At 59.5% G+C, this 56,093-nt stretch carries 56 protein-coding genes (2 of these 56 only partly in view); 39 read left to right on the top strand and 17 right to left on the bottom strand.

Annotation, left to right across the window (positions count from 1 at the left end; translation table 11 throughout):
* The 4 genes in view from cobG to cobJ are tightly spaced (each overlapping or abutting the next) and all read left to right on the top strand, a layout consistent with a single transcriptional unit that may run on beyond the window.
* Positions 1–912, top strand: partial view of a precorrin-3B synthase gene (gene cobG / locus ACR3EM_RS03025; RefSeq protein WP_480469340.1) — the 3' portion only. Its footprint begins 216 nt before the window's first position; the window shows 912 of its 1,128 coding nt (coding positions 217–1,128); its start codon lies off the left edge, out of view; it ends in the stop codon at positions 910–912.
* Positions 912–1,541, top strand: a complete 630-nt coding sequence (locus ACR3EM_RS03020; protein ID WP_480469339.1) for a precorrin-8X methylmutase — start codon at positions 912–914, stop codon at positions 1,539–1,541. Before cobG ends, ACR3EM_RS03020 begins: the two co-directional genes overlap by 1 nt.
* Positions 1,538–2,266, top strand: a complete 729-nt coding sequence (locus ACR3EM_RS03015; RefSeq protein WP_480469338.1) for a precorrin-2 C(20)-methyltransferase — start codon at positions 1,538–1,540, stop codon at positions 2,264–2,266. The genes ACR3EM_RS03020 and ACR3EM_RS03015 overlap by 4 nt, the downstream gene beginning before the upstream one ends.
* Positions 2,263–3,027, top strand: a complete 765-nt coding sequence (cobJ, locus tag ACR3EM_RS03010; protein ID WP_480469337.1) for a precorrin-3B C(17)-methyltransferase — start codon at positions 2,263–2,265, stop codon at positions 3,025–3,027. The genes ACR3EM_RS03015 and cobJ overlap by 4 nt, the downstream gene beginning before the upstream one ends.
* Here the strand turns inward: cobJ and ACR3EM_RS03005 are convergent.
* Positions 3,018–3,749: a cobalt-precorrin-6A reductase gene (locus ACR3EM_RS03005; protein WP_480469336.1), complete on the bottom strand. Its 732-nt coding sequence runs from the start codon at positions 3,747–3,749 to the stop codon at positions 3,018–3,020. The two genes, cobJ and ACR3EM_RS03005, sit on opposite strands and share 10 nt — an antisense overlap.
* Between ACR3EM_RS03005 and cbiE the strand changes: the two genes are divergently transcribed.
* The 13 genes from cbiE (at position 3,748) to mdoH (ending at position 18,463) form a co-directional block, all read left to right on the top strand.
* Positions 3,748–4,947 (top strand): precorrin-6y C5,15-methyltransferase (decarboxylating) subunit CbiE, encoded by a 1,200-nt coding sequence (gene cbiE, locus ACR3EM_RS03000; protein ID WP_480469335.1) that lies wholly within the window; start codon positions 3,748–3,750, stop codon positions 4,945–4,947. The two genes, ACR3EM_RS03005 and cbiE, sit on opposite strands and share 2 nt — an antisense overlap.
* A complete protein-coding gene (locus ACR3EM_RS02995) occupies positions 4,944–5,312 on the top strand; it encodes a cobalamin biosynthesis protein (RefSeq protein WP_480471886.1) in 369 nt (122 codons plus the stop codon). The genes cbiE and ACR3EM_RS02995 overlap by 4 nt, the downstream gene beginning before the upstream one ends.
* A complete protein-coding gene (cobM, locus tag ACR3EM_RS02990; protein WP_480469334.1) occupies positions 5,309–6,103 on the top strand; it encodes a precorrin-4 C(11)-methyltransferase in 795 nt (264 codons plus the stop codon). The genes ACR3EM_RS02995 and cobM overlap by 4 nt, the downstream gene beginning before the upstream one ends.
* On the top strand, positions 6,090–7,412 hold the full coding sequence (locus ACR3EM_RS02985) for a cobyrinic acid a,c-diamide synthase CobB (RefSeq protein WP_480469333.1): 1,323 nt from the start codon (positions 6,090–6,092) through the stop codon (positions 7,410–7,412). Before cobM ends, ACR3EM_RS02985 begins: the two co-directional genes overlap by 14 nt.
* On the top strand, positions 7,409–8,137 hold the full coding sequence (gene cobA, locus ACR3EM_RS02980) for a uroporphyrinogen-III C-methyltransferase (protein ID WP_480469332.1): 729 nt from the start codon (positions 7,409–7,411) through the stop codon (positions 8,135–8,137). Before ACR3EM_RS02985 ends, cobA begins: the two co-directional genes overlap by 4 nt.
* Positions 8,130–8,873 carry a precorrin-6A synthase (deacetylating) gene (gene cobF / locus ACR3EM_RS02975; protein ID WP_480469331.1) on the top strand — a complete coding sequence of 248 codons (744 nt, stop codon included), beginning with the start codon at positions 8,130–8,132 and terminating at the stop codon, positions 8,871–8,873. Before cobA ends, cobF begins: the two co-directional genes overlap by 8 nt.
* 91 nt (positions 8,874–8,964) lie before the next feature.
* The gene (locus ACR3EM_RS02970; protein ID WP_480469330.1) at positions 8,965–9,429 is read left to right on the top strand and encodes a DUF302 domain-containing protein; all 465 of its coding nucleotides are present in this window, start codon (positions 8,965–8,967) and stop codon (positions 9,427–9,429) included.
* 79 nt (positions 9,430–9,508) lie between these two features.
* Positions 9,509–11,128 carry a thiamine pyrophosphate-binding protein gene (locus tag ACR3EM_RS02965; protein ID WP_480469329.1) on the top strand — a complete coding sequence of 540 codons (1,620 nt, stop codon included), beginning with the start codon at positions 9,509–9,511 and terminating at the stop codon, positions 11,126–11,128.
* Positions 11,115–12,299 carry a CaiB/BaiF CoA transferase family protein gene (locus tag ACR3EM_RS02960; protein ID WP_480469328.1) on the top strand — a complete coding sequence of 395 codons (1,185 nt, stop codon included), beginning with the start codon at positions 11,115–11,117 and terminating at the stop codon, positions 12,297–12,299. The genes ACR3EM_RS02965 and ACR3EM_RS02960 overlap by 14 nt, the downstream gene beginning before the upstream one ends.
* A 179-nt stretch (positions 12,300–12,478) precedes the next feature.
* Positions 12,479–13,849, top strand: a complete 1,371-nt coding sequence (locus tag ACR3EM_RS02955; protein WP_480469327.1) for a tetratricopeptide repeat protein — start codon at positions 12,479–12,481, stop codon at positions 13,847–13,849.
* Positions 13,850–13,881: 32 nt separating this feature from the next.
* The gene (locus ACR3EM_RS02950) at positions 13,882–15,099 is read left to right on the top strand and encodes an OpgC family protein (RefSeq protein ID WP_480469326.1); all 1,218 of its coding nucleotides are present in this window, start codon (positions 13,882–13,884) and stop codon (positions 15,097–15,099) included.
* Positions 15,096–16,595, top strand: coding sequence for an OpgD/OpgG family glucan biosynthesis protein (locus ACR3EM_RS02945; RefSeq protein ID WP_480469325.1), 1,500 nt, complete (start codon positions 15,096–15,098; stop codon positions 16,593–16,595). Before ACR3EM_RS02950 ends, ACR3EM_RS02945 begins: the two co-directional genes overlap by 4 nt.
* Entirely contained in the window at positions 16,592–18,463 is a 1,872-nt protein-coding gene (gene mdoH, locus ACR3EM_RS02940; protein WP_480469324.1) for a glucans biosynthesis glucosyltransferase MdoH, read from the top strand. Before ACR3EM_RS02945 ends, mdoH begins: the two co-directional genes overlap by 4 nt.
* Here the strand turns inward: mdoH and ACR3EM_RS02935 are convergent, their stop codons facing one another.
* Positions 18,464–19,288, bottom strand: coding sequence for a CE1 family esterase (locus tag ACR3EM_RS02935; RefSeq protein WP_480469323.1), 825 nt, complete (start codon positions 19,286–19,288; stop codon positions 18,464–18,466).
* On the bottom strand, positions 19,288–19,758 hold the full coding sequence (locus ACR3EM_RS02930; RefSeq protein ID WP_480469322.1) for a rhodanese-like domain-containing protein: 471 nt from the start codon (positions 19,756–19,758) through the stop codon (positions 19,288–19,290). Before ACR3EM_RS02930 ends, ACR3EM_RS02935 begins: the two co-directional genes overlap by 1 nt.
* Before the next feature lie 219 nt (positions 19,759–19,977).
* Between ACR3EM_RS02930 and ACR3EM_RS02925 the strand changes: the two genes are divergently transcribed.
* From ACR3EM_RS02925 to selD, 7 genes are read left to right on the top strand one after another with little or no spacing between them, the layout of a single operon-like run.
* Positions 19,978–22,848 (top strand): monovalent cation/H+ antiporter subunit A, encoded by a 2,871-nt coding sequence (locus tag ACR3EM_RS02925; RefSeq protein ID WP_480469321.1) that lies wholly within the window; start codon positions 19,978–19,980, stop codon positions 22,846–22,848.
* Entirely contained in the window at positions 22,848–23,207 is a 360-nt protein-coding gene (locus ACR3EM_RS02920) for a Na+/H+ antiporter subunit C (protein ID WP_480469320.1), read from the top strand. The genes ACR3EM_RS02925 and ACR3EM_RS02920 overlap by 1 nt, the downstream gene beginning before the upstream one ends.
* Positions 23,204–24,745: a monovalent cation/H+ antiporter subunit D gene (locus tag ACR3EM_RS02915; protein ID WP_480469319.1), complete on the top strand. Its 1,542-nt coding sequence runs from the start codon at positions 23,204–23,206 to the stop codon at positions 24,743–24,745. The genes ACR3EM_RS02920 and ACR3EM_RS02915 overlap by 4 nt, the downstream gene beginning before the upstream one ends.
* A complete protein-coding gene (locus tag ACR3EM_RS02910) occupies positions 24,745–25,242 on the top strand; it encodes a Na+/H+ antiporter subunit E (RefSeq protein ID WP_480471885.1) in 498 nt (165 codons plus the stop codon). The genes ACR3EM_RS02915 and ACR3EM_RS02910 overlap by 1 nt, the downstream gene beginning before the upstream one ends.
* Positions 25,239–25,508 carry a K+/H+ antiporter subunit F gene (locus ACR3EM_RS02905; RefSeq protein WP_480469318.1) on the top strand — a complete coding sequence of 90 codons (270 nt, stop codon included), beginning with the start codon at positions 25,239–25,241 and terminating at the stop codon, positions 25,506–25,508. The genes ACR3EM_RS02910 and ACR3EM_RS02905 overlap by 4 nt, the downstream gene beginning before the upstream one ends.
* Positions 25,509–25,515: 7 nt before the next feature.
* A complete protein-coding gene (locus tag ACR3EM_RS02900; RefSeq protein WP_480469317.1) occupies positions 25,516–25,902 on the top strand; it encodes a Na+/H+ antiporter subunit G in 387 nt (128 codons plus the stop codon).
* A gap of 5 nt (positions 25,903–25,907) precedes the next feature.
* Positions 25,908–28,067 carry a selenide, water dikinase SelD gene (gene selD, locus ACR3EM_RS02895; RefSeq protein ID WP_480469316.1) on the top strand — a complete coding sequence of 720 codons (2,160 nt, stop codon included), beginning with the start codon at positions 25,908–25,910 and terminating at the stop codon, positions 28,065–28,067.
* Here selD and mnmH read toward each other — a convergent pair.
* Entirely contained in the window at positions 28,058–29,110 is a 1,053-nt protein-coding gene (mnmH, locus tag ACR3EM_RS02890; RefSeq protein ID WP_480469315.1) for a tRNA 2-selenouridine(34) synthase MnmH, read from the bottom strand. The two genes, selD and mnmH, sit on opposite strands and share 10 nt — an antisense overlap.
* A 143-nt stretch (positions 29,111–29,253) precedes the next feature.
* Here mnmH and ACR3EM_RS02885 point away from each other — a divergent pair, with 143 nt between their 5' ends.
* Positions 29,254–30,906: a tetratricopeptide repeat-containing sulfotransferase family protein gene (locus ACR3EM_RS02885; RefSeq protein ID WP_480469314.1), complete on the top strand. Its 1,653-nt coding sequence runs from the start codon at positions 29,254–29,256 to the stop codon at positions 30,904–30,906.
* A gap of 49 nt (positions 30,907–30,955) precedes the next feature.
* Here ACR3EM_RS02885 and ACR3EM_RS02880 read toward each other — a convergent pair whose 3' ends face one another.
* Complete coding sequence (locus ACR3EM_RS02880; protein WP_480469313.1) at positions 30,956–32,539, bottom strand: bifunctional metallophosphatase/5'-nucleotidase; 1,584 nt, start codon at positions 32,537–32,539, stop codon at positions 30,956–30,958.
* Positions 32,540–32,646: 107 nt separating this feature from the next.
* Between ACR3EM_RS02880 and ACR3EM_RS02875 the strand changes: the two genes are divergently transcribed.
* Genes ACR3EM_RS02875 through arsC form a run of 4 tightly spaced genes read left to right on the top strand, consistent with a single transcriptional unit; the run spans position 32,647 to position 34,806 of the window.
* A complete protein-coding gene (locus tag ACR3EM_RS02875) occupies positions 32,647–32,985 on the top strand; it encodes a DUF952 domain-containing protein (RefSeq protein WP_480469312.1) in 339 nt (112 codons plus the stop codon).
* Complete coding sequence (locus tag ACR3EM_RS02870; protein ID WP_480469311.1) at positions 32,982–33,413, top strand: DUF1330 domain-containing protein; 432 nt, start codon at positions 32,982–32,984, stop codon at positions 33,411–33,413. Before ACR3EM_RS02875 ends, ACR3EM_RS02870 begins: the two co-directional genes overlap by 4 nt.
* Positions 33,410–34,468, top strand: coding sequence for a quinone-dependent dihydroorotate dehydrogenase (locus ACR3EM_RS02865; RefSeq protein WP_480469310.1), 1,059 nt, complete (start codon positions 33,410–33,412; stop codon positions 34,466–34,468). The genes ACR3EM_RS02870 and ACR3EM_RS02865 overlap by 4 nt, the downstream gene beginning before the upstream one ends.
* Positions 34,465–34,806 carry an arsenate reductase (glutaredoxin) gene (arsC, locus tag ACR3EM_RS02860; protein ID WP_480469309.1) on the top strand — a complete coding sequence of 114 codons (342 nt, stop codon included), beginning with the start codon at positions 34,465–34,467 and terminating at the stop codon, positions 34,804–34,806. Before ACR3EM_RS02865 ends, arsC begins: the two co-directional genes overlap by 4 nt.
* On the opposite strand, the gene ACR3EM_RS02855 is transcribed toward arsC, so the two are convergent.
* From ACR3EM_RS02855 to ACR3EM_RS02845, 3 genes are read right to left on the bottom strand one after another with little or no spacing between them, the layout of a single operon-like run.
* Complete coding sequence (locus ACR3EM_RS02855; protein ID WP_480469308.1) at positions 34,803–36,119, bottom strand: MATE family efflux transporter; 1,317 nt, start codon at positions 36,117–36,119, stop codon at positions 34,803–34,805. The genes arsC and ACR3EM_RS02855 overlap by 4 nt on opposite strands.
* Positions 36,120–36,121: 2 nt before the next feature.
* Positions 36,122–36,637 carry a PaaI family thioesterase gene (locus ACR3EM_RS02850; protein ID WP_480469307.1) on the bottom strand — a complete coding sequence of 172 codons (516 nt, stop codon included), beginning with the start codon at positions 36,635–36,637 and terminating at the stop codon, positions 36,122–36,124.
* 1 nt (position 36,638) lies between these two features.
* Positions 36,639–37,058 (bottom strand): PaaI family thioesterase, encoded by a 420-nt coding sequence (locus tag ACR3EM_RS02845; RefSeq protein ID WP_480469306.1) that lies wholly within the window; start codon positions 37,056–37,058, stop codon positions 36,639–36,641.
* A gap of 116 nt (positions 37,059–37,174) precedes the next feature.
* On the opposite strand from ACR3EM_RS02845, the gene ACR3EM_RS02840 reads away from it, so the two are divergent.
* From ACR3EM_RS02840 to ACR3EM_RS02805, 8 genes are all read left to right on the top strand, one after another.
* Complete coding sequence (locus tag ACR3EM_RS02840; RefSeq protein WP_480469305.1) at positions 37,175–37,543, top strand: MerR family transcriptional regulator; 369 nt, start codon at positions 37,175–37,177, stop codon at positions 37,541–37,543.
* A 172-nt stretch (positions 37,544–37,715) separates the two neighbouring features.
* Positions 37,716–38,117, top strand: coding sequence for a MerR family transcriptional regulator (locus ACR3EM_RS02835; RefSeq protein ID WP_039536426.1), 402 nt, complete (start codon positions 37,716–37,718; stop codon positions 38,115–38,117).
* 36 nt (positions 38,118–38,153) lie between these two features.
* Positions 38,154–39,935, top strand: a complete 1,782-nt coding sequence (locus ACR3EM_RS02830; RefSeq protein WP_480469304.1) for an acyl-CoA dehydrogenase C-terminal domain-containing protein — start codon at positions 38,154–38,156, stop codon at positions 39,933–39,935.
* A 53-nt stretch (positions 39,936–39,988) separates the two neighbouring features.
* On the top strand, positions 39,989–40,201 hold the full coding sequence (locus ACR3EM_RS02825; RefSeq protein ID WP_170374251.1) for a hypothetical protein: 213 nt from the start codon (positions 39,989–39,991) through the stop codon (positions 40,199–40,201).
* 60 nt (positions 40,202–40,261) lie between these two features.
* The gene (locus ACR3EM_RS02820) at positions 40,262–40,900 is read left to right on the top strand and encodes a glutathione S-transferase family protein (protein ID WP_480469303.1); all 639 of its coding nucleotides are present in this window, start codon (positions 40,262–40,264) and stop codon (positions 40,898–40,900) included.
* Positions 40,901–40,912: 12 nt separating this feature from the next.
* On the top strand, positions 40,913–42,124 hold the full coding sequence (locus ACR3EM_RS02815; protein ID WP_480469302.1) for an acetyl-CoA C-acetyltransferase: 1,212 nt from the start codon (positions 40,913–40,915) through the stop codon (positions 42,122–42,124).
* Positions 42,124–42,612 carry a cupin domain-containing protein gene (locus ACR3EM_RS02810; protein WP_480469301.1) on the top strand — a complete coding sequence of 163 codons (489 nt, stop codon included), beginning with the start codon at positions 42,124–42,126 and terminating at the stop codon, positions 42,610–42,612. Before ACR3EM_RS02815 ends, ACR3EM_RS02810 begins: the two co-directional genes overlap by 1 nt.
* On the top strand, positions 42,605–44,806 hold the full coding sequence (locus ACR3EM_RS02805; protein WP_480469300.1) for a 3-hydroxyacyl-CoA dehydrogenase NAD-binding domain-containing protein: 2,202 nt from the start codon (positions 42,605–42,607) through the stop codon (positions 44,804–44,806). The genes ACR3EM_RS02810 and ACR3EM_RS02805 overlap by 8 nt, the downstream gene beginning before the upstream one ends.
* A 58-nt stretch (positions 44,807–44,864) precedes the next feature.
* On the opposite strand, the gene ACR3EM_RS02800 is transcribed toward ACR3EM_RS02805, so the two are convergent.
* Positions 44,865–45,560, bottom strand: coding sequence for a Hint domain-containing protein (locus ACR3EM_RS02800; RefSeq protein WP_480469299.1), 696 nt, complete (start codon positions 45,558–45,560; stop codon positions 44,865–44,867).
* Positions 45,561–45,846: 286 nt separating this feature from the next.
* Complete coding sequence (locus tag ACR3EM_RS02795; RefSeq protein WP_480469298.1) at positions 45,847–46,779, bottom strand: DMT family transporter; 933 nt, start codon at positions 46,777–46,779, stop codon at positions 45,847–45,849.
* Between the two features lie 142 nt (positions 46,780–46,921).
* On the opposite strand from ACR3EM_RS02795, the gene ACR3EM_RS02790 reads away from it, so the two are divergent.
* Entirely contained in the window at positions 46,922–47,935 is a 1,014-nt protein-coding gene (locus ACR3EM_RS02790) for a hypothetical protein (RefSeq protein WP_480469297.1), read from the top strand.
* Between the two features lie 3 nt (positions 47,936–47,938).
* Here the strand turns inward: ACR3EM_RS02790 and upp are convergent, their stop codons facing one another.
* From upp to ACR3EM_RS02755, 7 genes are all read right to left on the bottom strand, one after another.
* A complete protein-coding gene (upp, locus tag ACR3EM_RS02785) occupies positions 47,939–48,571 on the bottom strand; it encodes a uracil phosphoribosyltransferase (RefSeq protein ID WP_480469296.1) in 633 nt (210 codons plus the stop codon).
* Positions 48,568–49,554 carry an adenosine deaminase gene (locus ACR3EM_RS02780; protein ID WP_480469295.1) on the bottom strand — a complete coding sequence of 329 codons (987 nt, stop codon included), beginning with the start codon at positions 49,552–49,554 and terminating at the stop codon, positions 48,568–48,570. Before ACR3EM_RS02780 ends, upp begins: the two co-directional genes overlap by 4 nt.
* Positions 49,551–50,762, bottom strand: coding sequence for a phosphopentomutase (locus ACR3EM_RS02775; RefSeq protein ID WP_480469294.1), 1,212 nt, complete (start codon positions 50,760–50,762; stop codon positions 49,551–49,553). The genes ACR3EM_RS02780 and ACR3EM_RS02775 overlap by 4 nt, the downstream gene beginning before the upstream one ends.
* Positions 50,759–52,066 (bottom strand): thymidine phosphorylase, encoded by a 1,308-nt coding sequence (locus tag ACR3EM_RS02770; protein ID WP_480469293.1) that lies wholly within the window; start codon positions 52,064–52,066, stop codon positions 50,759–50,761. The genes ACR3EM_RS02775 and ACR3EM_RS02770 overlap by 4 nt, the downstream gene beginning before the upstream one ends.
* Entirely contained in the window at positions 52,067–52,483 is a 417-nt protein-coding gene (locus tag ACR3EM_RS02765; RefSeq protein ID WP_480469292.1) for a cytidine deaminase, read from the bottom strand.
* Positions 52,484–52,558: 75 nt separating this feature from the next.
* Positions 52,559–53,656: a cupin domain-containing protein gene (locus tag ACR3EM_RS02760; RefSeq protein ID WP_480469291.1), complete on the bottom strand. Its 1,098-nt coding sequence runs from the start codon at positions 53,654–53,656 to the stop codon at positions 52,559–52,561.
* Positions 53,625–54,323, bottom strand: a complete 699-nt coding sequence (locus ACR3EM_RS02755) for a hypothetical protein (protein ID WP_480469290.1) — start codon at positions 54,321–54,323, stop codon at positions 53,625–53,627. The genes ACR3EM_RS02760 and ACR3EM_RS02755 overlap by 32 nt, the downstream gene beginning before the upstream one ends.
* 176 nt (positions 54,324–54,499) lie before the next feature.
* On the opposite strand from ACR3EM_RS02755, the gene ACR3EM_RS02750 reads away from it, so the two are divergent.
* Positions 54,500–56,093: the 5' portion of an NADP-dependent malic enzyme gene (locus ACR3EM_RS02750; RefSeq protein ID WP_480469289.1), read on the top strand. It continues 680 nt past the right edge of the window; only the first 1,594 of its 2,274 coding nucleotides appear in the window; its start codon is at positions 54,500–54,502; its stop codon lies off the right edge, out of view.

Below are 56,093 nucleotides of genomic sequence, written 5' to 3'. Positions count from 1 at the left end.
CAGCCGTTGCTTGCGGAGCTTTCGGCGCTGAATCTTTTGGACGCGGAGCCCGGCATTGAGGTTCGGCGCAACATTCTGGTCTCGCCGCTCTATGAACCCCTCGACCTGACCGCACGTCTGACACAGGAGTTGATCGACCGACTGGCCGAGTTGCCCGCCTTGCCTGCCAAATTCGGCTTTGCCATCGACACCGGACCCGAGCGTCTGCTGGCGGCGAATTCAGCGGATATCAGGCTTGAAACCAGCCCTGATGGTCTGGTCCTACGCGCTGACGGGGCTGATACCGGACGTTGTGTGTCTGAAACCCAAGCCATCGATCAGTTGATCGCGTTGGCGAACTGGTTTGCAGAACATCACACACCCGAGACGCGACGCATGACGCGGGTTGTAGCTTCAATTGGTTTGCCCGACGACTGGCAAGGCACCTTGCCCGGTCCAGTTGGCACGCCGCTTCAACCCGGTGTCCGACCGCAAGGCACCATTTATGGCGCGACTTTCGGCCAACTGCCTGCGCGCGAACTCTGTGATTTGATCGAGAAGAGTGGCGCCTCTGCCCTTCGGGTCACGCCGTGGCGGCTGATCCTGCTGGAAGGCGGGGCAGCGATACCTGCTCCGGCATTTGTCACAAACGAAACCGACCCGCTAATGACCACTGACGCCTGCCCCGGCGCTCCATTCTGCCCGCAGGCCCAGGTGGAAACCCGCGGGATCGCACGCGCCCTAGCCGCGCGCATTCCCGGCAACCTGCACGTATCGGGCTGTGCCAAGGGTTGTGCCCGCATGAGTGCCGCCGATGTCACTTTGGTGGGCCGTGAGGGACGATTCGATCTTGTCAAACAAGGCCGCGCGGGGGATGAGCCCTGCCAGCGTGGCTTGACCGAAGAAACACTAATGAACATGGACTTCACCTGATGCCCTACACGTATGAAACCGATGGCGCGGCGATCTATAAGGAAAGCTTCGCCACCATCCGGTCCGAATCCGATCTGACTCGGTTCGACGCCGACGAGGAACAGGTCGCCGTTCGCATGATCCACGCCGCCGGTATGGTCGGTCTGGAAGAGTTCGTGCACTTCTCTCCCGGTTTCGTAACCGCAGCACGCGCCGCGCTGGAAAATGGCGCGCCGATCCTGTGTGACGCCCGCATGGTTAGCGAGGGCGTAACTCGCTTCCGCCTGCCTGCCGATAACGAGGTCATCTGCACCCTGCATGACGACCGTGTGCGCCCTCTGGCCGCCGAGATGAGCAACACCCGCTCAGCCGCCGCGCTGGAGCTTTGGCGTCCGCATCTGGAGGGCGCGCTGGTCGCCATCGGCAATGCGCCCACCGCGCTGTTCCATCTGCTGAATATGTTGGAAGACCCCGAATGCCCGCGCCCCGCCGCCATCATCGGTTGCCCGGTGGGCTTTGTCGGCGCCGTCGAATCCAAGGATGCCCTGTGGGAGGCACAGCCGGTCCCGTCCTGTATCGTCAAGGGACGTCTGGGCGGCAGCGCCATTACCGTGGCAGCCATCAACGCCATCGCGAGCCGCGCGGAATGAGCGGGGGCAAAATATATGGCGTGGGCCTCGGCCCCGGCGACCCGGACCTGATGAGCGTTCGGGCCGACCGCTTGCTGCGCAATGCACGCCACGTGGCTTTCTTTCGCAAACCGGGCCGCAGCGGTCAGGCGCGCAAGATCGTCAACGGGATGATCCCGGGAGATGCGGTCGAATTCCCGATGGAATACCCGGTCACAACCGAAATACCGGTGACCGATCCGCGCTATAATGAGCTTCTATCCGCCTTCTACAAAGACTGCGCAGCGCATCTGAAAGCACTGTCCGAGCAAGGAGAGGACGTTGTGGTCCTGTGTGAGGGAGATCCGTTTTTCTATGGATCTTTCATGCATCTTTACAGCCGCTTAAGAGACGATGCCGATGTAGAAGTCGTCCCTGCAATCACGGGCATGTCCGGCGCCTGGACAGCGACGGGCGACCCGATCACCTGGGGCGATGACGTTCTGACCGTGCTGGTTGGCACTCTGCCCGAGGAATCTCTGGCAGAACGCATGGGACAAACCGATGCGTTGGTGGTGATGAAGATCGGGCGCAATATCGACAAGGTGAAGCGTGCTCTGAAGACGGCCGGTCTGTATGACCGTGCCTGGATCGTTGAATTCGCCCAGATGCCAAACCAGACCGTGACGAAACTGTCCGAGGCCTGCGATAAGATCACCCCCTATTTCTCGATCATCATCGTTCATGGACAGGGACGGCGACCATGAGTGGTTGGGTCAAGATCGCAGGGCTTGGACCGGGCGACAAGGCCCTCGTGACCCCCGAAGTCACGGCGGCCTTGGCCGATGCGACCGATGTGGTCGGCTACATCCCCTACGTCGCCCGCGTGGCAGAACGCGAAGGGCTGACCCTGCACGCCAGCGATAACCGAGTCGAGATCGACCGATCTCAGCACGCGCTGCAAATGGCGGCCGAGGGCAAAAAGGTTGTGGTCGTCTCGTCCGGAGATCCCGGCGTATTTGCAATGGCTGCCGCGGTGTTTGAAGCGCTGGAGAACGGCCCTGCTGTATGGCGCGATATTCAGATCGACGTTCTGCCCGGAATTACTGCGATGTTGGCGGCCTCTGCACGGGCAGGCGCGCCGATGGGGCACGATTTTTGCGCCATCAACCTCAGTGACAACCTCAAACCATGGTCACTGATCGAAAAACGATTGCGGCTGGCCGCGCAGGCGGACTTTTCAATGGCGTTCTACAATCCACGCTCGAAGTCTCGACCAGAAGGCTTTGTGAAGACGCTGGAAATCCTGCGTGAGGAATGCGAACCCGAACGGCTGATCCTGTTTGCCCGTGCTGTATCGCGCGCGGATGAGGCGATCCGAATTTCCACACTGGCCGAGGCGACACCCGAAATGGCGGATATGCAGACCGTGGTCATCGTCGGCTCATCTCGCACGCGTTTGATCGAACGGAATGGCGCGCCCATCGTCTATACACCACGATTTACGCTCGATGAGGGTCAGGGATGAGTCAACCAGTCCAAAATCTGTGTGACATGGCTCAGTTCGATCCGCTGCGGCAGGGCCGGACGATCGATCATCAGCACCGGCAAGCCCAGCGCCCGCGCCGCGTCGAGCTTCGCGCGCGCGCCAGAGCCGCCAGCGTTCTTGGACACAACAAGCTGCGTGCCGTGATCTTGCATCAGTGCGCGGTCATCGGCCTCGGTGAAGGGCCCTCGGGCCACGATCACATCTGCATTCGGCAGCGGCAGGTCTTCGGGTTCATCCACCAGCCGCAGAAGGTAATGGTGCTGAGGTTTCGCCGCGAAGTCTTCAAGATGCATACGTCCAACTGCCAGAAACACGCGCTGTGGCACTCCGGAAAGCGCCTCAACCGCGGCGGCGATATCGGGCACATGATGCCATCTGTCACCGGGTTGCGGCACCCATGCCCCGCGCGTCAGAGCAGCAAGCGGAATTTGCGTCTCATTGCAGGCCGCGATCGCGTTCCGGCTCATCTGAGCGGCAAACGGATGAGTGGCATCCACGACGTGAGTAACGCCGTTTTCGCGGATATAACTGGCCAGCCCGTCAACCCCACCATACCCGCCAACACGGGTCGGCAACGGCTGAGGGCGAGGTTTCTCCACCCGTCCGGCGTAAGAATAGATCGCCGTAATCCCCTGTTCGGATACAGCTTTGGCCAGAGCGTTGGCCTCGGTCGTACCACCAAGAATCAGGAGGTTTGGCATGTCTGAATCTCCGTGGCTGACCGTTCTGGGCTTGGGCGAAGATGGGCTTGATGGCCTGTCGCCCGCAAGCCGTCAAGTGCTGGACCGGGCCGAAGTTATCATGGGCCCTCCCCGGCATCTTTCGCTGTTGCCCGAAACCGGCGCCCGACGGATCGAATGGCCTGTACCCTTCTCGGACGGTTTGCCATTGCTGCAGCAGGAACGCGGGCGCGCGACCGTGGTTCTGGCATCAGGCGATCCGTTCTGGTTCGGTGCGGGTTCGGTGATCGCACGCAATTTTGAGGCCGGGGAATGGATCGCTCTGCCCGGCCAGTCGACATTCTCGCTCGCCGCGGCGCGTCTGGGCTGGCCGCTGGAGAGCACGCAAACCTTTGGCCTGCACGCGGCCCCGCTGACCCGCCTGCGCCCGCATTTGTCGCCCGGCCTGCGCGCCATCATCCTGTTGCGCAATGGTGCGGCGGTTGCAGAATTGGCCCAGTATCTGACCGAGACACGCTTCGCGGATACCCGGCTGCACGTGATGGAGGCGTTGGGCGGCCCACGCGAACGCGCCCGGGCTGTATCATTGACCGAAGCGCTGCTGGGCACCTTCGATCACCCTGTCTGCGTTGCGCTCGAGGTCGCTGGCCAAGGCCGCGCCCTGCCCAAGGCAACAGGAAAACCAGACGAGATTTTCGAAACCGACGGCCAGATCACCAAACGCCCGATCCGTGCGCTGACCCTGTCTGCATTGGCCCCTCAAAGGGGCGAGCACTTGTGGGATATCGGTGGAGGCACCGGCTCAATCAGTATCGAGTGGCTGATGTGTGACCCGACCCTGACCGCGACGACGATCGAGCCGCGCGAAGATCGCGCCGAGCGCATCCGCCGCAACGCAGATATGCTGGGGCAGGATCGCCTGAACGTCGTGCATGGTGCCGCACCGGATGCGTTGACCGGCCTGCCGTTGCCTGATGTGGTCTTCATCGGCGGAGGCCTGAGCCCTGACCTGCTGATCTGGCTGCGTGATGCGCTGCCCGCTGGAACTCGGTTGGTCGCCAACGCGGTAACGCTGGAAAGCGAGGCACTGTTAGCTCGGTGGCATGAAGACTTGGGCGGAGAGCTTCTGCGCGTAGAGCTGGCGCATTCCGCCCCGCTGGGGCCGCGCCGCGGTTGGAAATCGGCCTATCCGGTGGTTCAATGGAGCGTGACGCTATGATCGTCGCTGGCCTGGGCTTCTCATCAAAAGCTACTGCTGACAGCCTGCGCACCGCCTATGAAGCGGCAGTGTCCGGGCAAATTGTCGAAGCGTTGGCGACAGTTGCCGACAAAGAGGGGCACCCGGCGCTGTCGGCTTTCGCCGAAGACCTCGCCCTGCCCCTGCATTTCGTTGCGGCTGCCGATCTGACCGGGCAACGCACTCTGACATGCTCGAACCGCAGCCGGGCCACCTATGGCACCGGCAGCGTCGCCGAAGCATCCGCCTTGGCCGCCGCCGGACCGGGCGCGCGACTGCTCTCACCTAGACAGATATCAGACGACCGGCTGGCCACCTGCGCCATCGCCATCGGAGGACAAACATGACCGTTCATTTCATCGGCGCCGGACCGGGCGCTGCCGACCTGCTGACCCTGCGCGGGCGCGATATCATCGCCTCGTGCCCTGTGTGCCTCTATGCGGGATCGCTGGTGCCCGAAGAAATCCTGAGCCATTGCCCCGAGGGCGCGAAGATCATCAACACTGCGCCGATGGATCTGGATCAGATCATGGCCGAGATCGAGGCCGCCCATAAGGCGGGTCAGGACGTAGCACGCCTGCATTCAGGTGATCTGTCAGTCTGGTCCGCGATGGGGGAACAAATTCGTCGCCTGAAAGAGATGGGGATTCCGGTCAGCGTAACACCCGGCGTGCCGTCCTTTGCAGCAGCAGCCGCCGCTTTAGGCACCGAACTGACTCTGCCCGGTTTGGCGCAATCGGTGGTTCTGACACGGACGCCCGGACGTGCATCCTCGATGCCCGAAGGCGAGACGCTGGAGAATTTCGCACGAACCGGAGCGACGCTGGCCATTCACTTGTCGATCGGCAATCTGGATCAAGTGGTCGCCGACCTGACTCCGGCCTACGGCGCCGATTGTCCCGTGGCCGTAGTCTACCGCGCCAGCTGGCCGGATGAGCGGATCATCCGTGCGACACTGAAAACGTTGAAAGAGGCGCTGGATGAAAGCATCTCGCGTACGGCGCTGATCATAGTTGGACCTGCGCTTGCGGGTGAAGGGTTCGACGAAAGCTGCCTCTATTCCAAAGACTACGACCGCCGCTATCGCCCGCAAAGCGCAGATAGCCCCTGGTCAAGCTGGAGCCATGGTGATGACTAACCCTCCCGGCGTTTTGATTTCCGCACCGTCTTCGGGCACCGGCAAAACCACGGTCATGCTGGGCCTGTTACGTGCACTGGCCGAGGATGGGCTTGCTGTGCAGCCTTTCAAAAGCGGACCGGATTACATCGATCCAGCTTTTCACCGGGCAGCTGCGGGGCGCGCCTCGTTCAATCTGGACAGCTGGGCGATGGGAGAACCGTTGCTGAATGCGATATCTATACAGGCCGAAGGGGCTGATATCGTCGTGGCCGAGGGGTCGATGGGGCTGTTTGACGGTGTCGCCAAACCCGGCGAGTTAGGTCATGGATCAAGCGCCGAGACCGCACAGCGGATGGGCTGGCCGGTCGTGCTGGTACTGGATGTGGGCGGTCAGGCTCAATCAGCTGCGGCCACGGCACTGGGCTTCAAGATGTACAATCCTGATCTGCCCTTTGCCGGCGTAATCCTGAACCGCTGCGCCAGCCCGCGCCACGAGCGCCTGACGCGACTGGGCATGGAGCGCGCAGGCCTGCCGGTTCTGGGCGTATTACCGAGGAGGGGTGATCTGACCCTGCCCGAGCGACATCTGGGCTTGATACAAGCGGTCGAACATCCTGATCTGGAAAGCGCGATCGTCGGGTATGCCGCGTTCCTGCGGGAGCATGTCGATCTTGAGGCGATCAAGCGGGCGGCTTCCTCAGGCCCAGCAAGGCCATCGTCAGCCGCGCTGCCGCGGCCCCCGGCACAGCGGATCGCACTGGCTCGAGACGCTGCATTTTCGTTTACCTACCCGCATTTGCTGGAAGGGTGGCGCACGGCAGGGGCTGAGATTTTACCATTTTCACCGCTGGCCGATGAGGCTCCGGCGAGGAACGCGGATCTGGTATGGTTACCCGGCGGGTATCCGGAATTGCATGCAGGCACTCTGGCTGCGGCCCAGACCTTCCAGAGCGGTTTGCGCAAGCATGCCGAGACCAAGCCTGTGCATGGTGAATGCGGAGGGTATATGGCTTTGGGTCAGGCCCTGATCGACAAGGACGGCGTGCAGCACGAGATGGCGGGCCTATTGGGGTTGGTGACCTCCTACCAAAAGCGCAAGTTCAATCTGGGTTATCGCAAGGCCGAATTACTTGCCCCGATGCCGGGCTTGCCAGCGGGAACCGCTCTTCGGGGGCACGAGTTCCACTATTCTTCGATCGTTGAACAGCCCGATGCCCCTCTGGCACGAGTGTTTGACGCAGAAGGCGCGGAAGGGCCTCAGACCGGGTCGGTCCGTGGCACTGTTACCGGCACATTCTTTCACCTGATCGCGGAGGCGTCGGCATGAGCGGGTTTGTGTCTTTCATCGGATCAGGCCCCGGTGACCCCGAACTGTTGACACTGAAGGCGGTCGATCGGATGCAAAAAGCCGATGCAGTGTTGTTTGACGACCTCAGCAGCGGCCCTATCCTGACCCACGTACGCGACAACGCCGATCTGGTGGGCGTCGGCAAACGCGCTGGACGCCCCTCGCCCAAGCAGGATCATGTCAGCCGGTTGCTGGTCGAATATGCACAGACCGGTCAGCATGTTGTGCGGTTGAAATCGGGTGACGGCGGTATGTTCGGGCGCCTTGAAGAAGAACTCATCGCTCTGCGCGAAGCCGGGATAGATTATGAGATCATTCCGGGCATCCCATCGGCCATCGCGGCGGCGGCAGCGGCAGGTATCCCGTTGACCCGGCGATTGACGGCGCGGCGAGTTCAGTTTGTCACCGGCCACGATGTCAGCGGCAAGCTTCCCACCGATCTGAACCTGCCCGCTTTGGCCGATGCCGGGGCGACGACCGTCGTGTTCATGGGCAAGCGCACCTTCCCGCTATTGGTCGAGGCATTACAATCGCATGGCCTGCCTCTGGACACACCTGCTCTCATGGCCGAGTCTGTCTCCACCCCCGAACAGAAGCTGCACCGATCAACCATCGGTACTTTGGCCGAGACGCTGCGTTCTGAAATTGGAACGGCTCCGGCGCTCATTCTGTATGGGCCGCTGGCGGAGTTCGAGGATGATTGAGTTGAGCCTGATCGGGATCGGCACCGGCAACCCGGATCATGTGACCTTTCAGGGAGCACAGGCGATTCAGACGGCGGATCTGATCCTGATCCCGCGCAAGGGTGAAAACAAGGCCGATCTGGCCGGGATACGCGAAGAGATCATCGCTCAGGTTACCGAAACCGCACCGCGTATCGCCTATTTCGACATCCCTAAGCGACGCTCGGATGACGGATATCTGCGCGGGGTGGACGAGTGGCATGATGCCATCGCATTGCGCTGGCATGAGGCAATGGGCGCGCACCCCGATGCATGCCGCGTGGCGCTGCTGATTTGGGGGGATCCCTCGCTTTACGACAGTTCGCTGCGCATTGCGGCGCGGTTGGAACCGCGACCAACGACAAAGGTGATCCCCGGCATCACCGCCCTGCAGGCGCTGACGGCGGCGCATGCAATACCGATCAATGAACTGGGCGCGCCTTACATAGTCACTACTGGGCGGCGCATCCGGGATGAGGGCTGGCCCAACACGGCTTCGACCGTCGCGGTGATGCTGGACGGAGAATGTTCGTTCCAGAGTCTTGAGATGGCCGATTTTGACATCTGGTGGGGGGCATATGTCGGCATGAAGGAGGAAATCTTGATCAAGGGTCCCCTGATCGAAGTGGCGCAGCAGATTATCGACACGCGCGCCCGCGCTCGTGAAGATCATGGTTGGATCATGGATATTTATTTGCTGAGAAAGCGTGCGGACTGAGCGGCAATCCTGGCGCGACCCACGAGATTGTGAGCCCGGTTTCATCGGTTTTCTGCCATCAGTCGTGGGATCACCGAAGGAGGGTCGGCACATGAAGGCATTCTGGATCGCATTTGCTCTGCTGGCCCTGCCTGCCTGGGCAGACATTACCGAGCCGCTCTCTGGCTGGGCTGTCTACCCCAGCGACAAAAGCTATGAGCAACTGGTCGAAGACACCAAAGCCGCCGTTAAGGAAAACGGGCTGATCGTGGTCACGCAGGCCGGTCCGACCAAAGCCGCAGCCGCGCGTGGCATCACCATTCCCGGCAATCGGGTGATCGGCGCGTTCAACAACGATTACGCGGTGCGGGTGCTTGAGACTTCTACCAACGCGATGATCGAAGCCCCCATTCGCTTCTATGTGACAGAAAACGAGGACGGGACTGCGACCTTGTCCTACAAAACACCCGGTTTCGTTTTTGCCCCCTATGTCTACGAGGGCGGCGAAACATTGCGCGAAATTGCTGCGGAGCTGGATACGAAGTTTCAGGCGGTTGCTGAAAGCGCCGTCAAATAGTCACAGTGGCGTGAACCTGCTTGCGTCTGGGTGAGTCCTCCGCAATCTGCAGCATAACACGATGATCGGAGCTTGATTGATGCAGGACCTGTCCCCCCGCGCCGCGGATCTATTGGCACAACGCCTCTATGAGGCCGGATGCCGCCACGCTTTCGGCATGCCCGGCGGCGAGGTGCTGACACTGGTCGATGCGCTGGAACAGGCAGGGATCACCTTTCACCTAGCCAAACACGAAAATTCCGCCGGTTTCATGGCCGAGGCCGTGCACCACCGCGATGGCGCGCCTGCGATCCTGGTGGCGACATTGGGTCCTGGAGCGATGAACGGGATCAACGTGGTCGCGAACGCCTTGCAGGACCGGGTACCGATGATCGTATTGACCGGCTGCGTCGATGCGGACGAGGCGCTGACCTATACGCATCAAGTGATGGATCACGCGCAGGTCTATCGCTCGATCACCAAAGGCACCTTCATGCTGACCGCCGAAGGAGCTGACATCATCGCTGACAAAGCCGTTTCGCTGGCCAATCAACCACGCCCCGGCCCGGTGCATATCGACGTTCCGATCTCGGTGGCCGATATCCGCGTGTCGAACGTGAAACGCCGTCGTCTCGTCAAGGTCGCCCCCGTCGCCCCCGAGGGTGAATGTCTGGAAAAGGCCCGCCGCTGGGTGGCACAGGCCGAACGGCCCCTCGCGATTATCGGTCTGGATGTTCTCTATGACGACTCGCGTTGCGTCGTGCGGGCGTTTCTGGAGCATTTCGGCATTCCGTTCGTCACCACCTACAAGGCCAAGGGGGTGGTACCCGAAGATCATGCTTTGTGTCTGGGCGGCGCGGGTTTGTCCCCGTTAGCCGACAAGCATCTGGTCCCGCTGGTTGAACAGGCCGATCTGATATTGTGTCTGGGCTATGACCCAATCGAAATGCGCCCCGGCTGGCGCGAGATTTGGGACCCCGAGGACAAGCGGGTTATCGATATCTCGGCGGTGGTGAATGACCACTATATGCATCAGGCCGGATTGCATCTCGTGGCGGACACGGGCGCAACGCTTGAGGCCATCGCCAAGGGCAACCCTGCCCGCAAGACGTGGCCGAATGGAGAGCCAGAACAGGTCAAAGCTGCGTTGGCACAGGCTTTTCCCTCGGATGAAGATTGGGGGCCAGCGGCCATCATTGCTGAAACGCGTGCCGCGCTGCCGCCCGAGACGCTGGCCACTGCAGACAGTGGCGCGCACCGTATTCTGCTCAGCCAGATGTGGGAATGCGCGGAAGAACGTGGCCTGATCCAGTCTTCGGCGCTGTGCACTATGGGCTGCGCCGTACCGATGGCAATCGGTCTGAAACTGGCCGAGCCGGACCGTCCGGTGATCAGTTTCTCAGGCGATGCCGGGTTCCTCATGGTCGCCGGAGAGCTGTCGACCGCCGCCGAGATGGGCGGCAACCCGATCTTTCTAGTCTTTGTCGATGCAAGCCTCGCTCTGATCGAGTTGAAGCAACGTCAAAGGCAGATGGGCAATCGTGGTGTTGATTTCGACCGTCACGACTTTGCCGCCATGGGCCGGGCCTTTGGTGGGTACGGCCATACCGTGCGCAACCGTTCCGAGTTGCGTTCCGCGCTGGAGGATGCTGTAAAAGCGGACAAATTTACCGTGATTGCAGCAGAGATCGAGCGTGGAGGATATGATGGCCGCATCTGAGGGACCGCTGAAGGGCGTCAAGGTTCTGGATCTGTCACGCATTCTTGCCGGACCGACCTGCACGCAGTTGCTGGGCGATCTGGGTGCAACAGTCATCAAGATCGAAAACCCTGCCACCGGCGGTGATGACACACGGCAGTGGGGCCCTCCCTATGTCGAAGATGCCAAGGGCAACCGATCCGACCTGAGCGCCTATTTCATGTCTTCCAATCGCAATAAGAAATCTGTTGCACTGGACATTGCCAGCCCCGAAGGTCAGGCGGAAATCCGGCGCTTGGCAGCGCATGCGGACATCCTGATCGAGAACTTCAAACCAGGCGGTTTGGCGAAATACGGCCTGGATTATGCCACCCTGTCGCAAGAGTTTCCCAACCTCGTCTATTGCTCGATCTCAGGATATGGGCAGACCGGCCCGAATGCATCGAAGCCCGGCTATGACCTGATGGCGCAAGGCTATGGTGGGATCATGTCGCTGACGGGTGATCCTGAAGGTGCCCCGATGAAAGTTGGCGTGGGTATCGCCGATGTCATGTGCGGAATGTATGCCTGTGTGGGTATCCTCGCCGCTCTGCGCCATCGCGACCTGACCGGTGAAGGTCAGCAGATCGATCTGGCGCTTGTAGATGCTCAGATCGCGTGGTTGATCAATGAGGGCGTGAACTATCTGACCTCGGGTGACGTGCCCCAGCGGCGCGGCAACGGGCATCCGAATATCGTGCCATATGAGGTCTATCAGACCGCCGATGGACACGTGATTCTGGCGGTCGGAAATGACAGTCAGTTCAGAAGATTTTGCAGTTTCATCGAAAAGACCGACCTTGCCGACGATCCCCGCTTTGCCACCAACCCCGCACGTCTGGAACACCGCGACGCCCTGAATGCCGTCCTGCGCCCTGCCATGCGGGGGCTGGAGACCAATACCGTCATTGCCGGGCTTGAGGCGTTGAAAGTTCCGGTTGGGCCGGTGCAGACATTGGATCAGGTCTTTGACACTGAACAGGTCGCCGCGCGCCGAATGCAGATTTCGATGCAGGCCGACCCCGGAGAAGTCAAACTGATCGGGAATCCGCTCAACCTGTCGCGCACGCCTGTAACATATCGCAGTGCGCCGCCGGTATGCGGGGCCGATACAGATGCGGTTCTGAGCGCCAAAAACCCCTTTGAAGATTGAAACACTGTGCCTAATTCGGCGGCAAGTTGCTGAAACATGCCGTTGAATCGGCGGTTTTTTTCGCGTTTTACACACACGGGTTTTCACCAATTCGAGAGCATGGTCGATACTGTTACGACCCGCTTGCACACTCTGCTAAGTCGTAAAGTGTACAAATCGAAACCAGATTGGACCCGAGTATGAAACAAGACGTTTTTGGACAGATGAACACCCTGAGCCAGCCCGCCAGTGTCGAGGCATGGAATGGTGTTCTGCTCGGGTTCATGGCGCATGCGGCTGTCACCCCCCAGCACTTGGGCAAAGTGCTGGAACTTGAGCCGGATTTTGCGCTGGGTCATGCGGTCAAGGGTCTGTTCATGGTTCTGCTGGGTCGGCGCGAGATGATCGCCGTTGCAGCCGAAGCGCTGAACGCGGCCAATGCGGCGATGGAACGTCAGCCAGTCTCAGCCCGCGAACGGCTCTATGTTGAAGCCTTGGCGCTATACATGGCCGACCTGCCCTCGCAGGCAGTACAAAAGTTCGAAGAGATTCTGCGGGCGCACCCCACGGATACTCTGGCTATGAAACTCAGCCACGCGACCCGTTTTGTTCTGGGCGATGCGAAAGGCATGCGCCGGTCGATCGAGCGCATCATGCCAGCTTACGAACCTGATCATGCAGGCCGTGGTTATCTGCTGGGATGCCATTCTTTTGCGCTTGAGGAAACCGGCGCTTATGAAAAGGCCGAGATCGCTGGCCGTCAGGCTCTGTGGATGGTGTCAGATGATGCCTGGGGTCTGCACGCCGTGGCGCATGTTCATGAAATGACAGGCAACGCACAGCTGGGGCTCGACTGGCTTGCGGGGCGCGAGGATGCCTGGGCGCATTGCAACAACTTCCGCTACCACGTCTGGTGGCACAAGGCGCTGATGCATCTGGATTTGGGTCAGGTCGATCAGGTGATGGAACTTTACGATCACCATATTCGCCAGGACAAAACGGACGATTACCGTGATATCTCGAACGCAACCTCGCTGCTTTCACGGATGGAGCTTGAGGGCATTGATGTCGGCAACCGTTGGGAAGAACTGGCCGACCTCAGCGCCGCCCGTACCGAAGACGGGTGCCTGATCTTCGCCGATCTGCACTACTTGCTGGCGCTGACCGGGGACAATCGTTCGGATGCGACTGGCAAGATGTTGCAGCGTATCCAGAAGGACGCCCAGCGCAATCAGGGTGACACTCCGATCCGCATGTCCGATCCGGGCATCGCTGCCGCCAAGGGGCTTGAGGCCTTCGGCGACGGTTTGTACGGTCAAGCCTTTGATTTCTTGTCGAATGCCCGCGCCGGGATGCAACTGGCGGGTGGCAGCCACGCCCAACGTGATGTATTCGAGCGCATCACAATTGATTCCGGCCTGCGCGCGGGCCGTCTGGATGAGGTCGAGCACATCCTGGACGATCGCCGCGCCAAGCGCGCCGGGGGAGAGGACAACTATGCACTCGCCCGCCGTGCACTGATCGAGGCCGCACGCGACAGCGACGACGCACAAAGCGTCCCAGCCGAATAACAACAAGAAAAGACCAAGAAGGACAGAACTGTATGGCGACTGCTTCGCCCGCTTCTGATTTTGCTCCGGTGGCGTCTCAGACCGCTGCCCCTGCCCGCACGCGCGATCCGCGACTGGATTTCTATCGTGGTATCGCGATGTTCATCATCCTGATTGCCCACATTCCCAACGACCCGTGGGCCAAGTGGATCCCCGCCCGGTTCGGGTTCTCGGACGCAACCGAGATCTTTGTTTTTTGCTCGGGCATGGCCTCGGCCATTGCCTTTGGCGGGGCATTCATGCGCAAGGGCTGGTGGATGGGCACCGCCCGCGTGACCTTCCGCATCTGGCAGGTTTATTGGGCGCATATCTGCCTGTTCTTCTTCGTCGCAATGACGATGGCAGCCCTGAATCAGAGTGGGTTGTTCGAGAAGAACTATATCTCCTCTCTGAACCTGCAGCATTTCTTCAATGATCCTGCATCGCAGATGGTCGGGCTGTTTACCCTAACCTACGTGCCGAACTACTTCGACATTCTGCCGATGTATCTGGTGGTTCTGGCGATGATGCCCCTGTTCATGGGATTGCACCGGATCGGGTTCTGGGCGGTGGCTGTGGCCTCGGTCGCGATCTGGTTCATCGCGCAATTCGACTACCTCGACCTTCCAGCCGAGCCGTGGTCCGAGCGGCAATGGTTCTTCAACCCGTTCGGCTGGCAATTGCTGTTCTTCACCGGCTTTGCCTTCATGCGGGGCTGGATTCCCGCGCCGCCGGTGTCAAAAACCCTGATCTGGGCGGCGGCACTGTTCCTGATCTTCTCGATGCCGTTCGGCTCGTGGAAGGTGTTCACATGGATCAATGCAGCAGCACCTGATCTGGCTGACGAAATCCGCAAGGTCTGGCCTGTGACGAAGGAATTCCGTGACAAGACCGACTTTGGCCTGTTCCGTTATATGCACTTCCTGTCACTGGCCTATCTGGGCTGGGTTGTCGCCGGAGAACACGGCCACCGCCTGATCGCAACCGGCCAAGGTGCCGCCGCTAAGGTCTGGCAATTCCTGCTGATGGTCATCACCAAAGTGGGCCAGCAATCGCTCGCGGTTTTCGTATTTTCCATGGCGGCAGCACGGCTTATCGGCGTCGGACTGGACCTGAGTGGGCGGGATGTTGCCAGTGTCTTTGTCGCTAACATGATTGGCTTTGCCATGATCATCGGCGTGGCCTATCTGGCCGCGTGGTTTAAGTCTCATCCCTGGAAATCGAAGAAATGAATTTTACACGTCGCGCATTTCTTGCTTCATCAACGGCATTGGCTTTCGCCCCTGCCGCATACGCAACGGGCGGAGAGACCCCATTCAGCCGTGATGATGTCATCGCCATGGCCCGCGATCTGGCCAGCCGTGACTATGCCGAGCGTGAGATGGTTCCGCAGGAATGGCAGGACCTGACCTATCAGCAATACCGTTCGATCCGATTCCGGCTGGATCGCGCGCTGTGGTACCAGACCGAGACCCCCTTCAACGTCGATTTCTTCACCCCGGGCCTGTACTTCCCGCGCACCGTCAAGGTTTCAACTGTTGAAGACGGCATGACCAAGCCGGTCGCCTTCGATCTGGCGATGTTTGACAAATCCGAAGACGTGCCGCAGCTGCCCATCGACGACACGCTGGGCTTTTCGGGCCTGCGCCTGCGCACCGAAATGCACCGGCCCGGCAAGACCGACGAATTCTGCGTCTGGCAGGGTGCCAGCTATTTCCGCGCCATCGGCCTGCACGAGGTCTATGGCCTGTCCGCCCGTGGACTGGCGCTGAAAACCGGCGATCCGGATGGCGAGGAGTTCCCTGAATTCATCCGGTTCTGGCTTGAACGTCCAAAACCCGGCCAGCGCGACATGGTTGTGCACGCCCTGATGGACAGCCCCAGTGTCACCGGGGCCTATCGCTTCAATGTCACTGCCGGGGCCGATTGCGTCATGGAAGTCGAAGCGACGCTTTTCCCGCGCACCGAGCTGCCTCACGTGGGCATCGCGCCCGGCACCTCGATGTTCCTGTTCGATCAGACCAACCACAGCCGGTTTGACGACTTCCGCCCCGCCGTCCACGACAGCGACGGGTTGTTGATCCGTAACGGCGCCGGAGAAGTCCTGTGGCGACCGCTGGCCAACCCGACGCGCCTGCAAATCTCGTCCTTCGTGGATATGAACCCGCGCGGCTTTGGCCTGATGCAGCGTAAGCGCGAATTCTCGGATTACGCTGACCTTGAGGCCAATTATCACAAGCGCCCCGGCCTGTGGGTCGAGCCGAATGGCGATTGGGGCAAAGGTACTGTCACGCTGGTGGAAATCCCCGCGGATCAGGAGATTTATGACAACATCGTCGCCTATTGGCGTCCGATGGAGCCCTACGCGGCAGGCAGCCAGATCGACCTGTCCTATCGCCTGATCTGGGGTGAGGAACCCCAGCGCACGCCAATGCCGCGCGTGATCAATACTGCAATGGGTGACAATACATTTGGCGAGGGTCGCCTGGCCGTGATCGATTTCGAAGACAGCGAGCTGTTCGACGACCCCGAGGCCATCACCGTGTTCGTGGACTCGCCCCATGCCGAGACCTCAGACGGCGTTCTACAGCGAAACCCGGACACTGGCGGTCTGCGGCTGGCGTTTTCGTTCGAACCAGGCGAACGCAACCACGTCGAACTGCGCGCGCAATTGCTGAAAGACAAACAGCCGGCCTCCGAGGTCTGGCTCTACCGTTGGACCACATGAGTCGCGATCTTCATATCATGCCGCCTGAGGCTCCTCTGGCGATGCCTGCGCAGAACTTTGCGCGGGGCTTCCGTGATGCGCAGGTGCCTGCGGGAGGGCAGAAACCCTCTGCCGGGTTCTGGCGTGCGCTCGCATTTTCGCCGGCCATGGCGGCGACGCTGGGTTTGCTCTGGGTCATGTCCGATTGGTTCAGCGCCGAGGGGATCAATCTGGTCGAAGCAATCCTGCTGACCCTGATCTCGTTCAACTTCTTCTGGATCTCTTTCACCGTCTGCACTGTGCTGCTGGGCATGGTCTCGCTGTCCCGGCAAGAGCAGCCAAAGCGTGAGGGCCGCCCCCAACCACTGCGCGTGGCGCTTTTGACGCCCGTCTATAACGAGGTGCCGTGGAACGTGCTGGGCAACGCTCGTACGATGCTGGAAGACCTGCAAAAGCGTGGCGGTCAGCACCACTATGCCATGTTCATCCTGTCCGACACGCGCGATCCCGAGATTGCGGCGCAGGAGCAGGCCAGTGTCGAGGCGCTGCGGACCACGCTTGCACCGGGGTTGGAGCTCTATTACCGCCGCCGCCCCCAGAATACGGATAGGAAGGTCGGCAATATCGCAGATTGGGTCAGCCGCTGGGGTGCGGACTGGGATGCGATGCTGGTGCTGGACGCTGACAGCCTGATGACTGGTCGCGCAATTGCCCGCTTGACCGATGCGCTGGCGCGTGATCCGGGCGCAGGTTTGATCCAGAGCTATCCGCAACTGATCGGCGCGCAATCGGTCTTTGCCCGGATGCAGCAGTTTGCTAACGGCGTCTATGGCATTGCATTCGCCGAAGGGCTTGCACGCTGGTGCGGGCAAGAGGGCAATTATTGGGGGCACAACGCCATCATTCGCACCTGTGCGTTTGCCTCAAGCGCGGGTCTGCCAAAGCTGCGGTCGTTCAATGGCCAGGACAAGCTGATCATGAGCCACGATTTCGTCGAGGCCGGTCTGCTGCGTCGTGCCGGTTGGGCCGTGCGCTTTCTGCCACGCATTCGCGGTTCATATGAAGAAACTCCGCCCACCCTCATCGACCACGCCATGCGGGATCGTCGCTGGTGTCAGGGTAACCTGCAGCACCTGAAGCTATTGGGCTCGACCGGGTTCCGTGCGGTGTCGCGGTTCCATATGTTCCACGGTGCGGTCGGTTATCTGATGTCCCCGCTCTGGTTTGCTCTGCTGGTGATGTGGGCGCTGATCGGTCAGGGAAAAGAAGCCTCGGTCCTGCACTACTTCAGCCCGGACAATCCACTGTTCCCGCAATGGCCCGAGATGTCCGAGACGCGACACGTACTTATCATTCTGGTGATGTACGCCATGCTGCTGGCCCCCAAGGTGCTGGGCGTGGCTGCCCTGCCCCTCAGCGGTGTGCGCTATTCGGATTTCGGCGGCACGCGGAAGTTCTTCACCTCGTTCCTGTCCGAAGTCGTCCTGTCCATCCTCTATGCTCCGATCTTGATGGTGCAGCAGATGATCGCAGTGTTCCGCACCGCCTTAGGCATTCAAAAGGGCTGGTCCCCGCAGGCACGCGACGGCGGCAGCTACGGGCTGCGCACGCTGGTGCTGTGCCACACGCTGGAAACTGTCAGCGGCATTGCGCTGAGCGTGGGTATCCTCGCCGGTCTGGTCTCGGTTTGGCTGGCCCCCATAGCGATCAGCCTGGCGTTGGCGATCCCGCTATCAGCGCTTAGCGGCGTATCGGCAGGCGCTGCGCGCCGCATGGTCGGGATGCGTGAAGACGTCAGTGAGCCTGCCATCACACGCTCGGCACGGCGCTATCGCGATGAGTTGAAGCGCTTGATCGAGGGTAAAGGCATCGTCACCCCGGCGGAATAATTAGCTGCCGGGCAATCCTTCGTACCAATCCACCATCATGTCAGCCCAACCCTTGGGCACCGCATGCCCGCCGGGAAACAGCGCGATTTCCAGCGCGCTGCCTTCGGCGCATCCCATCCAGTTCCGACGCATGAACTGGCCCGTGGTCGAAAACCCACTGGGCTTAGTGTCGACACAGCCATTGGCAATGCGCCAGATTTCCAGCCCGGCGAAGATGTCGCCTTGATGAAAGCGGCCACCACCCAGAAGGCGACCTTCCAATGGAACCACATTGTCCGTCCAGCCATGGGTGTGGAACATCCGAACGGGCCCTTCGCAGGCTTCAGGATGCGGACGCCAGAAGCCGCCTGAAACAGGCACATAGGCCGAAAAGGTCTCGGGTGCTTCGCAGGCAAGATAGTTCACCATAAAGGCACCGGCCGAAAATCCGCCCAGAACCACACGATCACTGTCGATGCCAAATCGTTCGGCTGCATCCTCGACCGCTTCGCTGAGAAACGCGGTCTCATCACGATCGCCGAAACCCGGATAGAAGTTCCAGCTTTTGGTGCCACCGCGGTCAGGCCGCTCCAGACCTTCGGGTGCCATCACCGCATAACCGCGGTCGAGCAACGGATCGACCATGCCACGGTTTTTCATGGTACCTGCACCACTGCCGCCATATCCATGCAGGAACACCAGCAGTGGCGGGTTTTCAGCCGCAGGCAGTTCAATGTGATACACGCCCGAGGCGGTTTCACATGTTCCCTCGACCAGACCGCATGCCGCGAAAGCAGATTGCCCAGCTACCGCCAAACAGAGAGACATCCAGTACTGCGTTTTCATCACGTCCCCTCAGAGAAAGCTTCAACCGGCAATCCGGCGCGCACCCAACCCGGCCCGGCGGCAGAGCCAAGCATCCCCTCGGGCACATCAATGACATTGGTAAATCCCGCCTCGGTCAGCCGATTGCTCAGCCGCGCGGATCGGACACCACGAGCGCAGATCAAAGCAACAGGAGCCGAGACGTCGCCACCCGTCAGTTCCATCAACGCCGATACAAAATCTTCACGACGCATATCGAGTGGCCGCGCGCCTTCCCCAATACCCGTTGATCGCCATTCGCGTGGGGTGCGAATATCGACTAGCAGCACCTCACCTGACACAGCTTTCTGATGGGCCTGCGCCACTTGCAACTGCCCGCCCACGTAATCCTGCGGGATCAGGAGGTATTCACGTATCACGAATCCCGAGGCGATCGCAGCGCTTCCGCCCAGCAAAACCCACCTTCGGGTTCGGTTCTTCACGTCTGCCATGCAGCATCCTCCTGAACTTTCTGCCTGTTTCTATCATACCGAAAATGGCGACGCTCTCGGCAAATCGGGCTACCAGATCAAGTTCGCGTCATTGTTAAGCACGCAATTCAAATCCAGAATGTATCTTTAGAGCCTTTCGAAACCTTGCATTTTCCATGCAGCCAATAAATTATCCTTAGCAATTCAGTCATATCGACCGCCAAGACCGGAGTATCGCACTTGTCCCTATTCCTCATCGCGGCCCTTCCCTTCATCGGAGCTGTATTCCCAGCCCTCCTGATCCGGGCGGGACGAAATGCAGCTGCTTCAGCCGCAGGGTTGACCACTTTCCTTGCCCTGATGGGGCTGCTCATCCACATTCCGTCCGTGATGCGCGGCGAGGTTGTTACCGCAAGGTTCGACTGGATGCCGGGTTTGGGTCTGAATGCAAACTTCATGCTGGATGGGCTGGGCTTTCTTTTTGCGCTTCTTATCCTCGGCATTGGCCTGCTAATCATCCTCTACGCTCGGTTCTACCTGTCACGCGAAGACCCAATGGGGCAGTTCTATACCTATCTGTTGCTGTTTCAGGGCGCGATGGTCGGGATCGTTCTGTCGGATAACATCCTTCTTCTGCTTATTTTCTGGGAACTTACATCGCTCAGCTCATTCTTGCTGATCGGCTATTGGAAACACCTACCCGAGGGGCGGCAGGGTGCGCGTATGGCGCTGGCCGTGACCGGTTCGGGTGGTCTGGCAATGATCGCCGGGATGCTGATCCTGGGCAATATCGTGGGATCTTATGACCTGAGCGTGATCCTTCAGAACAAAGAACTGATCCAGAGCTCGCCTTATTATATGCCTGCACTGATCCTGATCCTGCTGGGCTGTTTCACCAAGTCGGCTCAATTCCCGTTCCACTTCTGGCTGCCGCACGCGATGGCCGCACCAACGCCCGTATCAGCCTATCTGCACTCGGCCACGATGGTGAAGGCTGGCCTGTTCCTGATGGCACGGATGTGGCCCGTTCTCGCGGGCACCGACGCGTGGTTCTATATCGTTGCCACCACCGGTCTGATCACCATGCTGCTGGGTGCGGTGATTGCTCTGTTCAAGGATGACCTCAAAGCGCTGCTGGCGTTTTCAACGGTATCTCATCTTGGGCTGGTGACCATGCTCTTGGGCTTTGGCACCAAGTTCGCCGCCGTCGCTGCCATCTTCCACATTATCAACCACGCGACATTCAAAGCAGCCCTCTTTATGACCGCCGGGATCATCGATCACGAGACCGGAACGCGTGATGTCAAACGGCTGGGCGGTTTGCGACACTTGATGCCGATCACTTTCACGATTGGCACCATCGCAGCCCTATCAATGGCGGGTTTACCTCCGCTGAACGGGTTCCTGTCGAAAGAGATGATGCTGGAGGAGACAGTCCACACCACCTGGCTGAACTCGCATTATCTGGTGCCTGGTCTGGCGTTGCTGGCGGCGCTGTTCTCGGCGGCCTACTCTTTCCGCTTCGTCAGCCATGTGTTCCTGGGTCCCGAACGGGAGGACTATCCCGCGCATCCTCATGACCCGCCCGTGGGCCTGTGGCTGGCTCCGGCGTTCCTTGTGGTGTTGGTTGTTCTGATTGGCCTCTATTCGGCGGCAATCGTCGGTCCTTTGGTGGCGGTTGTGTCCAGCGCGGTGATCGGAGGCGAGAAGTTACCCTACTACTCGCTGAAGCTCTGGCACGGATTTACGCCCGCGCTTTATATGTCCGTAGTGGCAACGCTGGGCGGTCTGTTCCTGCTGTCACTGCATAAACGCGGCGATCAGCTCTGGAACGCTCTGCCTCGCCCTGAAGCTAAAGTGATCTTCGAGGCGATCATCGAAGCGTTCACGCGTCTTAGTCGCTGGATCACCGATGAGCTGCATAACGGTGTCCTCAGCCGTTATGCGATCATCTTCGTCGCCTTCACCGTCGGGCTTGGCTACTACGCGTACACAACGGGGACCATCGGTGTTGAAACTCGGATGCCTGTTCCGGCGCAGATTATCCCGATCATCGGTTGGATCTGTCTGGTGGGCGCGACACTGGCAATCATGTGGTTCCATCGCAATCGCTTGCTCTCACTGGTGCTGATCGGCGTTGTTGGCCTGATCGTATCGATGGCGTTCAACTACCTCTCAGCCCCGGACCTCGCCCTGACCCAGATCTCGGTCGAGGTGGTGACTATGATCCTGCTGCTGTTGTCACTGAACTTCCTGCCCACCGAGACACCATGGGACAGCAGCGCCGCGCGGCGTTGGCGCGATGCAGCAATCTCGGTGATTGCGGGGATCGGCACGGGTGCATTGATCTATGCGTTGATGATGCGGGATTTTGCTTTCCCGACAATCTCGGAATTCCATCTGGCGAATTCCTACAAAGGCGGTGGCGGCACCAACGTCGTGAACGTCATCCTCGTCGACTTCCGGGGCTTTGATACCTTTGGCGAGATTATCGTTCTGGGTATTGCCGCGCTGATCATCTATGCCCTGACCGAGGCGGTCTTGAGCACAAACGTGCGTGGTTATCTTCTGAACCGCAAACCGCACTGGCCGCAATCAGGAGATTCGCATCCTCTGATGATGGTGGTCGTCACTCGCGTTATGATGCCCATCGCATTGATGGTCGGCGCTTACATCTTCTTCCGCGGCCACAATCAGCCCGGAGGCGGCTTTATTGCGGGCCTGATCGTCGCCATCGCCTTCCTGATGCAATACATGGCGAGCGGCTATACCTGGGCGATTGAGCGGCAAAGGTTCTACTACCACGGCACCATCGGCTGGGGTGTCCTGATCGCTGCGGCCACAGGGCTGGGCGCCTGGTTCAACGAGCGTCCCTTCCTGACCAGCGACTTCGGCTATATCAACTGGCCACCGCTGGAAGAGTTCGAATGGGCCACTGCAATCCTGTTTGATACGGGCGTGTTCCTGGCAGTATTGGGTGCAGTGATGCTGGCGCTCGACAGTCTGTCGCGATTTGCCTGGCAGCCGGGTATGGCGCAAGAATTCCCGATGGATATCAACCCGCTGCGGGATCATCCTCAGGAAAAAGATAATGAGAAGGAGCAGGCCTGATGGAAGCGCTCGTAGCCTCTGCAGTCGGCGTCATGACCGCAGCCGGGATTTTCCTGATCCTGCGCCGCCGTACATTCCCTGTAATTTTGGGCCTGTCCCTGATCACCTATGCGGTAAACGTATTCCTATTTGCCACCGGGCGGCTTGCGTTGAACGCACCTGCCGTGCTGAACAAATACAAGGACGTCCCCTATACCGACCCGCTACCGCAGGCGCTGGTGCTGACAGCCATCGTGATCTCTTTCGGGATGACTGCGGTGATCGTGATGATCGCACTCAGCGCCTATCTGTCCTCGAAGGATGACCATATCGACATGAGCGCAAGCGACAGCGTGGACGCGACGGGAGAAGACGCATGAACCACTGGATCGTTGCGCCGATCGTCCTGCCCGCGATCCTGGCCCCATTCATCATCATGGTCCTGCGTTATCACCTGGACCTGCAACGCATCTTCTCGGTCGCGGGCGTGGTGGGTTTGCTGGGGATTGCGCTGACCATCACCGCTCAGGCCTCGGGTGGGGATATACAGGTTTATGAGCTGGGCAACTGGCCCGCACCGTTCGGCATCGTCATGGTGCTGGATAAACTGTCGGCCATGATGGTGCTGCTGACCGCCCTGCTGGCCCTGCCGATCGTCCTTTACGCCATAGGTTCTGGCTGGGATGAGCGGGGCAAGCACTTCCACGCGCTGTTCCATTTCCAGCTTATGGGTGTCTGCGGAGCATTCCTGACCGGCGACGCATTCAACCTATTCGTATTTTTCGAGGTGCTTCTGATCGCGTCCTACGGTCTGATGACGCATGCGGGCGGCTCAGTGCGGCTAAAAGCCGGGGTACAGTATGTTGCCTACAACCTGCTCGGCTCGACCCTGTTTCTGTTTGCGTTGGGCACGATCTATGCCGTAACCGGCACGCTTAACATGGCCGATCTGGCCGTGCGCGTGGCCGAGATTCCACCCGAAGACACCGCCTTGCTACGGGTCGGGGCGGTTCTGCTCTTGCTGGTGTTCTGCATCAAGGCCGCAGTCCTGCCACTGCATTTCTGGTTGCCTGCCAGCTATGCAAACGCACCGCTGCCCGTTGCGGCCCTGTTCGCGATCATGACCAAAGTGGGTGCCTATTCGATCCTGCGGGTCTATACCTTGGTCTTCGGCCCGGATGTTGCCGTAACCGACGGGCTGGTCGGCACGTGGTTGCAGCCCGCGGCACTGCTCACCTTGGCCGTTGGTGCCATCGGCATTCTGGGCTCGCAACATATCGCCCGCATGGTGGCTTTCTGTGCCATTGCCTCGATGGGCACATTGCTGATCGCTATCTCGCTGTTCAGCGAGGCCGCGACAGCAGCGGCACTTTATTACATCTTCCATTCCACGCTGGCGACGGCCCTGATGTTCCTGGTCGCGGATTTGGTGATGGAGCGCCGCGGCGGAGCCATCGCGCCCAAAGCACCTATGCCGCAAACCGGGCTGATCTCGGCCCTGTTCTTTGTTGGAGCTATTGCAATGGCGGGGATGCCCCCCTTGTCAGGCTTTATCGGCAAGCTGCTGGTTCTGGATGCCTCACGCGGGGCGCCGGATGCCAACGCGGTTTGGGCCGTGATCTTGATCGGATCCTTCGTCACCATCGTCGGACTGGCCCGGGCGGGCACAATGATCTTCTGGAAATGCTATGATGCGCAATATAGTGTTCCGCCTGATCCAACAGAGGAAGACATCAGCGCCTCAACCGCGCCCGAGCCCTATCCGGGCCTTGCCTTCACTTCGGTGTTCGGAGCGGTTCTGGGTCTCATCCTGCTGACGCTTTTTGCGGGTCCGGCATTGGAATACTCCAGCAACACTGCCGCGCAGCTTTTTACACCGGATGACTACATCTCGGCCGTGCTGGGAGGGGAAGAATGATGAAGCTTCTGCGCCGGATATTTCCGCACCCCCATCTGACCGCTTTGCTGACGCTCGTATGGGTCCTGTTGGCCAATAACGGGTCATTGAACTCATTGGTCTTTGGCCTGTTGTTGGGGATTATCATTCCCTTCATCACGCAACCCTACTGGCCGGATCGCCCCAAGCTGCGCAATTGGCCGATGATTACCGAGTACATGTTGGTGGTCCTTTGGGATATCGTGATGGCCAATATCGCGGTGGCCCGGATCATCCTGTTCAAACGCGACGCGGATCGCCAGCCCGCCTTTGTGAACGTTCCGCTGGAACTGCGGACGCCCGAGGCCATCACCGTGCTGGCGGGAACCATCACCATGACCCCCGGCACAGTCAGCTGCGATCTGTCCGCACAAGGGCACTGTCTGCTGGTCCATTGCCTTGACGCGCCCAACCCCGAGGAGGTGCGCGATCAGATAAAACAACGTTACGAGCGGCGCTTGAAGGAGATTTTCGAATGATCACCTATGCGATTTACTTTGCTTTCGCCTGTTTCGGCACCGCGATCATGATGTGTTTGTGGCGTATCATCACCGCCGACGGCGTCGGTACCCGCGTTCTGGCGCTGGATACCATGGTGATCAACACTATCGCTCTGCTGATCCTTTACGGTCTGAGTGTCGAAACCGAAATCTTCTTCGAATCCGCCATGATCATCGCCATGCTGGGCTTTGTCTCGACCGTGGCCTATGCGCGCTTCATGCTGCGCGGCAATATCATCGAGTGAGGGCAGTATGACATTTTTCTACGAACTGCTCATCACCTTCTTTCTGGTCATTTCGGGTATTTTCGGCTTTGTCGGCTCCTTCGGCATGATCAAGCTGAAAGACCCCATGTCCCGTCTGCACGCCCCCACCAAGGCAACGACGTTGGGTGTCGGCGGCGTCCTGCTGGCCTCGATCGCGCATTCGGTTCTGCTTGAGGGCAAGCTGTCCATGCACGAGCTTCTGATCACGCTGTTCTTGTTCCTGACTGCTCCGATCACGGCGCTGTTCATTGCCAAATGGCACATTCATCGTCATGAAAAGCCCAGCGATCTGCCGGACGCGGGCGAGGATGAGCTTTGGGCCACCCACGCGGTCGAACAGGTCGAGGACGTCCCTGACCACAGCACGAACTGAGACCCATGCACACACCTCCGCTGCCCCTGACCCGCGATCTGGTTCTGATAGGCGGAGGCCACACGCATGCGCTGCTGCTGCAAAAATGGGGCATGAACCCGCTGCCCGGCGCGCGGGTCACGGTGATCAATCCTGGCCCCACCGCGCCCTACTCCGGGATGCTGCCCGGCTTTGTCGCCGGTCACTATGAGCGTGGGGAATTGGATATCGATCTGGTCAGGCTCGCGCGTTTTGCTGGTGCGCGTGTCATTCTGGGCGCGGTCAACGGTATTGATCCCGTCATGCAGAAAGTTCACGTGCCCGGGCGCGCGCCGGTCGCCTTTGACGTCGCATCGGTGAATGTGGGGATCACATCCGACATGCCCGCCCTGCCCGGTTTTGCGGAACACGCGGTTCCGGCCAAACCGCTGGGGCCGTTCGCTGCGCAATGGGCCGCGTATCTGGCAGGCTCCGGCCCTGCATCGGTCGCAGTGATTGGCGGAGGGGTCGCGGGTGTCGAACTCGTAATGGCCATGGCGCATGCGCTACGCAGCAAAGGACGCATCGCGCAGGTGACACTGATCGACAATGCCACCGCCCTGACCGCAACGGTCCCGAAAGCTGCTGCGACGATCCGACAAGCGATGGCGCAACTGGGTATCGAGGTTCTGGAGCACAGCGCAATCAAGCAGATATCAGCTGGACAGGTCGAGCTAACCGATGGCCGGGAAATACCCGCTGATTTCATAACCGGGGCCGCTGGTGCGCGGCCCTATGAATGGATGGCCGAGAGCGGTCTGGACCTTCACGAAGGTTACATTCGCGTCAACGGCTATCTGCAGTCCAGCGATCCGGTGATCTTCGCCGCTGGCGATTGCGCGCACCTCTCTGACAACCCGCGCCCCAAAGCCGGGGTTTACGCCGTGCGCGAGGCGCCGGTGCTGTTTGACAATCTCAGGGCGGCCCTGGGCGCTGGTCGGATGCGCAAGTACACGCCGCAGAAAGATTATCTGAAGCTGATCTCACTGGGCGGCAAGTCGGCACTGGCCGAGCGTTTGGGCACCTCATTCAGCGGCCCGCTGATGTGGAAATGGAAAAACCACATCGATCAGAGTTTTATGAACCGTTTCCGTGATTTGCCACAGATGCAGCCCTCCGCCCTGCCTCGGCTTCATACCGCGGGAATGCAAGAAGCCTTAGGTGAAAAACCTATGTGCGGTGGCTGTGGAGCCAAGGTGGGACGCGGCGCATTGCAAACCGTGCTTCAGAACCTGCCAGCGCCTGATCGGCCAGACATAGCCCCTCTGCCCGGTGACGACGCAGCGTTGATCACCACGGGCGGTGCGCGGCAGGTCATGACTTCGGACCATCTGCGCAGCTTCACCGAAGACCCCGCGCTGATGACCCGGATTGCCGCCGTCCATGCGCTTGGCGACATATGGGCTATGGGCGCGCAACCACAGGCCACAACCGCAACGATCATCCTGCCCCGCATGTCGGCAGAGCTGCAACAGCGGACGATGGCCGAAATCATGACAACCGCCACCGAGGTTATGCGCGAAGCCGGGGCCGAGATCGTCGGCGGCCACAGCTCGATGGGTGATGAGATGACCATCGGATTCACTTTGACCGGCCTGTGTGACGCCGATCCGATCACCCTGAACGGCGCGAGGCCCGGCGACGCACTGATTCTGAGCAAACCTCTCGGCAGCGGTGTTCTGATGGCTGCCGAAATGGCCAGTCAAGCCGATGGTGCTTGGGTCGCTGCAGCCTTCGCACAAATGGTTCAGCCGCAAGGGGACGCCTCGCGCCTGTTGCGCAATGCGCATGCGATGACAGATATCACCGGCTTTGGTCTGGCTGGCCATTTGCACGGCATGTGCGAGGCATCCGGCTGCGGGGCGACGTTGAATCTTGGCGCAATCCCCGTGATGCAAGGTGCGTTGGAACTGAGCGAGCGAGGCATCCGTTCGACCCTCTATCCCGACAACCGCATGATCACTCCGGATCTGCCCAGCGGTGGTAAAGTCGATCTGCTGTATGACCCGCAAACCGCCGGGGGCCTACTGGCGGCCGTCTCTGCCGATCAGGCTGAATCCCTTTGCTCTGATTTGAAAGCCGCAGGCTATCCGGCAGTGATCATCGGGCGCTTGGATCGGGAATGCGGGTTACGACTTCAAAGCTGATCCAGCATCACCGCGATCCTTTCAGCCGTAGCCGAAAGGCCCTTGTCATCCAGTGTCGGAGCTTCGACCTCGGCAAGAAGATCAGCCGACCGAGTCCGGCGGGATTTGGCATAAGCCGGGTCATAGTGCTGCTCCATCAAAGCCCGGGTCAGCCCCGGCTTGTCGTCTGCATTGATCAGGGCCATCCACCCATCGACGACTTCGTGACCACGATGAAAACGCAAGGGTGAAAGGCGATCCCGCAATCGCTCAGTATCAGACAGGATGTCGTCATAAGCGCGAACCAAATACGCGGTCCGGGCCACGATGGAAGCAGTAACCTGAACCCGAGGCGCGGCAAGCAACGCCGCCCAGACTGAGGGTGGCAGAATCAGAGTACCGATCTTGGACGATTCTGCCTCAACCACCACAGGCCGGCTTGCATCCAGCTTGCACAAGGCCGCAGCCAACGCGGATTCGAAAGCCTTCTGGCCAGGCTGGCCACCCGGCATTTCACCGAGCAGAGAACCCCGATGATTGGCCAACCCTTCGAGGTCCAGCACCTGCACACCCCGGGCCTGCAGATGCGCCAGAAGTTCGGTTTTGGCGGTGCCGGTATAGCCATCCAGCGCCACAAATTGGTGCGGCAATGGATCGTCGTAGAGATACCGTTTCACTAACCGGCGATAGGTGCGATAGCCACCTTCGACCACCTCAGCTCGCCAGCCGATCTGTTGCAGCATCCAGGTAAACGAGCCCGAACGCTGTCCGCCGCGCCAGCAATAGACCAGAGGCCGCCAGTCGCCTTCGTGGTGGCTCAGGCTGTTTTCAACATGCGCTGCGGCATTTCGAAAGACCAGCGCAGCACCAAGCTTGCGCGCCAGAAACGGGCTTTGCTGCACATAGATCGTGCCGACCTGAGCACGTTCTTCATTGTCGAGAACCGGAAGGTTGATGGCACCGGGCAAATGATCCTCGGCAAATTCCGCCGGACTGCGTACGTCGATAATGTCGTCGAACGCATGGTCGTAAAGCTGCGGCAGATCAGAGAAATTCAACGCCATGTCAGTGGTCTAGCCTGAGCATGGGCGAAAGGAAAGACGGCGAGCCGATTGCATGTCTGTGGAAGGGATATTGCAAACCGACCATGCATCGATAATGAACCAGTAGAACTGGTTTCGTAATGACACAGGGCAGGCGCGCTCAGATGGCACAACAAAATGTAAAAACCCTCAAGAGCAAAGCGCTGAGCGATATTGAAGCGGGCAAGCTGCCACAAGCCCTGAAGAAGGCGCAGTTGGGGATCAAGAAATTCCCCAAAGACCCAGCCTATCACGCAATTGCGGGTTTCGTTTTGACCGAAATGAAGCGATATGCCCAAGCCATCCCACATTTTGCAGAGGCCTCGCGGAAAAAGCCCGACGATCCGCAGTTCGTCGAAAATCTGGCAAACGCACTGATGCAAACAGGCCAGACGCTGCGCGCGCTGCTCTATGCCGAAAAAAAGCTTAAGCAATTTCCAAACAACAAGGAATTGAACCGCGTCATCGACGAAATTCAGCTGAAAGGCCAGAACTGGCGGTCGATCGTTGAGCACGCCACGCAACGGTTGGAGAAAGATCCAGACAATGCCGGTCTGTTGTCAGCTCGCGCCCGTGCCTATGGGCATATCGGTTTTGTCGATCAATGCTCCAACGACATTTCGCGAGCCTATGAGCTGGAACCGCGCAATGAAGAAATCGCACTTGGAAAAGCGGATGACCTATACCGCTGTGGAGCGACAGAAGCCGCGACTACCATTGTTCAGACGGTGTTCGAGGCCAACCCTCTATGCGCCCCGGCACTTTATCAACTGTCCAGATCAGTCACAAAAGAAGAGGCCGTGCGCCTTTCCGAAAGCATCGACTTTGCCATCGCGAAAAGTGACCACGACGATTCGATGCTTGAATTTGCCAAGGCTCAGGTCATCAGGCGCAGCGAAGGTTTGGCTGCAGCCCTATCGCAGTTCGCACGAGCCAATCAGATACAGCACGAAGCGGACCCATATCGCTCTGCCCATGAAGAAAACAAATATCAGAATACCTGCGAAGTCTTTCCGAACCGTGAGGCCGTAGCGGCCGCCGAGGATTCTGACACGCCCAAGCCGATCTTCGTGGTCGGTCAGCCCAGGTCCGGCACAACGTTGATGGAAGTGATGCTCAGCACGTCTCCGGGTGTTGTCGGCTGCGGTGAGCTCACGTTAGCCATCGACCTTTCTCGGCCATTCGTTGAAGACCAGAAACCATTTGATGCAGATGCGGCAGCGGAGTTTGCCCGGGAGTATCTCCGACTGATGCCGCCGCTCCCGCGTGAGCCTGCTGCATTTGTCGACAAGATGCCACATAACTATCAGCGCGTTGGCTTCCTGCTATCCGCGTTTCCCAATGCCCGCGTGATCAATATATTGCGCGACCCCAGAGATGTGGGGCTGTCAAAATGGATCAGGCGTTTCCCAGCTCCGGGCATGCGCTATGCGTCAAACTTTGAGGCAATCGCACATTCCGCCAACCTTTACCGGCGGTACATGACGCATTGGGACAAGATGTTCGGTGATCGTATCCTCACCATCTCGTATGAAGAGCTTGTGTCTGACCCCCAGATCAACAGCCAAAAGGTCGCCGCGTTCTGTGACATCGAATGGGATGAGCGGATGATGCATCCCGAAGAAAGCGACAAGCAGGTCCGCACGGCCAGCGCTGATCAGGTGCGCAAGAAAATCTCGACCCGCTCCATCGGGGGATGGCGCGAGGTTGCAGAACACATTCAACCGATGCTGGACGGGTTCGACTCCGATCTCTGGCCAGAATACGAGTTCAGCTAAACGACAAAGGCCGCCGATTCAGGCGGCCTTTGCTTTCTGAGGAAACAGTTTATTTCTGTTTGATGCGTCCATCCACGTAAGGCTGGTAAGGCGCATTCTCGGCCAGATACTCAGCGGTAACATCCGCCAGATCGGGCCCGAAATCATAGGCGTTCTTGTCGTCGCCCGAGAACACGGAATATCCGTCCCCACCATTGCGGACATAGTTGTTGGTCACCACCAGATAGGTCGCAGCCGGATCAATCGGCTCAAAGCCACCGTCCTTGGCAATCATGACTTCGGTTATGCGACCCTCATTCGGAGCGACCGAGGGGTCCCACGTGAAGGACATGCCTGCCACCTGTGGGAAGCGGCCTTTGACCTCTTCCACCTGGCTCACACCGTTTTCCAACGCGTCAATGACACCCTGGCCGCTGATCTCGAAGGTCGAGAGCGTGTTCTGGAACGGCAGAACCGTCAACACCTCGCCCATGGTCACCTCGCCTTCGTCGATCGAGGCACGCAGCCCGCCCGCATTTGCAATCGAAATCTGTGCGCCCTGATCCGCCACACGTGCGAGCATCGCATCCGCAACCAGATTGCCCATCTCGCATTCCTGCACGCGGCAGATATCGCGAGAGCCCTCGATCGCAGCGGCAGAATTGGCCACGACGCGCTGCTTCATCTCTTCAATGGGGGCACCCATCTCCGCGACACGCGCCGCGATATCTGCGTCTGGGGTGACCGAGGCATCCAGCAGGATCGGCTCACCTTCTGCCGAAATCAGGTTGCCGTCGTCGTCAAAGGTCAGCGTGATTTCGCCCAGATACTTCGAATAGGCATAGGCCTGAACAACAGGGACATCGCCGACCATCGTCGGGTAGGCACCTGCTGCGTCCTCATCCGTGTTCGACAGCAACGTGTGCGAGTGCCCGCCGACCACCAGATCCAGACCCGGTACTTTCTCTGCGATCTCGATATCTTTGGCCAGACCAACGTGGTTGAGGGCAATGATGATGTTCACACCCTCGTCCTGCAGCGCCGCGACATCGGCCGACAGGCTGTCGATCTCATCCTGGAACACGACATCTTTGCCCGGGCTGGAGGTTTCGACCGTATCTGTAGCCAGTGCTGAAATGATGCCTATTTTTTGGCCACCAACTTCCAAAACAACGTGGTTATCCACCTTGCCTTTCAGTTCAGTCGACGATGACAGGTCCAAGTTGCCCGAGATCACGGGGAAACTGACTGTATCAATGAAAGCCGCCAAGCCTGCAGGGCCGTCGTCGAATTCGTGATTGCCAACGGCCATCACATCATAACCGATGGCTTCCATAAACTCGGCCTCGGCAGCCCCTTTGTAGGTGGTGTAGAACAGCGAACCCTGGAACGGGTCGCCTGCGTCGAGCAGCAGCACATTCTGACCTGCAAGCTCATCGCGCTTGCCATCCACCATTGTTTTAAGGCGCGCAACGCCGCCAAAGCACTTCCCCTCGGCTTCGTCTTCCGCGTCGCAAGTGGAATCATACTTGTTGATGGATTCGATGCGACTGTGAATGTCGTTGGTGTGCAGAATGGTCAGCTTATATTCAGCCGCCGCCATACCTGCGGTCAGGCCGAGCACTGCAGCCGATGCAAGAAATCGGGTAAACATCTGAAACTCCCTATTAGTGATTGCATAGATCGTGCGCCGCGAAGCCAAGAGAGTCAAAGGGGGAAATCCGGCTTGATTCTGCCCGTCACGCGAGGCATCAGGACCTCATGCTGATTTACAAGATTTTCCGCGCTGATGAATGGGCGACCTTGCAGGCACAAGGAGCCTCGGATGGCGCACCGATTGATGTGACGGATGGGTTCGTCCATTTCTCGACCGCCGCGCAGGCGGCTGAGACGGCAGCCAAGCACTTTGCCGGTGTCGAAGGCCTGACCCTTCTGGCTTGTGATGCGGACGCAATGGGCGATGATCTGAAGTGGGAGGTTTCGCGTGGCGGCGCGCTGTTTCCCCATCTCTACCGTCAGATTCGCCTGTCCGACGTGATCTGGTCGCGTGACCTGCCCTTCGATGGAACGGCTCATCAGTTTCCGGAGGAGATGGCATGACCCGCTTCATCGACCCCGAGCGCGAACAATTCGAAGCTTTCAAGAACCTCAATCGGGACCATCCGATCGAGATGCTCAATCTGGTGAAATTCCGTGAAACGGCAGATTACCCATCCGATCACCCGCTGGCCAACGCCAGCCTGACCGGCGCACAGGCCTATCGCAACTATGGGTCCGAGACCGCGCCGATCATTGCACGCATTGGTGCTTCGATACTCTGGCGCGGTGCATTTCAGACAACCCTGATCGGACCGAAGGATGAGGCGTGGGACGAGGTATTCATCGCCCGCTATCCCACCGCCCACGCGTTTCTGGAAATGGTGACGGACCCCATCTATCGCGCTGCGGTGATACACCGGCAGGCCGCTGTTGAAACCTCGCGCCTGATCCGCTGCGCGCCAACAGAAGGTGGAGCTTCCTTCGGATGAAACTGACCGAGAAACTGGGGCTGGCAGCCCTGCATCGCCTTGACCCAGAAACCGCACATGGGCTTTCGATCAAGGCCCTGACGTCGGGGCTTGCGCCAACACCTGGGCCTGTCACATCAGACAGGCTGAAAACCCAAGTCGCAGGTCTGGAATTGCCGAATCCGGTCGGTCTGGCCGCAGGGTTCGACAAGAACGGTGAGGCGCTGGAGCCGCTCTCGCATGCCGGTTTCGGGTTTATCGAAGTGGGAGCAGTGACCCCGCGGCCCCAGCCCGGCAACCCGAAACCACGCCTGTTCCGCCTGTCAGAAGATCGTGCAGCCATCAACCGCTTTGGCTTCAACAACGACGGGATGGAAGTCATGGCCGAGCGTCTGGCTCGCCGTCCCAAGAACGCAGTGATCGGATTGAACCTCGGTGCGAACAAAGACAGTGACGATCGTCCCGGAGACTTTGCCAAGGTACTCGCCCATTGCGCGGCGCATCTGGATTTTGCCACCGTCAACGTGTCATCGCCCAACACCGAAAAGCTGAGGGATCTGCAGGGCAAAGCGGCGTTGAGCGCTTTGCTGAGCGGTGTAATCGAAACGCGCGATGCCTTGCTCCGTCCGATCCCGATCTTCCTGAAGATCGCGCCGGACCTGACCGAGGTCGAGTTGCAGGACATTGCCGATGTCGCCCGAGAAACCGGTGTAGACGCGGTGATTGCCACCAACACCACACTGTCGCGCGACGGGTTGCGCAGCGCGCACGGGGAGCAGGCAGGAGGTTTATCCGGCGCGCCCTTGTTCGAGAAATCAACCCGCGTGCTGGCGCAGCTTAGCCAGTTGACCAACGGAGAAATCCCTCTGATCGGGGTTGGCGGCATCGGTACACCCGAGCAAGCCTATGCCAAAATCTGCTCAGGAGCTTCTGCGGTGCAGTTCTACACCGCGATGGTCTATGGCGGCATCTCTCTGGCCTCTGATATCCCGGAAGGTCTGGACGCATTGCTGGCACGCGACGGGTTCACTTCGGTCGCGCAGGCCGTGGGCAGCAAACGAGAGGACTGGCTATGATAGAATATTGGCACAATCCACGATGTTCCAAATCGCGCGCCGGATTGGCGTTGCTGCAGGAAAACGGCGCCCAGCCTGAGGTGCGTAAGTATCTTGAAGATGCGCCCTCGGCCGATGAAATCCGGGCTGTTCAGTCGAAACTGGGCCTTCCGGCGATCAACATGATGCGGACCGGTGAGAAGGCATTCAAAGAGCTAGGCCTGAGCAAAACCTCACCCGATGAGGCGCTGATCCAGGCCATGGCCAACCACCCGATCCTGATTGAGCGCCCTCTGGCCATCGCGGGTGACAAAGCAGCGATCGGACGTCCGCCCGAAAAACTGTTGGACCTGCTCTAGGCGATCTGTGCCTCTAGTCTGGGATAGCGCCATCCAAGCGTGATGCCGCGTGCGATGTTCAAAACCATCAGCGCGGCCCAGAGCCCGTGATTGCCCATCATCGGCACGAGTACAATCAACCCCACCACGTAAAGCGCGACTGACTGGATCATTGCGTTGCGCATGTCGCGAGTCCATGTGGCACCGATATAGATGCCGTCGAACATCCAGCTTGCTACCCCGATCACAGGGGCGAGCGCAGCCCAGAACAGGAACTCACGCGCGGCGCTCCGCACTTCGGGCGAGGTCGACATCAGGTCAATCAGTGCAGGCCCTGCCAGATAGAACACCACCCCCAGCGCAACAGCCCCGCCAACGCCCCATTGCGAGGCCATGACCGATGCGCGCCTGACCTGGAGGCGATCCCGCGCACCGACGGCACCCCCAACCAACGCCTCGGCGGAGAAAGCAAAACCGTCCAACGCAAAGGCAGTGATTTCCAGAAACTGCAGCAGCACTTGGTTGGCCGCCAGATTTACGTCCCCGAGATCTGAGCCAACGAACAGAAACGTTGTGAAGGCTCCGGTCAGCAGAACCGAGCGCACCATGATATCGCCATTCACCTGCATCATCCGACGTAAGCGGCTGGCGTCAAAAATGCGCGGCCAGTCCCGCCATTGCTTGCCGCCAAATGCCTCACCACACAGCCACAGCCCCAGCGCAAGGCCGGTCCATTCCGCGATCAGGGTGGCAATGGCGACGCCCTCGACGCCCCAGCCGAGGCCGAGCACGAACCACAGATCCAGCACGATATTCAGCCCATTCATCCAGACCTGCAGGATGAACACGCCGCGCGTCCGCTCGACTGCGATCAGCCAGCCTGTCACCGCGTATAAGGCAATGGTGGCGGGCGCGCCCCAGATGCGAATTTCCAGATAGGCGCGGGTCAGCGCCTCGACCTCGGCGCTGGCAGGGGACAATGCAAAGGCCCCAAGAAACACCCAGACCTGAGTTGCAATGAAGAACAGCCCCGCCGTGCCGCCCAGCAACAGGCCGCGCATCAGCAACGCTCCGGTTTCGGCAGTATCACCGGCCCCGCGCGCTTGCGCGGCCAACCCGGTGGTGCCCATGCGCAGGAAACCGAAAATCCAGTAGATGGTGGACAGGATCACCGCGCCCATACCGACCGCCCCGATCGGAGCCGCCTGCCCCATCTGGCCAACAACGCCTGTATCGACCGCCCCGAGGATCGGCACTGTCGCATTCGACAGCACGATCGGCAACGCAATCTTCAGAACGCGCCGATGGGTGATGGGCGCGGTCGCGTCCTCCACGCTTATGCCTTTGTCGAAGGCTGTGGCATCAGGAAATGCCCTGTGCCTTGTGCAAACAGCTTGGCATGGTTGTCCTGCCAGGCCTCAACCCGGACCGAGGCATAGCGCCGCCCCGAGCGGTTGATGAACGCACGCGCATAGGCGTCTCGCGGCAGGCCCGAGCGCAGATAATCGACGGTGAAATCTATGGTCTTGGGAAAGCGGATGTTTTCGTCGGTCAGAATATCCTCTGCACCGATTTCACCGCTTTCGATCCTAGGAAACATATGCTCCCAACTCAGCGTTATCACGGCGGTGACTTCCAGAAAGGCCGCGGTCACGCCGCCATGGATGGCGGGCAGAAAGGGATTGCCGATCAGCTTTTCATCGAAATTCAGCACACCTGTCAGTTCATCGCCGCGCCGATCAAAGGTGATGTTGAGGAACCGGATATACGGCACTCCCTCAACCAGCGCCGTCAAAGCGGCATCGCGGCGTTGTTTGACCACCTGTACGGGTTCGGGACGAGGTCGTGCCATCTCAGCGCCCCTCCACGGTGAAGGCACCCGAGGCGGTTGCAACGGGGCGTTCGTTATCGTCATCCGTCGCCGTTGCCCGGACAAAGGCGACGTTGCGTGTGATGTGGTAGCAGGTGGCGCGGGTTCGGATATTTTGCCCCGGTGTTGCGGCCCGCATGTAGTCGATGCGCAAATCGATGGTCGCCGTCCCGCCGGGGGCCGAGGGGTGGCTCATCACTGCGGCACCGCAACAGGTATCCAGCATGGCCGACACAGCCCCGCCATGGATCACGCCGGTCCGCGGGTCGCCGATCAGTTGCTCGTTATAAGGCATCGAGATTTCGGCCTCACCTTCTCCGATATGGGTCAGATCAAGCCCAAGGGCCTTGGCGTGCGGGATCGCCTCGATGAACTGGCGCGCTAAAACTGTCTTGTCGACCATGGGGTTCGGTCCTGTCCTTGTGTTGACCCTTTATGGGCCTGCGTTTGCGCCAAGGGCAAGCCCGCCTGTTGCGCTTACGGCAACGACGCCCTAGGTTGCAGCCAAGGAGACCCGGAATGTCCGACACCCGTTTGTCATTCAAAGAAATGTGCGCCGAGTTCGACGTGACCCCGCGCACCCTGCGCTATTATGAATACATTGAATTGCTGCAACCTGACCGCGAAGGCAGATCGCGATTTTATGGTCCTCGTGAATGTGCCCGGATGAAACTGATCATGCGTGGTCGCAAGTTTGGATTTCCTTTGGAAGAGATTCGTCAGTGGCTGCTGATCTATGAAGATCAGGGCAATCAGGCGCAGATGGCTACCTTTATCGAGATGGCGGATCGGCAGATGGAAGAGCTGCGTCAGCAACGCGCGCAACTGGATGAGGCGATGGATGCGCTGAAACAGTTGCGCGATCAGACCGTAGAACTACTGAAATAGCCCCTTCCCTTACGGCAAGATAATTGCCGAAATCTGCGTTTACGCGACCGGATGTTACGTCAACCTTTTTGTGACGCAGCGTCCGCATTACGTAAACGTCACTTGTGTGTTGTAAAACGCCCATCGACTGCGCAACTCAGAATGCATGACGCCAGTGATGAGAGTTTGAACCATGACCGAAGATCTACTGACCATCCGCGAAATGTGCGAGACCTATGATGTCACGCCCCGCACTTTGCGGTTCTACGAGGCCAAAGAGCTTTTGTTTCCGATCCGCGAAGGCCAAAAACGCCTGTTCACCAAACGGGACCGTGCGCGCCTGAAACTGATCCTGCGCGGCAAGCGCTTTGGCTTCAGCCTCGAAGAAATCCGCCAGCTTCTGGACCTGTATCACGTGGGTGACCAGCAGCTGACACAGATGTCCCGCACTTATGAAATCGCGTGCGAGCGTCTGGCAGACATGGAATCGCGTCGCGAAGAGCTGACACAGGCCATCGACGAACTGAAAGAGCAGTTGCGCTGGGGCGAAAAGGTTATCGCCTCGATGAAACAGGAAAAGAAGGCGGCCGAATAAACCCGCCTCCGGACATATGAATTAAGGGAGCTTCACATGCCCGTCTACAACGCGCCAACCAAAGATATGCAGTTCATCCTGCACGACGTTCTGAAAGTCTCGCAGTCGGACATCCCCGGCTATGACGAACTGGAGGCCGAGTTTACCGGCGCGGTTCTGGAAGAGGCTGGCAAAGTGGCCACCAATGTACTGCACCCGCTGAACGTCGTCGGCGACACCGAAGGGTGCCGGTTGGAAAACGGGATTGTGTACACCCCTACCGGGTTCAAAGACGCCTTCGAGCAAATGAAGGAAGGCGGCTGGACTGGCCTCGACATGCCGGAAGAGTATGGCGGCCAGAACATGCCCTATGTCATCGGTACCGCCGTGGGCGAGATGTTTTCGGGCTCCAATCAGGCCTTCACCATGTATCAGGGCCTGACCCATGGCGCGGCCTCGGCGATCCTGGCGCACGGCACCGACGAGCAGAAGAACACTTACCTGCCCAACATGGTCAGCTGTGAATGGACCGGCACCATGAACCTGACCGAGCCGCATTGTGGCACCGACCTGGGCCTGATGCGCACCAAGGCGGAACCGCAGGGCGATGGTAGCTATAAGGTTTCCGGTCAGAAGATCTTTATCTCGGCTGGCGACCACGACATGGCCGACAACATCATCCACTTGGTGCTGGCGAAAATCCCAGGTGGCCCCGAAGGCATCAAGGGCGTGTCGCTGTTCATCGTTCCCAAGTTCATCGTGAACGAAGACGGCTCCCCGGGTGAGCGGAACGGCGTTTCGGTTGGCAAGATCGAAGAAAAGATGGGCATCCACGGCAACTCGACCTGTGTCATGAACTATGATGAGGCAACTGGTTGGCTGCTGGGTGACGAACACAAGGGCATGCGCGCCATGTTCACAATGATGAACGAAGCGCGTCTTGGTGTGGGCATGCAAGGCCTGTCGCAGGCCGAAGCTGCGTATCAGAACGCTGTTGAATACGCCAAGGATCGCCTACAGGGCCGCGACGTAACAGGTGTGAAGAACCCGGATGGCCCCGCCGACCCGCTGATCGTTCACCCGGATATCCGCCGCAACCTGATGGATCAGAAAAGCTTCACCGAGGGCGCACGCGCGTTCATCTTGTGGGGTGCGACCATGATCGACAAGGCGCACCGCTCGGGTGACAAAGACGCAGACGGGCTGATCTCGCTGCTGACACCGGTCATCAAGGGCTTCCTGACGGACGAAGGTTACGACATGACCGTTCAGGCGCAGCAGGTCTACGGCGGCCATGGCTACATCGAAGAGTGGGGTATGTCGCAATACACACGCGATGCTCGTATCGCGATGATCTACGAAGGTGCAAACGGTGTTCAGGCGCTGGACCTTGTCGGCCGCAAGCTGGCGCAGGATGGCGGCAAGCACGTCATGGCGTTCTTCGAAATGGTCAAATCCTTCTGCAAGGAAAACGCCGGTCAAAACGAAGCCTATGACAAAGCCTTCATCGAACCGCTGAAAGCTGCGTCGAAAGACCTGCAAGCAGCTGGCATGTACTTCATGCAAGAAGGCATGAAGAACCCGAACAACGCTCTGTCCGGGTCCTATGACTTCATGCACATGTTCGGCCATGTTTGCCTGGGCCTGATGTGGGCGCAGATGGCAAAAGCCGCACAAGAAGCGCTGGACGATGGGGCCTCGGACAAAGAGTTCTACGAGACCAAGATCACCACTGGCCGTTTCTACATGGCGCGCCGCCTGCCCGCGACAGCGATGCATCTGGCCCGCATTCAGACCGGCGCAGACACGGTGATGGCACTGGACGCGGCGAACTTCTGATCTCAGTCTGGGTTCGGGCGATATTGCCCGAGCCCAATCCCGGAGGAGACAAGATGCCAAAACGCTTTCGCCTGACCCGCCGATTTCCCGTCGCCATGACCGAGGACGGCTATCGCAAACTCCGTGGCTTTGCCCGCGAGGCAGGGTTGGACGAAGGCGAAGCGCTGTCTTTTCTCTTCGAGAACTTCAACAGCGTCATTGACGAAGACAACCTGACCCATCGGTTGCGTCTTTTCAATTCCGAGTTGGAGGCACGCAAGCGCTAGGCACCAAGGCCGGTAAGCTTGGGCGGACAATGCACAAAACGCCACGGGAGGGGCGATCGCATGACTATTAAACTGCACTGCTTCGGTGAAAGCGGCAACTCATACAAAGCGGCACTCGCGCTCGAAATGTCGGGGCTCGATTGGGAGCCGGTCTTCGTGGATTTCTTCAAGGGCGTCACCCGCAGCCCCGAGTTCCGCACGGACGTCAACGTGATGGGCGAAGCGCCTTTCCTGATCGATGGTGATTTCAAGACCTCCCAATCTGGCGCCATTCAGGCTTATGTCACCGAGAAGTCGGGTAAGTTCGGCGGTAAGACACGGGAAGAAAACTACGACATCCTGCGCTGGGTGCTGTGGGACAATCACAAGCTCAGCTCAAACGCGGGGATGACCCGATTCTTGTGCAACTTCCTGCCCGAAGAACACCGCAATGCGGATGTGATTGCCTTCAACCAAGGCCGCCTGAAAGCGGCCTATGATGTTCTGAATACCCACCTTGAGGGCCGCGACTGGATCGTTGGCGACGGCGTGACCAACGCCGATCTCAGCTGCTGCGGCTACCTCTACTACCCCGAACCATTCGGCTTTGACCGTGCCGACTGGCCCAACATCGACGCCTGGCTGACGCGCCTCAGCGAACAGCCCGGCTGGAAACACCCCTACGACCTGATGCCCGGCAACCCGTCGGATCGAGCTTAAGGAGAAGACCCCATGACCGAAGCCTATATCTATGACGCCCTGCGCACTCCGCGCGGCAAGGGCCGCAAGGATGGCAGCCTGCACGAGGTAACCTCGGTGCGCCTGTCCGCCCTGACCCTGAACGCGATGAAAGAGCGCAACAACCTGGAAGGTCACGCCGTTGAGGATGTGATCTGGGGCAACGTCACGCAGGTGATGGAGCAAGGCGGCTGTCTGGCACGCTCGGCGGTTTTGGCTTCTGACCTCGACCAATCGATCCCCGGTCTGGCGATCAACCGGTTCTGCGCGAGCGGAATGGAAGCCGTGAACCTGGCCGCGAACCAAGTCAAAGGCGGCGCAGGCGAAGCCTATATCGCGGGCGGCGTTGAAATGATGGGCCGCGTGGCCATGGGCAGCGATGGTGCCGCGATTGCCGTAGATCCGACGCTGGCAATGGATACCTACTTCGTACCACAAGGCATCTCGGCTGACATTATCGCCACCGAGTATGGTTTCAGCCGCGACGACGCCGATGCGCTGGCCGTTGAATCTCAGAAACGCGCAGCTGCGGCTTGGGAAGATAACCGGTTTGAAAAGTCGGTGATCACCATCAAGGACCAGAACGGCCTGACCATTCTGGACCGTGACGAATACATGCGCCCCGGCACCGACATGCAGAGCCTCGGCGCGTTGAACCCATCTTTCCAGATGATGGGTGAGCAGATGCCCGGCTTCGACAAAGTCGCGATGCTGAAATACCCGCATCTGGAGCGGATCAACCACATCCACCACGCAGGCAACAGCTCGGGCATCGTGGACGGCTCTGCCGCTGTTCTGATCGGCAACAAGGAATTCGGTGAGAAATACGGCCTCAAGCCGCGCGCCCGCATCAAGGCGACCGCCAAGATCGGCACCGACCCGACAATCATGCTAACCGGCCCAGTTCCGGTGACCGAGAAGATCCTTGCCGACAACGGCATGAAGATCAGCGATCTGGACCTGTTCGAAGTGAACGAAGCCTTCGCATCGGTCGTGCTGCGTTTCCAGCAGGCGTTCGATGTGGACCCTGCGTTGGTCAACGTGAACGGCGGCTCCATCGCGATGGGCCACCCGCTGGGTGCAACCGGTGCGATGATCATCGGCACCCTGCTGGATGAGCTGGAACGTCAGGACAAGGAAACCGGTTTGGCTACGCTCTGCATTGCGTCAGGCATGGGTGCGGCAACCATAATCGAGCGTGTCTGATGCCCAAGCTTGACCTTTCCCAAATCCCGTTTCGGGGTGGTTCCTCCTATCCCGGCAAACTGGCCGAAGCGGTCGGAGGCCGTTTCAATCAAGGCGTCGGAGATGCTGGAGGTCTGACCCAATTCGGAGTCAACATCGTGCGGCTTGAACCCGGGGCCCTGTCCTCGCTGCGCCATTACCACATGGAACAGGACGAGTTCGCCATCATGCTCAGCGGCCAATGCGTGCTGATCGACGATGATGGCGAGCATGAGATGCTGCCCGGTGACTGTGCCGCCTGGCCCGCGGGTGAGGCCAATGGCCATCACCTTGTGAACAAGACCGATGCGCCCGCGACCTTTCTGGTGGTGGGCACACGGACCCCGACCGAGACCGGCTATTACAGCGACATAGACATGATGGTGAAGGATGATGAGAACGGATTCTCCTTCACCCGGAAAGACGGCAGCCCGCTGACGGCTGACCAGATTGGAGATGACAATGACTGATTTCACCCTCAGCAAAGACGCAGACGGCGTCGCCTTCATCACCTGGGACGTTCCGGGCAAATCCATGAACGTGCTGTCGCGCGAGGCGTTCACTCTGGTCGGCGAACTGATCGATCAGGCGCTGGCGGATGATGAGATCAAAGGTATCGTCATCACCAGCGGCAAGGAAGGCTCGTTTGCGGGCGGCATGGACCTCAGCACACTAGCCACGATCCGCCAGGAAGCTGGTGACGAACCCGCTCAGGCTCTGTTCGATTTCGTCATGAGCGGTCACAACATCCTGCGTCGGCTGGAGCTGGCGGGCATGGACCCCAAGTCGAAAAAAGGCGGCAAACCGGTCGCGTGCGCGATCAACGGCACATGCGCCGGGATCGGAACCGAGATCGCGTTGGCCTGTCATCACCGCGTCATGACTTCAAATCCAAAGGCCAAGATCGGCCTACCCGAGATTCTGCTGGGTATCTTCCCCGGCGGCGGCGGCACCATGCGTTTCAGCCGTATGGTCGGCGCGATGGCGGCAGCCCCCGTCTTGCTGGAAGGCAAGATGATGGATCCGAAAAAAGCCAAAGGCGCACAACTGATCGACGCGGTTGCAGATGATCCGGTCGCAGCGGCGAAAGAATGGGTTCTGAACGCCAAGGATGCCGATCTGGTCAAACCGTGGGACGCGAAGGGCTACAAGATGCCCGGCGGCGCACCCTACCACCCAGCTGGCTTCATGACCTTCGTTGGTGCGAACGCGATGGTGAACGGCAAAACCCAAGGTGCATTCCCGGCAGCCAAAGCTCTGCTGAGTTCGATCTACGAAGGCGCGCTGGTCGATTTCGACACCGCCCTGAAGATCGAGGCGCGCTGGTTTACCAATGTGCTGATGAACCCGTCCTCATCTGCGATGATCCGGTCGTTGTTCCTGAACAAGGAAGCGCTTGAGAAAGGCGCAGTGCGGCCCAAGGATGTACCCGATCAGCGGGTCAAGAAGATCGGTGTTCTAGGCGCTGGCATGATGGGTGCCGGTATCGCTCTGGTCTCCGCTCAAGCTGGTATGGAAGTCGTTCTAATCGACCGTGATCAGGAAGCTGCCGACAAGGGCAAGGCCTATAGCGAAAGCTACATGGACAAGGGCATCAAACGCGGCAAAGCCACCGCTGAGAAGAAAGAGGCCCTGCTGGCCCGCATCACAGCGACCCCTGATCTGGAGCATCTGAAAGGCTGCGACCTGATCATCGAAGCCGTGTTCGAGGATCCCGGTGTAAAGGCCGAAATGACCAAGAAAGTCGAGGCGATCATCCCCGAGGATTGCATCTTTGCCTCGAACACCTCGACCCTGCCGATCACCGATCTGGCGAAAGCCTCGGTGCGGCCCGAGCAGTTCATCGGCATCCACTTCTTCTCACCTGTTGAAAAGATGTTCCTGGTCGAGATCATCAAGGGCAAGGAAACCGGTGATCGTGCGGTTGCTAAGGCTCTGGACTATGTGCGCCAGATTCGAAAGACGCCGATCGTGGTCAACGATGCACGCTTCTTCTACGCCAACCGCTGCATCATCCCGTACATCAACGAAGGCGCGCGCATGATCACCGAGGGCATCAGCCCCGTACTGGTCGACAATGCCGCGCGCCAGTTGGGTTTCCCGGTCGGGCCGATCCAGTTGACGGATGAGACCTCGATCGATCTGGGTGCCAAGATCGCACGCGCGACCAAGGCGGCAATGGGCAATGCCTATCCCGAAAGCCCGTCAGACGATCTGATCTTCTGGATGGAGGAACAGGGCCGTCTGGGCCGCAAGGCCAACGCAGGTTTCTTTGACTATGACGACAAGGGCAAGCGCGTCGAATACTGGAAGGGCCTACAAGACAAGTACCCCTTGGCCGAGACGCAGCCCGACCTGATCGAAGTGCAGGAACGTCTGATGTTCGCGCAGGTTCTGGAAGCGGTCCGCGCGCTGGAAGAAGGTGTTCTGGAAGATATCCGCGAAGGCGACGTAGGCGCTATTCTGGGTTGGGGCTTTGCGCCGTGGTCCGGTGGTCCGCTCAGCTGGCTGGACATCATCGGCACGCCTTACGCCGCCGAACGCTGCGATCAGCTGGCCGAGGCCTATGGCGAGCGTTTCGCCTGTCCGCCTCTGCTGCTCGAGATGGCGGAAAAAGGTCAGAGCTTCTATGGCCGCTTCAACCCCGAGGCTCAGGCCGCCTAAACAAGGTGATGCAGGCGCATGAGGTCATGCGCCTGCATCTTTCTTTTGAAGTGTTAAGTTAGGTCTGCCATTCAGGCCGCAGAAACAGGGGCGGCACATTTGGCCGACCCGGACGCCCTGGTCGGCGTATCCCTAGGGGAGGCCGGATCGGGAATATTGGTTCTTGCGGGATGGGTGCAGGCAGCGCACCCAACGGGTTTGCAAAGGCGGATATATCGCCCTTGGTCGCAACCGCTTCGACCAGCAGTTCGGCATCTTCGGCGTCAGCGACTTCATAGGCGTTTGATATCCCCGCAGAGGCGACCATGCGTCCCGATGGGCAATAAGCCTGAAAACCACCTTCGATAAAGACAACCTCATCCTGATCGAAAAATAATGACGTTACATCAAAGGTCTGGGCCGGTGTTTGCGACTGCAACCGCCCCACCCCGCTGAGCATACGTGCAGGCACGATTGAGATGCCCTCTATCCCCAGCCCCAGCTTGCCCTGATCCAACGCCATGCCCTGTTCAGGCATCAGCCAGACAGGCCGCCCGTTATAGGCGGCGCGGGACGGAACGAGCACTGGCAGATGCTCGGCCCGTCTCTCATCGCCGGGGACAACGATGCGGTCGACGCAAATGCGCCTGAGCTCGCGAAAGCCATGATCCAATGTGCGCACCAGATCACCCGCAACCAGCGTTTCAACCAGCTTCCAGCCACTGGTCGTTGCCACCTTGGTTCCGTGCAGCAGGCCCCCACGACGTACTGACACGGCTTTCCCCGAAAAGGCCTCTCGGCCTCTGTCTTCTTGTTTCGAATACCCCGAAACACTCACTACTTCTAACACGTGCCTTCCCCCCTTTTGGCACCTTCAAACAAATTCAGAAGGGTGAGATCTTTGTGCCTCAAAGCATCTTAGTTTCGCCATATTTATGGCTAATTTGGCCTAATTTCGGCGTTTTTCACCGGGATTCCATGAACAAACCCACGCACGAAAGTAGATTTAGGCAGTTTGAGGAAACGAAAGCAGACAGCCAGACCCGAATCCGGATTGCCGATCAGCTTGCCTGAGATTGCCTTAACAGCAGCTGACGCTCTCTCCAGCCCAGTAACACTCCGGTCGTGGCGATCATACCGATACCCAGAATCTGCATGGGGCCAACCGACTGCCCAAAGGCCACCCACGCGAACAGCGGGCCGAAGATCATGACCGAGTATTCGAATACCGCGACATATGACGGCTCGCCCAACTGATAGGCCTTGATCAGCATGAACACCGCGATCGTCGAGCAGACGGCTTGTATCGCGAGCCAGGGGGCTGCTTCGTATATTGGCCAAACCCAGCCGCGCATTGCAAAGCCATCTGGGCCCGGCGTGGCCTCAAGCGGGAACAACGCCAGCCATACCAAACCTACGCCGCCAGCCAGACCGAGTGTCACCACCATCGCGGCCAGCAGAGCGACCGTGCTCTCGTTCGAACAATGCGTCCGTGTCACGACCGCGCTCAGGGCATAGAAGAATCCACCGGCGACCGGAAGCAGCGTTTTGAAATCAAAAGCATTCGGATCGGGTTGCAACACACAAAGGATGCCTGCAAAGCCCAGCAGGACTGCGGTAATCCTCCACGGGCCGATGTTTTGCTTCAGGACCAGGGCAGAAATGAGCAGCACAAAGATCGGCGATGTGAACAAACCTGCAAGCGCCTGTGCAATTGGCATCAAAGCAAGTGCACTAAAATAAAATAGCATTGCCACAGTAATCAGAATGCTGCGCAAAGCCACGATACCGTATCGCTGTGGCCTGAGGCTGCCCAGCCCCAGCAGAGACAGGCAACCGATCAAAGGCAGCATCAACAGGGCGCGGCTCAGGTGAAACTGCCAAAGCCCAATGGTCTCTGCCAGACGAATCACAAAATTGTCGATAACCCCGATGATCATCATCGAGCAGACCATCAGAAGCGATGCCAGTACCGAGGATCTGTCTTGTTCCACCCGTGCCTCCACCCTAGCCTCAAATTCGCCTGCCCGGTCCGGCACAGTCAGCATATTTTCGGAACCATGCGCAACAGGTTTGCGCCGTTGGTTTTCAACATGCTAGACTCAGAGGAAAATATTACTCGAGCAGCATTACCCGATGACGGCACTCAAACAGTACCAGCGGATCGAAGCTACCGGTCTGTGGCGCCCTACGCCCGATGAGCAACGGCGTGAGGTTGTTGTGTCCATTGGGGAAGCAACTTTGACAATCTCGGATTTCAATGACCGGGCTCTGACCCACTGGTCGCTGGCTGCATTGGAACGTCAAAACCCCGGTGCCTATCCGGCGATTTTCAATCCCGATGGCGATCCGGGCGAAACGCTGGAGCTGCCTGAGACCGAGACCACCATGATCGAGGCCATTGATCGCCTGCAACGCGCCATTGATCGTGCCCGACCACATCCCGGTCGGCTGCGCTGGCTCAGTGTGGCAGGTGTGGTGCTGGCGGTTACTGCACTGCTGCTGTTCTGGCTGCCCGGTGCGCTACAGCGCCATGTGGTCGCCGTTGTGCCCGAGATCAAGCGGCAGGAGATCGGCGATACGATCCTGCACCGGATCGAACGCGTCTCGGGCAAGGCCTGCGCCTCGCCGGACGCGCAAGCCTCGCTGGACCAGTTGGCCCGCCGAACAGGTGTACGACAGATCGTGATCCTGCCAGCAGGCTTGTCGGACAGCCTCAGCCTTCCGGGTGGGACGGTCCTGTTGAACCGGGCATTGGTCGAGGATCACGAGGATCCCGCCGTCGCAGCAGGCTACGTGATTGCAGCGCGGGCACGCGCAGCGCAGCAGGATCCGTTGGATGAGTTGTTGGACCGAACCGGCCCCGCCGCGGCATTCCGGTTGCTAACCACAGGCGGGCTGACGCCCGAGATCATAGACACCTACACCGAGGAAGTGCTGTCAGAACCGCGCCCTGTGATCACCGACGATGCGCTGCTAGCAGTCTTCGCGCAAGCCGCCCTGCCCTCAACCCCATACGCTTACGCGCATGATATTACCGGAGAAACGGTTCTGAGCCTGATCGAAGCCGACCCGATGGCAGGACGGACACTTGAACAGGTACTGCCGGACCGCGATTGGGTCCGGCTGCAGAATATTTGCGGACAATAGTGCCTATTTGGTGCCAAACATCCGGTCGCCGGCATCACCCAGCCCGGGCATGATATAGCCCTTCGAGTTCAACTCGCGATCCAGCGCAGCCGTAACGATTTTCACATCGGGATGCGCCTCTTTCATACGTGCCACGCCTTCGGGGGCGGCCAGCAGGCAGAGGAAGCGAATATCCGTGGCGCCCTGCTCTTTCAGCAGGTCGATCGCTGCAGCCGAGCTGTTGCCCGTGGCCAACATCGGATCAACCGCAATCACCAAACGGTCCTTCAGCCCTTCCGGCGCCTTGAAGTAATACTGCACTGGCTTCAACGTCTCTTCATCCCGATAGAGTCCGACAAAGCCCACACGGGCCGAAGGGATGAGTTCCAGCACCCCGTCCAGCATGCCGTTCCCGGCCCGCAGGATCGAGACCAGAGCCAGTTTCTTGCCCGCCAGAATGGGGGCATCCATCTCCTCCATAGGGGTTTCGATGTGGCGAGTGGTCAGCGACATCTCTCGCGTAACCTCATAGGCCAGCAGCAGCGTGATCTCGCGCAGCAACTGCCGGAACACTGCGGTCGAGGTGCCTTTGTCCCGCATGAGCGTCAGCTTGTGTTGCACCAACGGGTGGTCGACGACGGTCAGATGTTCGCTCATGAGTTCTCCAGTCTTTTCTTGACCCGCGCACGGGTGTCTTCATCGCAAAAGGCCGCATTCAGGGCATTCTGATTCAACGCGGCGAAATCTTCGGCATCCCAGCCAAAGGCTGCGGCCAGCATCTCATATTCGCGCCGCATTGTGGTGTGAAAAAACGGCGGATCATCAGTTGAAACCGTGACCTTCACACCCGCATCGCGCAATCTGGCAATCGGGTGGGCAGCGAAATCGGGAAACAGACCCAGCACCACGTTCGAGCCTGGGCAAACTTCAAGCGTCACGTCTCTGTCAACGAGTTCGCGGATCAGGTCCGGGTCCTCGATCGCACGCACGCCGTGTCCGACCCGTTCGACCCCCAGATCACGAATGGCATCGCGCACGCTTTCCGGTCCGCCAAATTCTCCTGCATGGGTGGTCAGCCGCAATCCTGCCTCGCAGGCGCAATCAAAAGCCCACGCGAAATCGCCCTGCGTATGAACGCCTTCATTACCGCCCATGCCAAAGCCGGTGATCCAGTCGCCTGCTGTCTCTGCCGCACAAAAGGCGCTGTGCTTGGCTTGTTCGGGGCCAAAATGGCGAACGCAGGTAACAACCCCACGCAGGGTGATGTTGAATTTACGTTCGGCTTCGTCCGCTGCATCCTGAATGGCGGTCAGATAATCTCTCCACGCGTGCAGATCGCCACCACCGCAGAAATCCGGGCTAAGGAAGGTCTCGGAATAGACTACACCATTCGCAGCGCTTTCTTCGAGGATCGCCAGCGTCAGGCGGCGAAAATCTTCAGGCGATTTCAGCACTTCGCAGGCGGCCTCGTAGACGCTGAGGAAATGAGTAAAGTCACGGAAATCATAGGTTCCGTCGGTTTTGAAAATACCGCTCAGATCGATGCGCTTTTCATGCGCCAACTGGCGGATGAACGCGGGTGGAGCCGCGCCTTCGTGATGCAGGTGCAATTCGATCTTGGGCAAGTCGGCAACGGTCATAGAAAACTCCGCCCCGGCCCTTGTGCCGGGATGTCCAGATGGTGCGCGACGCTGGCAGCAACATCGGCGAAATTGATCTGTCCGATTTCACCCGCGCCCTGCCCGGCCACCAGTACCGGAACCTGCTCTCGCGTGTGATCGGTACCTGTCCAACTGGGATCATTACCGTGATCGGCAGTCAGCAGCATTAGGTCGCCGGGGCGCAGCTTTTTCAGCACCGCCCCGATTTCGCGGTCGAACCATTCCAACGCACGGGCATAGCCACCGATATCCCGGCGATGACCATAGAGGCTGTCGAACTCGACGAAATTGGCGAATGTCAGGCTGCCCTCTTCGGCCACGTTTACCAGATCGGACAGGTGGCCCATCAGTTCGGCGTCCGATCCTTTGCGCAGCGTATCGATCCCCTGCATCGAGAAGATATCACCGATCTTGCCCACCGCATGAACACGACGGCCTGCGTCCTGCACCCAGTTCGTCAGCACCGGCGCGGGCGGGAGGATGGCAAAGTCTTTGCGATTGGTGGTGCGGGTGAAACCGTCCTCAACCGTTCCAACGAAAGGCCGCGCGATCACGCGGCCCACCTTCATCTCATGCAATTGCGGTGCAAGCGTGCGGCACATGTCCAGCAAACGGTCGAGGCCAAAGCTCTCCTCATGCGCGGTAATCTGGAACACGCTGTCAGCAGAGGTATAGCAGATGGGCCAGCCAGTACGCATATGCTCGGCCCCAAGATCGGCGATGATGGCTGTGCCCGATGCGTGGCAATTGCCAAGGATACCTTCGGTGCCTGCGGCATCGGCAGCAGCGCGGCTAAGATCGACGGGAAACGCAGGTTTGGTATCCGGGAAATAGTGCCAGTCCCACGGGACGGGCAATCCCGCCAGTTCCCAATGGCCCGAGGGCGTATCCTTCCCCGGTGAATACTCGCGCGCGCAGCCCCAAAGCCCTGTTGGCGCGGCTTCCAACCCCGGCGCGTCATCACCCGAGGCCAGCCGCACTGCCGCGCCCAGCCCCAACGCATCAAGATTGGGCAGGTGTAAAGGGCCTGAGCGTCCATCTTCAGCGCGCCCTTCCGCACACGCATGCGCGATATGGGCCAAGGTGTTCGCGCCAGTATCCGGCGCGGTGCCGTTGAAGAACTGATCGGCATCCGGCGCACCACCGATCCCAACTGAGTCCATGACCACAAGGAAAGCGCGGCTCATGCGCTGATCCTCTCGTGCACATGGGGTGGTTGGTCGGCGGGTGCATCGCTGAGCGTCATTGCGTTCAACACCGCCTCAGACGCCTGCCGCGCCGCGTCTTCGCGCGCCGCGTGGACCACGGCCAATGGTGCGCCTTTCTGGACCTTCTCGCCCAGCCGCAAGATGCCCGACAACCCGACCGCCGGATCAATCTCGTCGCTTTCGACCTGACGTCCGCCGCCCAGCGCGACCACGGCCAGGCCAAGCGCCTCACCATCAATGGTCGAGACATAGCCATCGCGCGGAGCGGGCACCTCCTGAATCACATTTGCCTCGGGCAGGAAGCGCGCCCAGGTGTCGACGAAATGCACCGGCCCGCCCATGGCAGCCATCATGCGGCCAAACCGTTCGGCAGCACGACCATCGCGGATCACTTCGGTGACCTGCGCCGTGCCCTCTTCAGCCGAGGCGCACATTCCCGCATCGGCCATCAAAACGCCGCCCAATTCAGCAGAGATATGGGCCAGGGGCGAGTCTTGTCCGCTGGTCATAACCTTCATCACCTCAGCCACTTCCAGCGCGTTGCCCAGCGCCGGGGCCAGCGGTTGGTTCATGTCGGTAATCACAGCCGAGGTTTTACACCCCGCCGTATTCGCCGTCTCGGTTAGCGCCTTTGCCAGCTTGCGTGCATCATCCAGCGTTTTCATGAACGCACCGCTTCCCACCTTGACGTCCAGCACCAGCGCATCGGGGCTGGCCGCCAGTTTCTTGGACAGGATCGACGCCGTGATCAGATCGAGGCTTTCCACCGTTGCCGTCACATCGCGTATTGCATAGAGCCTTTTGTCCGCTGGTGCGATCTGTCCCGTCGCGCCAACAATCGCGGCACCGGTTTCTTTCAGGACCTGCGCCAGACGGCCCTGTCCGATTTGTGTGGCCACACCCGGGATCGCCTCAAGCTTGTCCAGCGTGCCGCCGGTATGACCTAGTCCACGCCCTGAGATCATCGGCACATAGGCCCCGCATTCCGCCAGCGCCGGGGCCAGCACGAGGCTGACGCAATCCCCCACCCCACCGGTTGAATGCTTATCGATCACCGGGCCATCCAAATCCCAGTGCAGCACCTCGCCGCTGTCGCGCATGGCAATGGTCAGATCGGCCCGACCCTGCGCGCCCAGCCCGCCCATGCAGACGGCCATGGCAAAGGCCCCGGCCTGCGCATCGCTGACGCCACCATCGGCCAGACCCTGCGCGAACCAACGCAACTCTTCGCCTGTAGGCACCTCATGACGGCGCAGCTTGGCGATGATCGAACGCGCGTCCATTCAGCTGTCTTCCATATGCGAAGCGTCAAAAGCACCCGGTAACAGGTCGGCAATTGTCGTATTGGTTTCCAGCCCGTCAACCGTCGCCATCGTGACCACGACGTTTCCTTTTCCGAACTCGGCCAGTTTCTGGCGGCACCCTCCGCAAGGCGGCACAGGATGCAGGCTGCTGGCGACCACATAGACTTCGGTCAGTTCTTTCTCACCGGCGGCCACCATTGCCGCGATTGCCCCAGCCTCTGCGCAAGTGCCTTCGGGATAAGCTACGTTCTCGACATTGCATCCGGAATATACCGTACCCGAGCCTGACCGGATCGCGGCCCCAACCTTGAAATTGGAATAAGGCGCATGGGCGTTTTCCCGAACGGCGAGCGCGGCATCTTTCAGAGACATGGGCGATTCCCGATTTTTGATCATCTGGTCAGAAAACCCCACTCTAACGGAAAGCGTAGCAGAATTTGAAGCCCTTCAAGCGCTGATTTCCACAGCCTTCTAGCCAATCGTGGTATTGAACGTTCCGGGCAACGTGACTTCGAGCAATTCGATATCGTCGGAAGGTTCGGACAGGCGAGTGCGCATGCCGGGCGGGATCACGAAGGCATCACCCTGTTCCAACCGATGGGGTTCGCGCCCCTCGCCCTCCAACGTGACCTCGCCATTCATGACGAAGGTAAAGTGAATATCCGTATCATGGCTGGCCCATTCCGGCACGCCTTGCCCTCGGCGTACGACCTGAACACCGGCCACCCTCTTGGTGTTCTCGGCAATTGTCGTGTCGCGACAAATATAGCCCGGCAGGCGGAAGGGACCCCATTCGGCGTCTTTGGCCTGATTGTAGACGAAACGCTGCCCTTGCCATTCTCGATCTGGGCGATACTGCGACGTCGGAAGCTCCATCTGATGGTCGATTTCGGTCACGTGTTCGGCGGGCACGCCGATCTCGATCACCTGAACATTATCAGACGCCTCAAGCACCCGGTGGCGAATTTCCGGCGGCTGGATAAAGCAATCTCCTGCGGTCAGACGCATCTTGTCGCCCTGATCCTCATAGACCACATCGACCCAGCCATGGATGCAGAAGATCAGCTGAAATCCGACCTTATGGAAATGCACCATATCCGGCACCGGTCCGCCATCGGGAATGCGGATATGGCTGGCGATGATCGATCCGCCCAACCGGTCCGGCACCAGATCGCGGTAGTGCATCCCGGCGCGTCCGATGATCCAGGGTGCCTGGTCCTTCAGCCTGCGCACCACGAAGGAATGTATCGTGTCGGGCATCACCATCGGAGGGTTCAATGCCTCAATCTCAACCCGCGTGCCATTCGGAGCGACAAGACTGCGCTGACCATCGGCAAAGCCGTCCGGGTCGTTTGTGAGAATGCGCAGAGTACCTGCGGCCTCTGGCGCATCCTTTTCAACCCGCAGCCGCAGCCCATGGCCCGAAAATACCGCGATCCGTGGGTCATCGGCCGGATAGATCATATCCATCCGCATCCCAAGAACTTTGGTGTAAAACGGGATATCGTTCCGTAATTCCTGGGTCGGCAGGCGAATTTCAGCGCGCGTCTGGCTTTCGGTGGAGGTCATTAGCTGTCTCTTCAGTCTTCGATTTTGGCCATCCGATCAGAACAGCGGCCAAAATGCCAACCGAAAAGTACATCTCGAGCGTTTCTTCGAGAGCAAACAACCGCGCGGCCATCGTGACCGAAAGGCTGGCCTCGAAAAAACCACTTACTTCCTCCAGAAGCTGAGCGATCACGGCCACGCTTCCGGCGCCCAAAAACACCAGCATGAACGGAGCGCGGAGCTTGATCGCCCTCCAGGCGTCGGGGATGCCATGCCATACGGCCCCGCCTATGACGACCAACGCCAGCGCGACCCGCACTGCGGTCAGGTCCAGTATCGTATCAAAACTGTTTAGCACCATGAAAGGCAGGCTGTTTTCGGCATAGATATCAGCTTCAAGCTCTCGTTCCGCCAAAAGCAGACAGACGAGCCCGATATACATCCGCGCCAGTCCGCGATACCGGATCAACGCCACCAGCCCCGCCATGAACAAGGCCGCCGCCGAAAGGGTCTCAATCAAACCGCCTTCCTGGTTGAAAGTGGCGGCCTGCTGTGGCCAGATCGCGACTGCACACAGGAACACGGCAGCCACAGACAGCGCCAAGCCAAGTGGAAACCAGCCTGTGCCAGACGTGGAATAGGTGTGAGTGCCAACCGGCACGCTGCGGTGATCGTCTTTGTAGCTCATGCTCGAAGCCCTGCCGCCTGCGAAACTAGTAATATTCTGGCGAATTGGCCGTATGTAAAGGATTTGTGACAAAGTACAACAAACGTCTCTGTGAGGTGTGGAAGTGACGCAACGTAGCCAAGCCCGAAAAAATAGTTTAACGATCAAACAAATTCTGGAACGGAGTTAAATCGCCGATGTCTGACACACCCAGCCTGCGGCAGGCCGCCCTTGACTATCACGCCCATCCAAAGCCCGGAAAGCTTGAGATCAAAGCCACCAAACCTATGGCGAATGGCCGCGATCTTGCGCGCGCCTACTCGCCGGGTGTGGCTGAGGCCAGCCTTGAAATTAAGGACGATGCGGCAAATGCCGAGAAGTACACCGCGCGCGGCAACCTCGTCGCTGTGGTGTCCAATGGCACAGCGGTTCTGGGATTGGGCAATATCGGCGCGCTGGCTTCGAAACCGGTGATGGAAGGCAAGGCGGTTCTGTTCAAAAAGTTCGCCGGGATCGATTGCTTCGACATCGAAGTGGACCAACCCGACCCCGAGAAACTGGCCGATATCGTCTGCGCGCTCGAGCCCACCTTCGGTGCCATCAACCTTGAAGACATCAAGGCCCCCGATTGCTTCATCGTCGAAAAACTCTGCCGCGAACGGATGAACATCCCCGTTTTCCACGACGATCAACACGGCACCGCCATCGTTGTCGGCGCTGCGGCGAAGAACGCCCTGCATGTCGCAGGCAAGAGGTTCGAGGATATCAAGATCGTCTCGACCGGGGGTGGTGCTGCCGGGATTGCCTGCCTCAGCATGCTGGTCAAGCTGGGTGTTAAGCGCGAGAATATCTGGCTGTGTGACATTCATGGGCTGGTCTATGAAGGCCGCACCGAGGATATGAACCCGCATAAGGACCAGTTCGCGCAGAAAACCGATCTGCGTACACTGGACGATGTGATCGGAGGGGCCGACCTGTTTCTTGGGCTCAGCGGGCCGAATGTGCTCAAACCCGAGATGGTCGAGAAGATGGCGAAGACGCCGATCATCTTTGCGCTGGCCAACCCAACGCCCGAAATCCTGCCGCAAGCCGCGCGAGAGGTCGCACCCGATGCGATCATCGCGACGGGCCGCAGCGACTTCCCGAACCAGGTGAACAATGTCCTGTGTTTTCCGTTCATCTTCCGTGGCGCGTTGGATGTTGGCGCGACCGAGATCAATGACGCCATGCAGATCGCCTGTGTCGACGGCATCGCTGAGATGGCGCGGGCGACCACCAGTGCCGAAGCCGCTGCGGCCTACAAAGGCGAACAACTGACTTTCGGACCAGATTATCTGATTCCAAAGCCCTTTGACCCGCGTTTGGTGGGCGTTGTGTCTTCATCTGTCGCAAAGGCGGCGATGGAGAGCGGTGTTGCCAAACGCCCCATCGACGACCTTGAGACTTATAAAGAGCGTCTGAACCAAACCGTCTTCAAATCGGCTCTGCTGATGCGACCGGTGTTCGAAGCTGCTGCTGCCGCCTCGCGCCGGATCGTCTTTGCCGAGGGCGAGGACGAGCGCGTGCTGCGTGCAGCCCAGGCTATTCTTGAGGAGACCACTGAAACCCCGATCCTGATCGGCCGTCCGGATGTGATCAACGCACGCTGCGAGCGATTGGGTTTGACCGTGCGTCCTGGCCAGGATTTCCAGATTGTGAACCCGCAAGATGACCCGAGATACTACGACTATTGGAATTCATACCATCAGATCATGCAGCGACGGGGCGTGACGCCCGATCTGGCCAAGGCCA

Source organism: Ruegeria sp. AH3, from assembly GCF_056536265.1.
The sequence above is the reverse complement of the archived record's forward strand: the minus strand, read 5'-3'. Positions and strand labels throughout refer to the sequence as shown.

Bases quoted from the DNA above. Each gene is read 5' to 3' on its own strand.
- ACR3EM_RS03020 (WP_480469339.1), top strand. From the start codon at position 912: ATGCCCTACACGTATGAAACCGATGGCGCGGCGATCTATAAGGAAAGC.
- ACR3EM_RS03015 (WP_480469338.1), top strand. From the start codon at position 1,538: ATGAGCGGGGGCAAAATATATGGCGTGGGCCTCGGCCCCGGCGACCCG.
- cobJ (WP_480469337.1), top strand. From the start codon at position 2,263: ATGAGTGGTTGGGTCAAGATCGCAGGGCTTGGACCGGGCGACAAGGCC.
- cbiE (WP_480469335.1), top strand. From the start codon at position 3,748: ATGTCTGAATCTCCGTGGCTGACCGTTCTGGGCTTGGGCGAAGATGGG.
- ACR3EM_RS03005 (WP_480469336.1), bottom strand. From the start codon at position 3,749: ATGCCAAACCTCCTGATTCTTGGTGGTACGACCGAGGCCAACGCTCTG.
- ACR3EM_RS02995 (WP_480471886.1), top strand. From the start codon at position 4,944: ATGATCGTCGCTGGCCTGGGCTTCTCATCAAAAGCTACTGCTGACAGC.
- cobM (WP_480469334.1), top strand. From the start codon at position 5,309: ATGACCGTTCATTTCATCGGCGCCGGACCGGGCGCTGCCGACCTGCTG.
- ACR3EM_RS02985 (WP_480469333.1), top strand. From the start codon at position 6,090: ATGGTGATGACTAACCCTCCCGGCGTTTTGATTTCCGCACCGTCTTCG.
- cobA (WP_480469332.1), top strand. From the start codon at position 7,409: ATGAGCGGGTTTGTGTCTTTCATCGGATCAGGCCCCGGTGACCCCGAA.
- cobF (WP_480469331.1), top strand. From the start codon at position 8,130: ATGATTGAGTTGAGCCTGATCGGGATCGGCACCGGCAACCCGGATCAT.
- ACR3EM_RS02970 (WP_480469330.1), top strand. From the start codon at position 8,965: ATGAAGGCATTCTGGATCGCATTTGCTCTGCTGGCCCTGCCTGCCTGG.
- ACR3EM_RS02965 (WP_480469329.1), top strand. From the start codon at position 9,509: ATGCAGGACCTGTCCCCCCGCGCCGCGGATCTATTGGCACAACGCCTC.
- ACR3EM_RS02960 (WP_480469328.1), top strand. From the start codon at position 11,115: ATGGCCGCATCTGAGGGACCGCTGAAGGGCGTCAAGGTTCTGGATCTG.
- ACR3EM_RS02955 (WP_480469327.1), top strand. From the start codon at position 12,479: ATGAAACAAGACGTTTTTGGACAGATGAACACCCTGAGCCAGCCCGCC.
- ACR3EM_RS02950 (WP_480469326.1), top strand. From the start codon at position 13,882: ATGGCGACTGCTTCGCCCGCTTCTGATTTTGCTCCGGTGGCGTCTCAG.
- ACR3EM_RS02945 (WP_480469325.1), top strand. From the start codon at position 15,096: ATGAATTTTACACGTCGCGCATTTCTTGCTTCATCAACGGCATTGGCT.
- mdoH (WP_480469324.1), top strand. From the start codon at position 16,592: ATGAGTCGCGATCTTCATATCATGCCGCCTGAGGCTCCTCTGGCGATG.
- ACR3EM_RS02935 (WP_480469323.1), bottom strand. From the start codon at position 19,288: ATGAAAACGCAGTACTGGATGTCTCTCTGTTTGGCGGTAGCTGGGCAA.
- ACR3EM_RS02930 (WP_480469322.1), bottom strand. From the start codon at position 19,758: ATGGCAGACGTGAAGAACCGAACCCGAAGGTGGGTTTTGCTGGGCGGA.
- ACR3EM_RS02920 (WP_480469320.1), top strand. From the start codon at position 22,848: ATGGAAGCGCTCGTAGCCTCTGCAGTCGGCGTCATGACCGCAGCCGGG.
- ACR3EM_RS02915 (WP_480469319.1), top strand. From the start codon at position 23,204: ATGAACCACTGGATCGTTGCGCCGATCGTCCTGCCCGCGATCCTGGCC.
- ACR3EM_RS02910 (WP_480471885.1), top strand. From the start codon at position 24,745: ATGAAGCTTCTGCGCCGGATATTTCCGCACCCCCATCTGACCGCTTTG.
- ACR3EM_RS02905 (WP_480469318.1), top strand. From the start codon at position 25,239: ATGATCACCTATGCGATTTACTTTGCTTTCGCCTGTTTCGGCACCGCG.
- ACR3EM_RS02900 (WP_480469317.1), top strand. From the start codon at position 25,516: ATGACATTTTTCTACGAACTGCTCATCACCTTCTTTCTGGTCATTTCG.
- selD (WP_480469316.1), top strand. From the start codon at position 25,908: ATGCACACACCTCCGCTGCCCCTGACCCGCGATCTGGTTCTGATAGGC.
- mnmH (WP_480469315.1), bottom strand. From the start codon at position 29,110: ATGGCGTTGAATTTCTCTGATCTGCCGCAGCTTTACGACCATGCGTTC.
- ACR3EM_RS02885 (WP_480469314.1), top strand. From the start codon at position 29,254: ATGGCACAACAAAATGTAAAAACCCTCAAGAGCAAAGCGCTGAGCGAT.
- ACR3EM_RS02880 (WP_480469313.1), bottom strand. From the start codon at position 32,539: ATGTTTACCCGATTTCTTGCATCGGCTGCAGTGCTCGGCCTGACCGCA.
- ACR3EM_RS02875 (WP_480469312.1), top strand. From the start codon at position 32,647: ATGCTGATTTACAAGATTTTCCGCGCTGATGAATGGGCGACCTTGCAG.
- ACR3EM_RS02870 (WP_480469311.1), top strand. From the start codon at position 32,982: ATGACCCGCTTCATCGACCCCGAGCGCGAACAATTCGAAGCTTTCAAG.
- ACR3EM_RS02865 (WP_480469310.1), top strand. From the start codon at position 33,410: ATGAAACTGACCGAGAAACTGGGGCTGGCAGCCCTGCATCGCCTTGAC.
- arsC (WP_480469309.1), top strand. From the start codon at position 34,465: ATGATAGAATATTGGCACAATCCACGATGTTCCAAATCGCGCGCCGGA.
- ACR3EM_RS02850 (WP_480469307.1), bottom strand. From the start codon at position 36,637: ATGGCACGACCTCGTCCCGAACCCGTACAGGTGGTCAAACAACGCCGC.
- ACR3EM_RS02845 (WP_480469306.1), bottom strand. From the start codon at position 37,058: ATGGTCGACAAGACAGTTTTAGCGCGCCAGTTCATCGAGGCGATCCCG.
- ACR3EM_RS02840 (WP_480469305.1), top strand. From the start codon at position 37,175: ATGTCCGACACCCGTTTGTCATTCAAAGAAATGTGCGCCGAGTTCGAC.
- ACR3EM_RS02835 (WP_039536426.1), top strand. From the start codon at position 37,716: ATGACCGAAGATCTACTGACCATCCGCGAAATGTGCGAGACCTATGAT.
- ACR3EM_RS02830 (WP_480469304.1), top strand. From the start codon at position 38,154: ATGCCCGTCTACAACGCGCCAACCAAAGATATGCAGTTCATCCTGCAC.
- ACR3EM_RS02825 (WP_170374251.1), top strand. From the start codon at position 39,989: ATGCCAAAACGCTTTCGCCTGACCCGCCGATTTCCCGTCGCCATGACC.
- ACR3EM_RS02820 (WP_480469303.1), top strand. From the start codon at position 40,262: ATGACTATTAAACTGCACTGCTTCGGTGAAAGCGGCAACTCATACAAA.
- ACR3EM_RS02815 (WP_480469302.1), top strand. From the start codon at position 40,913: ATGACCGAAGCCTATATCTATGACGCCCTGCGCACTCCGCGCGGCAAG.
- ACR3EM_RS02810 (WP_480469301.1), top strand. From the start codon at position 42,124: ATGCCCAAGCTTGACCTTTCCCAAATCCCGTTTCGGGGTGGTTCCTCC.
- ACR3EM_RS02805 (WP_480469300.1), top strand. From the start codon at position 42,605: ATGACTGATTTCACCCTCAGCAAAGACGCAGACGGCGTCGCCTTCATC.
- ACR3EM_RS02790 (WP_480469297.1), top strand. From the start codon at position 46,922: ATGACGGCACTCAAACAGTACCAGCGGATCGAAGCTACCGGTCTGTGG.
- upp (WP_480469296.1), bottom strand. From the start codon at position 48,571: ATGAGCGAACATCTGACCGTCGTCGACCACCCGTTGGTGCAACACAAG.
- ACR3EM_RS02780 (WP_480469295.1), bottom strand. From the start codon at position 49,554: ATGACCGTTGCCGACTTGCCCAAGATCGAATTGCACCTGCATCACGAA.
- ACR3EM_RS02775 (WP_480469294.1), bottom strand. From the start codon at position 50,762: ATGAGCCGCGCTTTCCTTGTGGTCATGGACTCAGTTGGGATCGGTGGT.
- ACR3EM_RS02770 (WP_480469293.1), bottom strand. From the start codon at position 52,066: ATGGACGCGCGTTCGATCATCGCCAAGCTGCGCCGTCATGAGGTGCCT.
- ACR3EM_RS02765 (WP_480469292.1), bottom strand. From the start codon at position 52,483: ATGATCAAAAATCGGGAATCGCCCATGTCTCTGAAAGATGCCGCGCTC.
- ACR3EM_RS02760 (WP_480469291.1), bottom strand. From the start codon at position 53,656: ATGACCTCCACCGAAAGCCAGACGCGCGCTGAAATTCGCCTGCCGACC.
- ACR3EM_RS02755 (WP_480469290.1), bottom strand. From the start codon at position 54,323: ATGAGCTACAAAGACGATCACCGCAGCGTGCCGGTTGGCACTCACACC.